The following is a 49,148-nucleotide window of genomic DNA, read 5'->3' as shown; positions in this document are numbered from 1 at the left end:
CGCCCGGCGGGGGGGGCGGCCCGGGGCGGGGGTGTGCTGTGGGGGGGGCCTGGGTGCGCCTGGGATGTTGGGGCGGGGGTCGGGGGGGGGGGCGGGCCCGCCGCCCCCGCCGCGGCGGCGCGTGCGCGCCGCTATTTCCGGACCGCGGCCGTCTCGGTGCGGTCGGGGTCGGTGTCGTCGAGGCCGTCCGTGGCCGTAGGGGCGCTGTGGAACAGGCTCATCAGGGCGCCGACGGCCAGGGTGACCAGGACGCCGATCGGCACCAGCCACTGGGCGGCGATGCCCGTCGGCACGGTGGCGCCCGCGACGGTGACGTCGATCTTCACGCCGCGCACGAGGTACGTCATCACGGCGATGGTGACGAGGAACGCCACGACGGAGTCGGTCTCGTTGGCCCGCCGGACGAGGCGGCCGAGCAGGAACGCGCCGAGCAACGCGCCGTACGTGTAGCCGGCGATGGTGAGGCCGGTGAGGTAGACGTTGCCGGTACTGGTGCTGAAGGCGCAGGCGAAGACGGCCATCAGCACCGCCCACACGAGGGTCATCACGCGGGCGATCCTGAGCAGGAACTCCTCGGACGGTGTGCTGCGGAAGAAGCTGTGGATGATGTCGGCGACCGTCGAGTTGGACATGGAGTTGAGCGCCGACGACAGGGAGCCCATCGCGGCACCGAGGATGCCGGCCACGAGCAGTCCGGAGACGACCACGGGCAGCCCGTGCAGGATGAACTCCGGGTAGAGGTTGTCGGTGCTGCTCAGGCCGAGTTCCTCGAAGCTGCGGCCCTTGTTGTAGGACCACAGGAGCGCGCCGACGAGGGAGAAGGCGGCGAACTGCACGGTGACGAAGACACCCGAGGCGATCATGGCCTTCTGGCCGTCGCGCAGCGAGCGGGTGGACAGGACGCGCTGGACCATCAGCTGGTCGGAGCCGTGGCTGGCCATGGCGAAGATGGCGCCGCCGATGACGGCGGTCGGCAGGGCGAACGGGCTGGTGAGGATGTGGGCCGGGTCGAAGTCGGTGTCGAACAGCTGGAACTTGCCCGCGTGCAGGGCCTGCGAGAAGCCGTCGCCGCCGACGTGGGCGGACAGGACGCCGATGGCGAGGAGGGCGCCGCCCACGTACAGGACCATCTGGATGGTGTCGGTCCAGATGACCGCCTTGATGCCGCCGAGGTAGGTGTAGAGGACGGTGACCGCGGTGACGGCGATGATGATGACGCGGTAGCTCGCGTGGACGCCGAACTCGTCGAGCAGCAGCTTGATCGGGATGGCGGAGGCGAACAGCCGTACGCCCTCGGCGAGGAGCCGGGTGAAGACGAAGGTCACCGAGGCGAGTCCCTGCAGTCTCAGCCCGAACCGGCTGCCCAGGTACTGGTAGGCGCTGACGAATCCGCCGCGCTTGTACAGGGGGATCAGTACGGCGGCCACGACGACGCGGCCGATGACGTAGCCGAGGGCGAGCTCGACGTTGCCGAAGGCCTGGCCGCTGTACGCGCCGCCGGGCACGCTGATGACGGTGAGCACGCTGGTCTCGGTGGCCACCACGGAGAAGGCCACGGTCCACCACGGCATGTGGCCTTCACCGACGAAGTAGTCCTTGGAGGTCTTCTGCCGGCCGGCCAGCCGCAGACCGATCCAGGCGATCGCCACGAGGTAGACGACGATCACCACGAGGTCGAGTTGACGCACGCTCACTCCTAAGCAACGGCCGGCGGTGTCGCCGGCCGGGTGGGGACGGTGGGGGCGGACGTCGGCCGCCCGGCACGGACGACGTGGGGTTCGTGGGGAAGCGAGGGGTTCAGTGCCAGCAGGCGTGCGCCGTCCAGCGGGTCCCCGAGCGGATCCTGGGGCCGCAGGGGCAGCGGGGCGTCGGCGAGGGACGCCCGCAGCGGGCCGAGGAGCACGTCGCCGAGGCCGGTGAGTCCGCCGGTCAGGGCGACGGGCAGGGCGTCGGCGCCGCCGGTCCGGCGGGCCGCGGTGAGGACGGTCTCGCCCAGTGCGGCGGCGGCCCGGCGCACGATGCCGGCGGCGACGTCGTCCCCCGCGGCGGCGGCGCGCGCCACCTCCGGGGCGAAGGACGCGGTGGTGCGTGCCGGGTTGCCGTCCCGGTCGACGGCGACGGGCAGCCGGTCCGGGGCGCCGAAACGCTCCACGGCGGCATCCAGCAGCGCGGTGGCCGGTCCGCGCCCGTCGTGGGCGCGCAGCGCGGCCCGCAGTCCGGCGGCGCCGATCCAGGCGCCGCTGCCCTCGTCACCGAGCCACGGGCCCCAGCCGTCCACGCGGGCGAAGGCGCCGTCCGCCCCGATGCCGACGGCGACGGAGCCCGTACCGATCGCGAGCACCACGCCGGGCTGCCCGCCGAGAGCGCCGGCGTGACCGGTGACGGCGTCGCTGGTGACGGCCACGCGGGGCACGGGCAGGTCCGTCAGGAGCCGCTCGGCGAGGGCGCGGGAGGCCTCCGGTGCGGAGGCGGCTCCCGCGGCGCCCACGCAGAGGGCCGCGGGCCGCGGCGCGGGCCGCCGTTCCAGCAGCGGCAGGACGGCGGCGCACACAGCGGCGCGGGCCGCCGCCACTCCGTCACGGGTGGCGAGCCCGGGGGCGCCGGGCACGTCGTGGGTCTCCTGGACGGGTCCGGTGTCGTCCCACAGCACGGCTCGGCAGCCGGTCTTGCCCAGGTCCACCGCCACTGCTGATGTCATACGGCACGCCTTCGTGTCCAGGGATCCGTCGGGTCGGTCGGTCACCGTGCGGCCCGGGAGTCCGGGATGCGGATCACGGTCCAGCGAGTATCGGAACGCCGACATCCGCATGTCAATAAGTAACCTCGCTCGATTTTCTACGTAACTTTTTGACGCCGTGCGGGGGCGTGGCTACTGTGTCGGCCACCAACCCAGGAGGGAACGGCCCATGCCCCACCAGGAACCACGCCCCGCGACGGACCGGCCCGCCGAGGACCCGTCCCCGGCCGGAACCCTGGCGGGCATCAGGGCGGCGCTGCCCTCCCTGGCTCCCTCGGAGCGACGGGTGGCGGAGGCCGTGCTGGCCGATCCGGCGCAGGCGTCGGAGCTGTCCATCAGCGCGCTCGGCGAGCGGGCCCACACCTCGGTGGCGACGGTGATGCGCTTCTGCCGGGCCATAGGCATCACCAACTATCCGCAGCTGCGGCTCGCGCTGGCCGCGGCCGCGGCCCGCGAGGACGCACGCGGGGGCGTCCGCCCGGCCCCCGGCACCGACATCAGCGCCACCGACACGCTGGACGAGATCGTCCGGAAGATCGTCTACAACGAGATGCACGCTCTGGAGGACACCGGAGCCGGGCTGGACGTCGAGGTGCTGGGCCGCGCCGTGGACGCCGTGGCGGGCGCGCGGCGGATCGACATCTTCGGTGTCGGCGCCAGCGCCTTCGTCGGCCAGGACCTGCACCAGAAACTGCACCGCATCGGCCACACGGCCTTCGTGTGGACCGACCGGCATGCCGCGCTCACCGCCACCGCCCTGCTCGGACCGGGCGACGTCGCCCTGGCCATCTCCCACTCCGGGGAGACCGAGGACACCGTCGAACCCCTCCAGGTGGCCGCCGAGCGCGGCGCGACCACGATCGCGCTCACCAACGCGCCGCGCTCCCCCCTCGCCGTGAGCGCGGATCTCGTCCTGGCCACCTGCGCCCGGGAGACCCCCTTCCGCTCCGGCGCGACCGCCAGCCGCATCGCCCAACTGGCCCTCATCGACTGCCTGTTCGTCGGGGTCGCGCAGCGGTCCTTCGACGCCACGACCGCGGCGCTCGAGAAGACCTACGGAGCCGTCCAGCGCCGCAGGCGCCCCCAGCCGCAGCGCCGCTCCCCCGGCGACTGACCGCCGCCCCGGATCCCGACCGCCCAGCACCGAAAGGACGACCGCGCCGTGGACCTCAGCACGCTCGGCACCGAGAGCCGCAACGAGCGGACCACCGACCTGGACCGCATGCCGGTCACCGAACTGCTGTCCGTCATGAACGCCGAGGACCAGAGCGTCGCCCTGGCCGTACGCGACGCCCTCCCGGAGATCGGGGAGGCCGTCGAGGCGATCACCCGGTCGCTGCGCCTGGGCGGCCGGCTGATCTACCTCGGCGCCGGCACCAGCGGACGGATCGGCCTGCTCGACGCCGTGGAGTGCCCCCCGACCTTCGGCACCTCCCCCGAGCAGGTCGTGGGCCTGCTCTCGGGCGGCCCGGGCGCCTTCGCCGTCGCGGTCGAAGGGGCCGAGGACGAGCCCGCGCGGGCCATCGCCGACCTGGACGGGATCGGCGTGGACGAGCGGGACACGGTCGTCGGCCTGACCGCCAGCGGCCGTACTCCCTACGTCGTCGGCGGACTGCGGCACGCCGCCGCCAAGGGCGCCGTCACGGTGTCGGTCGCCTGCAACGCGGACGCGGTGGTGAGCCGCTACGCCGACATCCCGATCGAGGTGCCCACGGGTCCCGAGGTCGTCACGGGGTCGACGCGGCTCAAGGCCGGCACCGCGGAGAAGATGGTCTGCAACATGCTCTCGACGGCGTCGATGGTGCGTCTGGGCAAGGTCTACGGCAACCTCATGGTCGACGTGCGGGCCAGTAACGACAAGCTCGTCGACCGGGCCCGCCGCATGGTCGTCCAGGCAACCGGTGCCGGCCCCGACGCCGCCGCCGAGGCGCTGCTGGCGGCGGAGGGACAGGCCAAGACCGCCATCGTCATGCTGCTCGCACAGTGCACCGCCGAGGAGGCCGCCCGTCGCCTCTCCGAGGCCGGGGGCGACACGCGGGCGGCCGTCGCGGCGGGCTGACGTCCCGTCGCGCTCGGCGGCCCGGCCCCGCTGCCGCCCGGGGCCGGGCCCCGCGGAGGGGGACGGCGGACCGCCCGGTCCCCGTCCGCGCCCGTGGGTCAGGAGGCGACGAAGCGGGCGATCTGTCCGAGCACCACCGTGTCGGCCAGGTAGCCGATGTGGGTCTGGCAGAGCACGTTGTTGTTCGTCGCACCGCTGAGCCGGGTGCTGGTGTACGGGATGATGATGCCGTCGCACGCCGAGTACCAGGTGGCGTACCGGGTGGAGCCCGGCGTCTCGTCGCCCGCGGTGATCTGCGAGATGAACGAGGAGCCCGGGTACATCTGCTGACAGGTGGTGTAGATCAGGCAGGCACCGGCGTAGGTGGTGCCGTGGTTCGCGCCGGCGATCGAGGCGAGGTGGCTGACGCTGGTGTTGCCGCCCAGCACCTTCAGGTAGTACTGGCTGACGAGGCCGCCCATCGAGTGGTTGACGATGGCCACCTTGCCCGCGCCGGTCCGCGCCCTGACGTTGTCGACGAACGAGGCGAGACCGCGGGCATTGGTGACGTTGTCGCCGTACGAGTCGTACTCGTAGGCGAAGAGGTCCGAGCTCGACCAGCCGTTGAGCCGGAAGACGCTCATGGCGGTGACCCAGTTGGACGCGTTGCCGGTGTATCCGTGGACGAAGACGACCGGTGTGCTGGTCGCCAGCGGCTGAGCGGCCGTGCCTGCCGGCGACGCGGAGACGGCCGAGGCGGCGCCGGAGTCCGCCGCGCTGACCGTCGGGGCCGACGAGAACAGGCTGAAGGCGACGGTGGCGGCGGCGAGTGCGCCGAGAAGCCGGCGTGGGGAGCGGAGACGCATGGAGCCCTCCAGGATGTGGGGTCGGGGGTGCGTTGACCCGACCCAGAGTCCTGGGGGGCGGAACGGTTGCCATCGGTGAAATCACCAGTGGCGGCGGGGGCGCCGTCCGCGCCCGGAACCGCGACGCCGGCCGGGGCGGGCCCGGCCGGCGCGTGGCTGCGGGTCAGCCGTCGGAGTAGCTGAAGTCGCCCACGGTCCAGGCGCTGACGTCCTCGATCGCGACGCGGTACATCCCGCCCGTCTCCGGGATTCCCACCGTGCCCTGCAGGATCCGGGCGACGTGGAAGTGCAGATGGGTGGGCGGTCCGTCCTTCTTCGCGGGAGCGTCGAAGACGGTGGAGAAGTCGCTCAGCTGGGCGGAGTCCGTCAGTACCTCCGACACCCTCTGCCGCCACACGGCTTCGGGAGCCAGGCGACCGGTGACGACGGCACCACCGGCGACCACGGTCAGGGACATCTGACTGCTCTGCCCCGACTCCACGAGGGCGGCGATGTCAATGATCAGCTCGTCAGGCTTCGGCATGAGACCGGATTCTATGCGCCGGAGGCCGCCGCCATGAGCGCCGGTCCTCGCAGGGGCCCTGTGGTGGGCTCACGCGAGACCCCCGGCCCTCTCCCGGAGGGTGCCGGCTCTGCACCACGGCCGCCTCCCTCAGACCTCGATCGTCGTGCCGTCCAGGAACGCCAGCGCCACCGTGGGACTCCCGGTACCCGCCCGCACGGACACCACGTCGCGCAGCGCCTGTGGATCGATCCGGTCGCGGGACAGCGCCACCAGGGACACGTGCGTGCTGCGGCCCCCGGGGTGACCGTCGAGACGCAGGTACGGGATCGCGGAGCGCGGCCCGAAGGCGTTGGACTGGACGTCCCGGGCCACCTCCGCCGTGCCCCGCTGCGTACCGTCGCCCCAGCCGTGCAGCGCGATCACGGCACTGCTCAGCCCGTCGGCCGTACGGGTCAGCGCCCAGCCCGCCCCGGTCAGCGCGGCGGGGCTCTCGGCGTGCGCCACCGCGTGCCCGCCCTCCCGCACCGACGCCCCTTCCGGTGCTTCGATCCGGTGGACGCGGATCTCCCACGGGCCGTGCAGCACACTGGTGGTCTCGACGCGGTACCGGTGGTCGTCGCCCGGGAACCGGGCCGCGTACCAGGACGCGGCGATCCCGTCCTCGCAGCGCAGGGGGTGGATCCGGGTGCGCCGTGACGGTGTGCCGCCCCGCGACAGGAGCGCCAGGTGGTTGTCGAGGGCCCGCGCCACCGCGTGCGGGGCCGTCTCCGGGGCCGTGGCGGTCGAGTAGGCGAGCCGCGCGTAGTGCGGGTCCTCGGCGCCTTCGGCCGGGTCGGCGTCCTCGCCCTGGGGCGGCTGATGGTCGCTGCCGTGGTTGATCAGCCTGACGATGCCGTCGTGCCGGGTGCCCTGCAGCAGCCAGCCCGGCGCCGGGAGCGCCCTGCGGGTGTCGGACTCCTCGACGGGGAGGGGCAGTTCCCGTTCCGTCCAGACCGGGTGGTCCGCCGGGAGCAGCAGCCCGAGGAAGGCCTTGCTCGCCCAGTACGGGGAGGCCGGGCCGGAGTAGGGCTGGGTGGCGGGGAGGAAAGTGTCGTACCAGCCGAGCGGCAGCAGCCCCCGTTCGTCCGGCACGCCGCGCTCGACGAAGTGCCGCAGCGTGCCGGAGGCGAGGCGCCGTGACAGCCCGGGGGCGAGCGGCGTGCAGTCGGCCAGCACGCCCGTCCACACCGGGGCCAGGGCGGCGAACCGGTACGCGAGCGAGCGTCCTTGGTGCACGGGCGCGCCGTCCGCGCCGAAGAAGTGCGGGTAGTCCTCGAGGAATCTGCGCAGGCGCTCCCGGTACACCGCCGTCCGGCCCCCGTCGTCCTGCGCGATCCGCGACCACAGGAGCGGGTACAGGTGCAGCGCCCACCCGTTGTAGTAGTCGAAGTTCCGGCCGTCCCCGTCGGTGTACCAGCCGTCGCCCCGGTACCAGTCCTCGATCCGGTCGAGGCCGGAGTCGATGTCCTGACGGCTGTGCGGGGCGCCCACCGAGGCCAGGAACTCCTCCGACACCACTTGGAAGAGGCGCCAGTTGTTGTCCCAGGTGCGCCCGCCGACGAAGCCGGAGAACCAGTCGACGACACGTTCCTGCACCCCGTTGTCCAGGCGGTCCCAGATCCACGGACGGCTCTCGTGCAGGGCGACCGCGACGGAGGCCGCCTCGACCATCTGCTGCGAACAGTCCGTCAGCGCGGGCCACGCCTCCTTGCCGCCGCGGTCCGTTCCCGCCGCCAGGCCGGCCGCGTAGCGCTCGGTCAGTGCCGGGTCCACGGCGCCGCCCGCGCCGGCGGTCCGGAAGGCCGCGAGCAGGAAGGAGCGGGCGAACCCTTCGAGTCCGTCCGACACGACACCCGACCAGCTGTTCCGGCCCGGCAGCCGGTACTGGGCGAAGCCGGGTGTCGCGTACGGCACGAGCGCGTCCAGCATCCGGTCGGCCGTCGCCTCCCAGTGGGCACGGGTCCAGCCGGTCCGTGAGGACAGGACCCGGTCGGTCGGCGGCAGGTGCAGATGGGGTGCGACGGGCATCGTGCTTCTCCTCGGGACGCTCTACTGGGTGAGTTCCGCGCGGTGGGTGTGGCCGCGCGACCCGCCGACCGCGATGGTGAGCCGGCCCCTGCGGCCGGGGGTGACGCCGACCGAGTCGTCCGCTTCGACCACGGCGCGCACGCGGAACGGCAGCTCGACGGCGACGGTGGCCAGAGTGCGGCCGGGGTCGGACACGGCCACCGAGATCCGGTCGCCGCGCCGCAGGACCAGCACCGAGGCGGGGCCCGAGGAGCTGATCCCGGCCGCCGTGCCCGCGGTCCAGAAGTGCGCCGCGGTCAGGCCGAGCCGGCGGGCCTCCACGGCCTGCACGGCGGCGTCGTTGGCGACGACGTGCACCGGACGGGAGCGCGCCCAGACGGCGGTGGCGGTGGCGGACGCACCGGGCAGCAGCGCATGGGCGTACCCGGCGCCGGTGGGCGAGACCCCGTGGTCGATCCAGAGAGTGAGATAGCGCCGGGTGACCGGGGTCGTCGAACCAGACGTGTCCGCACCGGTGTTGATGTCCCGCCAGGTGCCGGTGCGTTCCTCCCGCAGGGCGTGCAGTGCGGTCGCCCCGGGGAAGACGTAGCCGCCGACGCCTTCCACGTGCGCCCATCCGGCGCGGTCGAACCGCCCCGACCAGCCCTGCTCGTCGGGTTGCCGGGCTCCGTCGATCACCAGGCGTGGCCGGCCGTCGCGCCCCAGGTTGCGGTTCTCGACGACCGTCTCGACGGTGCGGCCGTCCGTGGCGGTGATGCCCGCGCCGAGGGAGATCACCGCGTCGTCGATCAGGAACCAGGACTTCTTCGCCCGCAGGGTGCTGCCGGGCGCGCCGATCAGTTCCATCGCCACGGCACCGTACCGGTCGTGGAGCACCGAGCCGCCCGCGACGGTGTTGGCCGGGCGGTAGGTGGACGTGCCGCCGCCCGTGCCGAGGTCGGTGCGCTGCCGGACGTCGACCGTCGTACCGGGAAGCCGGCAGGGGTCGACGGTCGGCCAGAAGGCGTCGTTGAACTGCGCCAGGTCGTCCGTGTCGTAGAGGTAGGCCATGCCGTCGCCGGTGTACCAGCCATGCAGGTTCTCCCCGTTGCCCGCCTCGTACGCCGCGATGCGCTTCGAGGAGAGCGAGAGGGCGTAGGCCCAGCGCGGGCGGTGGTGCACCACGCGGTCCATGTCGGCGAAGACGCGGAGGCCGCCGGTGCGTTCCCGCGCGACGACACCGTCGTCGTCCAGGACGTCCTTGGCCAGGGCGAGTTGGGGCAAGCCGGCGAGTGCGGCGAAGGGGGTGGTGCGGTTGCGTGTCAGCCAGCCCTTGGCGAGCGCGCGCCAGCGGGTGGCGTACGTCCCGGGTGCCCCGGTCGCCAGCAGCAGGATCGCCGCGACGGCCGCCGCACCGTCGCGGTGGTCGCCGGCCCGCTCCCGGGAGACGGCTCGGCCGCGCACGGCGTCCATCATCAGTCCCTCGAAGATCACCGGCGTGAAGCTCCGCTCGACGGCCTCGTACAGCACCGAGACGTCGGGGTCGGCGACCTCCCACGGGGAACCGGCCAGCAGCGAGAGAAGGTGGGCGATGCCGCCGAGGAGGACCACGCCGTAGGTGCCGGTGTAGGCGACCGCGCCGTGCTGGACGAAGGAGCCGTCCTCGTAGAAGCCGTCGCCCGAGGCGACGTACCGGAACAGGCTGTTGCGTCCGGCGTCGCGTACGTCGGACAGGGCGTCCCGGGCCGATGCAATCTTGGTGGCGTCCTGGCCGAGCAGGCCGCGCAGGGCGACGGTCACGGCCTTGTCGGCGCGGTTGGCGCCGGTCTCGGCGAGGGTGGGGGCGTTGGTGCGGCGGTCCGCGTCGGGGCAGAACCGGTCGACGACGGACAGGTAGTCCGTCAGGTCGGCCGCCGGCAGCCGGTGCCGCAGCAGGACGGCGCTGTCCATCAGGGCGCGGGGAGCGCCGATCTCCCAGAACCACCAGTTACCGGTCTCGCGCCTGGCCGGGTTGTAGGCGGCGTCGTGGGTGAAGCGCAGCGCGGCCACGAGCGCGTCGGCCACGGCGGAGTCCGCGGTGAGCGTGGTGCCGGGCGTGGCCCAGGCGACGGCCAAGGTGCGCAGCCTGGTGTAGCTCTGGCCGAAGTTGCCGGGGTCGGCCACCGGGGCGAGATCGGCCCAGAGGGCGGTGCGTGCGGGGCTGCGGTCGAGGGTCTCCCACAGGGCCCGGGCCGTGGTGTCCAGCGCGGTGACGGCCGCGGCGAGGTCGGGGGCGGCGGGGTCGAAGTCTCCGCCGGTGAGCAGGGCCTCGGCCCGCTCGAGGAGCGTGGGAACGCCGGCCTCGGTGGGAGCGCCGGTCCCGGTGGCCGTCGCTGTCCCGGTGGGTGTCGCGGCGTGTGCCGGATCTGCCGGGGTGGCCAGGGCGGCGGCCCCGGTCGCCGCGGCCACTGTCAGGAGGGAACGTCTGGTGAGTCGCACGGGGGGTCCTTTCGTCCCGGTCAGTCGGTGAGCGTGCTGGGGTCGACGGGCGGCTGCGGCAGGCGCAGCGCCGCCAGTTCCGCCCTGCCGGTCTCGTCGATCGGGAACGCCCAGGTGTGCACGAAGAAGTCGGTGAGGTCGTATCCCGCGATCCGGCTGGAGCAGGTGGCCAGGGCCCGGTAGCGCTTGGCGTTCTCCGTGTAGTCGGACTGGGGGTTCTCCTCGCGGACCAGCCTGTGCAGACGGGGCCAGAAGTCGTCGCCGAACGCCAGCTCCAGCTGGCGCAGGGGGACGAGCTTCTCGTACGCGCCGAAGGACTTCTCGTAGGTCAGTCCGGCGGTGCCGAACTTGCGCCCCGCGGACCGGAAGTAGTCGAGGCCCGTGGTGGCGTCGACCGTCAGCAGGTTGGACGGCTGTCCCAGGGTGCGCTGCGCGGCCAGGGAGTAGATGTTGACGGTGACCTCGGTGAGACCGCCCGGCTTGTAGGCGAACTGCTGATGCAGGTGGCCCAGCTCGTGGTAGAGACCCCAGCCGCGGGTCCGCAGTCCGGTGACGGTGGTGGCACGGTCCAGGTACGCGCGCGGGAAGCCGTTGTAGCCGTGCGTGGCGTAGGCTCCGACACCGGTCGGCACCTTGCTGACCTCGGTGAAGTGGTACGGCCCCGCCTTCCTCCGGTGCACCGGCCGTGAGCCGTCCAGGCCGCTGATCCGGGCGTGCGAGTCGATGATCGTCTCGATCAGTTCCAGCAGCGCGGCGTGGTCCTCGTCGCGGTACAGGAGCGCGCCCTCGCGGGTGAGGGTCATGATGGTGTTCGGGGCGTGGAGCTCGACGTACGGGCTGTCGGTCAGCGTGTCGAGACCCTGCTGGTACACGGCCTCCGTGGTCTCCCCCAGGGTGAACACGGGCATCGGCACGGCGCCCGAGCGGAACAGGACGCTCGCCTGCTCGCCGTCGCCGGTGAGCGTCAGGTAGACCGGGCCGCCGTGCGGGTCGGTGACCGTGTTGGCTCCGGCGACCAGGGGGTAGCTGCGGGGCTCCGTGATCTCGCCGTAGTAGTCCCAGGCGCCGATCCAGAGGGTGGGGACGAGGCCGTCGTGCGGCCGGACCGTGAGGGCGAGGGCGGAGCCGGGCCCGGCGTACAGACCGGTGGGGTGGAACTCGCTTCCGCGCAGTGCCTGGGCGAGACGGAGTCGTTCGGTCTCGGCGCCCGGCCGTGCGGTGACGAGCACGGCGGCCTGGGGCCGTCGGTCCTGTCCCGAGGCCGGTCCGGCGACGGCGCCGAGCGCTGCCAGGGCTCCGGCGCCGGCCGCCGAGGCGAGGACGGCTCGGCGGCTCACGGGGGACGACGGGGGCGTGGCTGACGCGGGGGACGAGGAGGGCGTCGGAGTGCGCATGCGGAACTCTCCCTGCGGTGGATGAGCGCGGGACGGAGGCGTGCGAGGCGAAGAACTCCGCGCCAGCATGTAAGCGGTTGCTACGGGGCCGCAAGAGGGGTGGGGAAGTTACTGCCTTTTTCTATGGCCGACTGCGGTCAACTACGGACAAGGGGTGCAGTAATCGGTCACACCCGGCTGCCCTTCGCGGCGCGGGGGGCCACGGATTCGCGTACCACGATGTGCGTGCCCAGCCGCAGCGCACCGGTCGTCGGCTCGCGCCAGTCGTCCTCGTCGCCGCCCGACACGGCCAGGCGCACGGCCTGCCGGCCCATCTCCTCCAGCGGCACGTGCACCGTGGTCAGCTTGGGCCGCATCTCCTGCGCGACCGGGATGTCGTCGTAGCCCACCAGGGAGATGTCCTTCGGCACCCTCCGCCCGGCCTCCTCCAGCGCCTGGGCGGCGCCGGCGGCGACCACGTCGTTGGCGGCGAACACGGCGGTGAACTCCGGCCCGTCCCGCAGCAGTTCGGCCATGCGCCGCTGACCGAAGCCGCGGCTGAACGCTCCGGGCTGGATCAGCTCCGGGTCGGGTGCCACGCCGCGCAGTTCGAGCGCGCGGCGGTGCCCTGCCAGCCGGTCCCGGGTGGTGGAGAGCCTGGGCGGGCCGCCCAGGTACAGGATGCGCTCGTGGCCCTGCATCAGGAGGTGGTCGGTGATGGCGAAGGCGCCGCCCTCGTTGTCGTACTCGACCGACACGGTCGGCACCTGGTCGCCGAGCGGCGGCCTGCCGCACAGCACGAGCTTGGAGCCGTCCGCGTCCAGCTCCCGCGCCCTGCGGGCCAGTTCGGAGGTGTAGGCGCGGTCGGCGATGCTGCCGCCGACCACGATGACCGCGTCGGCCCGCCGCTCGTGCATCAGCTCGACGAAGGCCAGCTCGCGCTGCGGGTCGCCCTGGGTGCAGCAGACCAGGCAGAGCCGGCCGCCCAGTGTGGCCTCCCGCTCCACCCCGCGGGCGATGTAGGCGTAGAACGGGTCGACGACCTCGTTGACGATGATGCCGACCGTGCGGTTGGAGACGCCGGCGAGGGCGCGGGCGTGGGCGTTGACCACATAGCCGAGTTCGCGCATCGCGGACTCGACCCGTTCCCGGGTGGCCTGCGCCACCGGGTAGTTCCGGTTCAGTACGCGCGAGACGGTCGCCGTGGAGACGCCGGCGAGGCGTGCCACGTCGGTGACCGTGGCCCGCCGCTGGCCGTCCGCGGCCGTGCTCTGTCTGCGCATCCGGTCCACCCCCTGCTGGCTGTTGTGTGACGTCGAGCCTAGAGCCTGCGGAACCCCGGCGCTCACGCGATCCGCCCCAGGTCGCCCCGGTGCACCGGGTGCGCGAACGCGGTGCCGTGCGCGTACCGGTTCAGCTCCTCGACAGCGAGCGCGCCGAGGCGCCCCACCTCGTTGCCCTGGGCGCCCGCCAGATGCGGGGTGATGAAGACGTTCGGCAGGTCCCACAGGGGATGCCCCTCGGGCAGCGGCTCGGGCGAGGTCACGTCGAGCACGGCGTCCAGCCGCCCCGCGACCAGGTGTTCCGTCAGCGCCTCGGTGTCCACCAGGGCGCCCCGCGCCGTGTTGACCAGCAGGGTGCCCGGCCGCATCAGGCCGATCCGGCGGGCGTCGATCATGCCGCGGGTCTCCGGGGTCTCGGGGGCGTGGACCGTGACCACGTCGCTCCTGGCCACCAGGGTGTCCAGGTCGGTGGGGGTGACCCCGAGCCGGAACGCCTCGTCGTGGGTGACGTAGGGGTCGTACAGCAGGACGTCGGCGTCGAGGATCCGCAGGAGTTCGACGACCCGGCGGCCGATCCGGGAGGCGCCGACGACCCCGACGGTCAGGCCGTGCGTGCCGAGCCAGTGCTGGCGGTCCAGGTCGGCTCCGGTGCGGTGGGTGCGCCGGGAGCGGAACAGTTCGGCCAGCGGGAAGACCCGCTTCGCCCCCATGATGATCGCGGCGAGCGTGTACTCGGCGACCGGCACGGCGTTGGCCGCGGCGGCCGAGGAGACGAGGATGCCCCGGTCGAAGGCCGCCGGGGACAGGAACGTCTTGACCGTTCCCGCCGCGTGGATCACGGCCCGCAGGGCGGGGGCCCGTTCGAGCAGCTCCGCGTCGACCGGCGGGCACCCCCACCCCGTCAGCAGGACCTCCGCTCCGGCCAGCGCCGCCGCGGCGTCCGGCGAGTCGAACTCGCTGATGACGCAGGGGCTGTTCAGGTCGGCGATGTCCTCCAGCCGGGCCCGCACAGGGGGCGGGAAGACCATGTCGAGCAGTCCGGGACTCATGACCAGCACCGTGCGCGGCCGCCTGGGTGCCGGTGTCGTTCCATCGGCCCCGGAACGAGCCGGCACCTCTTCGGTGGTTCGCACCCTGCCTCCGGACAGTAATCGTGTTCTATGGAATGACCGGCACGCTAGGGAGCCCGGAGCCCGGCCGTCAAGCACCGAGACCGCGCAACTGGACGGTTTCTGGCGCCTTTTGTGGGTACGTCCTGCGGAAATCCGCAGGGAGGAGGGGGCGTAACACAGCCGTTCCTCCTCATCTCTTGACGATGGGGTTAACCGCTTACTAACTTGCCGCCGCAGAAGGTCACCAAGCGCCACCCAGCCGAACAGGACGCGCCATGGCTGAATCAGCACCCTCGCTGCCGAAGGATCGGACCCTGTGGCAACGGATCAAGCGGGACCGGGTGATGCTGCTGCTCACACTGCCCGGCCTGCTCTACTTCATCGTCTTCCACTATGTGCCGCTGCTCGGTTACGTCGTCGCGTTCCAGGACTACGAGCCGTACCTCGGGTACATGCACAGCGTCTGGGTGGGCTTCTCCAACTTCACCGCGGCGTTCGGCGAGACGGCGTTCTGGACGGCGACGTCCAACACCCTGGAGATCGCCCTCATCCAGTTGGTGTTCTTCTTCCCGGTCCCCGTCGCCCTGGCCCTGCTGCTCAACAGCATCACCAGCGACCGCGTCAGGCGCTTCGTGCAGAGCGTGGTCTACCTGCCGCACTTCATCGGCTGGGTGATCATCGTCTCGATCTTCCAGCAGCTCCTGGGCGGCGCCGGTCTCCTGCCCGACGTCCTCGCGGGGCTCGGCCTTCCGCGCTACGACATGATGAGCGACCCCGACGCCTTCCCCTGGCTGCTCACCCTCCAGGTGGCCTGGAAGGACGCGGGCTGGGGCACGATCATCATCCTCGCCGCGCTGCTCAACATCGACAGACAGCAGTACGAGGCCGCCGCGATCGACGGCGCCGGCCCCGGGCGCAGGCTCTGGCACGTCACCCTGCCGGGCATCGCCCCCGTCCTGATCCTCCTGCTCATCCTCAACCTCGGGCAGATCCTCTCCGTCGGCTTCGAGCAGATCCTGCTCCAGCGCGACGCGGTCGGCCCGGACGCCGGTGAGGTCCTGGACACGTACGTCTACTACCACGGCATCAAGGACAACGACTGGGGCGTCGCCGCCGCCGTCGGCCTGGTCAAGGCCGTCATCGGCACCGCACTCGTCCTGGGCGCGAACAAACTCGCCCACCGCCTCGGCCACGAAGGGGTGTACCGCGGTGCTGACCGCTGAGAAGACACCGCCCGGCTCCGCACCCGCGCAGCCGCCGAAGAGGGCCGGCCGCCCCACGGTGAAGAAGTCCGACGGCCGGCCACCGTGGATGGAGAAGCCGACGCTCGCCGGCCGGCTGGCCAAGGGCCTGGCCCTCGTGACCGTGGTCGCCGCCGTCGCCTACCCGCTGCTCGGTGTCATCGGCACCAGCTTCGCCTCCCAGACCGACATCATCCGCTCCACGGGCCTCGTCCTGTGGCCCGACCACCCCACCCTCGACGCCTACCGCACCATCTTCACCGGCGGCGTCGTGACCCGGGCGCTGCTGGTCAGTGCCGGCATCACCGTCGTGGGCACGCTCGCCAGTCTGCTCGCCACGATCGGCATGGCCTACGGCCTGTCGCGCCGTGAGGTCACGGGCTCCCGCTTCATCCTGATGACGGCACTGTTCACGATGCTCTTCAACGCGGGCATCATCCCCAACTTCCTGCTCGTCAAGGGCCTCGGCCTGTACGACACCTACGCGGCGCTGGTGCTGCCCACCCTGGTCAGCGCGTTCAACCTGGTCGTCCTGCGGTCCTTCTTCATGAACCTGCCCGAGGAGCTCTACGACGCGGCGAAGGTCGACGGAGCGGGCGACCTGACCGTCCTCGTACGGGTGGTGCTGCCCCTGTCGAAGGCCGTCCTCGCCGTGATCAGCCTCTTCTACGCCGTGACGTACTGGAACGCCTTCTTCAACGCGCTCCTGTATCTCAACGACTCCGACAAGTGGCCGCTGCCGATGGTGCTGCGCACCTACGTCCTCCAGGGCCAGAGCCTCAACAGCGTCTCGGCCGGCGAGGCACTCGCCCCGCAGCAGGCCGTGCAGATGGCGGTCCTGGTGATCGCCGTCGTGCCCATCCTGCTCGTCTATCCCTTCCTCCAGCGCTACTTCACCAAGGGCGTGCTCACCGGGGCCGTCAAGGGCTGAGCGCGAGCAGCTCGGGCCCCGTCCCACCTCTCAAGGAGATTTCCGTGTCGAGCTCCACTTCCCTCAACCGAAGAGCACTGCTCCGCATGGGTGCGGGCGCCGGTCTCGCACTGACCGCCGCTCCCCTGCTCGCCGCCTGCGGCGACGGCGGCACCACGGCGAAGGCGGAGGCCAAGAGCGCTTCGCTGCTGCCCCGCACCACGGTGCGCAACATCGGTCTCACCCCCGACCTGCCCGGCACCGCCGCGGGCGTCCCGCAGGGCTACTTCCGCTATCCGGCCGAGCCGCTGCGGGCCACGAAGGGCGCCCCGCTGAAGGGGGCGTCCACGATCAGCGCGACGCTGGAGACCTTCTCCCCTCCCCCGCCCGGCCGTTCCCGCAACGCCGCCTGGCGGGAGATCGAGAAGCTGCTCGGCGGCAAGGTCGACATCACCGCGGTGCCCGCCGACGACTACGGCACCAAGTTCTCCACGATGGTCGCCAGCGACAGCCTGCCCGACCTCTTCATGTACCCCGAGGTCGGCGGCGTCGACAACAAGGCCGCCTTCCTCCAGGCCAAGTGCGCCGACCTGACCCCGTTCCTCGCCGGCGACGCCGTCAAGGACTACCCGAACCTCGCCGCGATACCGAAGGCCGCCTGGCAGGCCGCGATCTTCGGCGGCAGGCTCTACGGCCTCCCGATCGCCCGCACCGGCACCGGCGGAGCCGGGTTCTACCGCCACGACCTGTTCGAGGAGATCGGCATCACGAGCCTCGACCAGATCACCGGCCTGGACCGGTTCGTCGAGGCGTGCAAGGAGCTGACCCGTCCCGGGAAGGACCAGTACGCGATCATCGCGGGGGTCACCAGCGTGCTCGCCATGTCGGCGGGCGCGCCCTACTTCTGGCGGCTCGACGCGAAGACCGGAAAGTTCACCGCCGACCTGGAGACACCGGAGTACCGCCAGGCCGTCGAGACGGCCCGGTCCCTCTACAAGGCGGGCTGCTTCTACCCGGGTACGCTCCAGATGTCCGGGGCGCAGAAGGCGCAGTACACGGACATGTTCAAGAACGGCAAGGGCGCGTACGTCTACGACGGCCTGCCCACCTACCTCGCGCCGGGCGTCGGCTACATCGCCGCGATGAAGGCGATCGACGCCTCGTACGACCCGAGGCCGTTCGTGCCGTTCGGCAAGGACGCGGTCGCCTGGACGGACAACGTCGAGCTCGAGAACACGCACGTGAAGAAGGCGTCCGCCGATCGCGTACGACAGGTGCTCGCGCTGGCGGACTTCGCGGCATCGCCCTTCGGCAGCCTGGAGTACACGCTGATCAACTACGGCGTCGAGGGCACCGACTTCACGCGCGACGCGAAGGGCAACCCCGCGCTCACGGAGCAGGGCAGCCAGGACGTCACCGTCCCCTGGAAGTTCCTGGCGTCCGCGGTCCCCGCGGTCTACAGCGCCGACTCCGAGGCGGGTGTGCGCCATGTGCACCGGACGCTGAGCACGATGATCCCGATGATGGAGCAGTCCCCCACCCTCCAGTACTCCTCCCCCACCTGGGACTCCAAGGGCAGCGGCAGCCTGCTCACGCTCAAGCAGGACGGGCTCAAGGACATCATCGCCGGCCGCAAGCCCATGTCGGCCTACGACCAGCTCGTCAAGGACTACCTCGCCAAGGGCGGCGAACAGGCCCGGGGAGAGTTCGAGGAAGCCGTCCAGAAGGGGAAGAAGTGACGACGCGACGCTCCGCCCTCGGATTCGGCGGCGCCGCGGTCGCGGCCGCCGTGGCCGTGCCGGCGTTCGCCGCGCCCGCCTCCGCGCATCCCTTGGGCTTCGCCCCGTCCCCCGGCTCCGACGGAGTCGGCGATCCCCTCTTCCCGACCCTCGGCAACGGCGGCTACCAGGTCGTCCACTACGACCTGGCCTTCGACTTCACGCCCGTGACGTACGACTTCACCGCCGTGGTGCGGATGAACGCGAAGGCCACCCAGGACCTGTCCGCGTTCAACCTCGACACCGACGGCCACACCATCGACTCCGTCTCCGTGAACGGCGATCCCGCCGCCTGGGCGATCACGCCCGGCAAGAGCGGCCAGGAACTCACCGTCACACCGGCATCGCCCTTGCGCGACGGCCGGCCCTTCACGGTCGCGATCCACTACCGCGGCAACGGCAAGGCGCCCCGGCTCGGCCTCACCGGCTGGAGGTTCGGCAGCGACGGCGGCTTCGCCTCCGCGGCCCAGTCCTCCCGCGCCGACACCTTCCTGCCCTGCAACGACACGCCCTCGGACAAGGCCACCTGGACCTTCCACATCAGCGCGCCCGAGGGTTTCGTCGCCACCGCCAACGGCGAGCTGCTGCACAAGACCCCTGGCCCGAACGGCTCCACCGTCTGGCACTTCGGCCTGCGCGAGCGGATGGCGACCGAGCTCATCGGCATCGCCGTCGTCAAGGGCACGTACCTCTACGGGACCAGCCACCGGGGACTCCCGCTGCGGCACGTCGTCCCGCAGGGCAGGGAGGACGAGTTCGCCCCGGTCGTCGCCCGCACAGCCGACCATCTGGTCTGGCTGGAGGGGAAGTTCGGCCGCTACCCGTTCTCCGTCTACGGCGTCCACATCTACGACGGATACAGCGACGCCCTGGAGAACCAGACCCTCTCCCTCTTCTCCACCAACTGGTTCCGGCCGGACGCGAACGGCCACCCGACGTACGAGAACACCATGGTCCACGAGCTGGTCCACCAGTGGTACGGCGACTCCGTCACCCCCGCCGACTGGCAGCAGGCGTGGCTCAACGAAGGCCCCGCCGTGTACTACGCCGCCCTGTACGGCGAGGAGCGCGGCTGGTCCGTCCTCACCGACAAGATGAGGGCGACCTACGGCAAGCTCGACGCGATCCGCGCCAAGGACGGACCGCCGGGGCTGCCCAAGGCCCTCGGCGGCACCAACATCTACGACGGCGGCGCGCTCGTCCTGTACGCCCTGCGCCGGCGGATCGGCGACCGCGCCTTCGACCGCGTGATGCGGATCTGGCCCGAGCGGTTCAAGGACCGCAACGTCACCAGCGAGGACTTCATCGGCCACACCGTGGACGTCACCGGTGACCGGTCCCTCGACGGCTTCCTGCGCGACTGGCTCTTCGGAGCCGTCAATCCGCCCATGCCCGGCCACCCGGACTGGAGGGCCGACGCGTGAACTTCCCGACGAACGCCCTGCGGCTGACCGCCGCCGCCTGCACGGCCGGCCTCGCCGCCCTGCTCACCACGCCCACCGCCCAGGCCGCCCCACCGCCCCGCACCCTGTACGCGGCCCCCGACGGCGGGGGCACCTCCTGCACCGTCTCCCGGCCCTGCTCACTGGAAGGCGCCCGGGACACGGCCCGCGCCGAGACCGGCCGCGACGTCCGCGTACTGCTCACGGACGGTACGTACGAGCGCGCCGAACCGCTCCGGCTCGGTGCCGCCGACTCGGGCGGTCAGGGCCGCTCCGTCACCTGGGCGGCGGCTCCCGGCGCCCGCCCCGTGCTGTCCGGCGGCCGTGCCGTCACCGGCTGGGCGCCGAACGGCGACGGAACCTGGACCGCCGCCGTCCCGGCCGGAGTCACCCCACGGCAGCTCTTCGTCGACGGGAGGCGTGCCGTCCGCGCCCGCGGCGAGTCGTGCGCCGCCGGCGTCTGCGACGCCACCAAGGCCGGCATGACCGGTGCCGAGGCCACCGGCATCGCCCAGTGGCAGCGTCCCACGGACGCCGAGGCCGTCATCCGCGTCCGCTGGCGCAACTACCACTGCCGGATCACCGGCGTCAGCGGCGACCTCCTGACCTTCGCCCGGCCCTGCTGGACCAACTCCTCCAGCGGCACCGACCGCACGGGCCCCGCCTGGGACTCCACGACGGTCGACTCCACCCGCTACAGCGGAGTCGCCTTCTTCGAGAACGCTCCCGAACTCCTCGACGAACCGGGCGAGTTCGCCTGGAACTCCGAGAAGCGCACCGTGACCTACCTGCCGCGCGAGGGCGAGCACATGCGCAGTGCCAGGACCGTCACCCCGCACACCGAACAGCTCCTCGTCCTCGACGGCGCCCACGACATCACGGTCGGCGGGATCGGCTTCGCGTACGCCGCCTACCGTCAGCCCGGCACCGACGAGGGCTACGCGGGCACCCAGGCCGGTCTCACCCTGACCGGCGCCACCGGGCCCGTCGACCACGCCGGTCGCCACTACACCAAACCGGCGGCGGCCCTCACCGTGCGCGGCGGCCGGAACATCCGTATCGACCGGGCCGGATTCAGCCGGCTCGGCGGCGCCGGGGCGATCCTGGAGGCCGGCACCAAGGACAGCTCCCTGACCCGTTCGTCCTTCACCGACCTGTCGTCGGGCGCGATCTACGTCGGCGACACCGAGCCACGGCCCGGGGACGCACTCGCCGGCGAGCGGAACACGGTCGCGTACAACACCATCAGCCGCTCCGGCGTCGAGTACACCGACTCCGTGGGCATCTGGGCGGGCTACGAGGCGGAACTCGCCGTCGAGCACAACACCCTCAGCCACCTCCCCTACTCCGGGATCTCCGTCGGCTGGGGCTGGAACCAGCCCGAGGCGCAGGTCTCCGTTCTGCGGGACAACAAGGTGACGGCCAACCGGATCACCGACGTGATGGAGGTGGCGCACGAGCAGCACGACGGCGGCGCGATCTACACGCAGGGGGCGCAGCCAGGAACCGTCCTGTCGGAGAACTACGTCAACCGCTCCGCGTTCGGCAACACCGAGCGCGACGGCAACGGAATCTACCTCGACGAACAGTCCTCGCACATCCGCGTCGAGAGGAACGTCGTCACCCGCATCGGCTACAAGTGGGTGTCCAACTGGGCGGACTACGGCGTCGAGAACACGGCCCGGTCCAACTGGACGGACACCACGGCGCCCGGGCTGTCCGGCCGGGGCTCGACCATGACGGACAACCTCACCGGCCTGGACCGGCTGCCGGCCGAGGCGCTCGCCGTCGCCGCCCGGGCCGGTGCCCACGGCGGCCCGGTCGAGCGGCTGCGCACCGACCTGGCCCGCACGGGCACCGCCACCCAGTCCTCGACCGAGGGGACCGCCACCGCGGACCTGGCCCTGGACGGCGACATCACCACGGACACCCGCACCCTGTCCGGGCCCGGCGCCTGGTGGCAGGTGGACCTCGGTGACGCCCGCCGGGTCCGCCGCGTCGAGGTCTGGAACAACGCCTCGATGACGACCGCCGACTTCGACGTCGTCACGGACGACCGGACGATCCACGTCAGCGGAAAGGCCCTGCGCCCGACCGTGGTCGACCTGGACAGCAGTACCCGCACCGTGCGGATCGCGGTGTCCGGAAACGGACGGGTCGCCCTGTCCCAGGTACTCGTCCACCCCTGACCGGCCCACCGAACGAAGGAAGACCCATGACCGACCTCCGTATGGGCGTGCTCGGCTACGGACTGCGCGGCTCACTCGCCCGCACTGCCCACCGGCCCGGCGCCGGCGCCCGCGTCACCGCGCTGGCGGAGCCGGACCCCCGCGCCCGTGCGGAGGCGGCCGTGGCCTTTCCCGAGGCACACCTGACCCCTGACCACCGGGAGGTGATCGGCCACCCCGACATCGACGCGGTGCTGGTCCTCACGCCCGACCACACCCACGCCGACCTGGCCTGCGAGGCACTCCGCGCGGGCAAGCCGGTCTTCGTCGAGAAGCCGCTCGACATCACCGTCGAGCGCTGCGACACCATCCTGCGCACGGCCTACGAGACCGGGACCCGGCTCTACATCGGCCACAACATGCGTCACATGCCGGTCGTACGGCTGATGCGCGACCTCGTGCGGCGCGGGGCGGTCGGCGAGGTCAAGACCGTCTGGATCCGGCACTTCGTCGGCTACGGCGGCGACTGGTACTTCAAGGACTGGCACGCCGAGCGGCGTTGCACCACGGGGCTGTTGCTCCAGAAGGCCGCCCACGACATCGACGTCCTGCACTGGCTGGCCGGCGGATACGCACGGGACGTCCAGGCGCTGGGCGACCTGATGGTGTACGGCGACAATCCGCACCGTCGCGCGCCCGGTGAACCGAAGACCGACGACTGGTACACGAAGGACGGCCACTGGCCGCCGCACGCCCAGCGGGCGCTGAACCCCGTCATCGACGTGGAGGACGTCTCGCTGCTCAACATGCGCCTCGACAACGGAGTGCTGGCCGCCTACCAGCAGTGCCACTTCACGCCCGACTACTGGCGCAACTACACGGTCATCGGCGACGCCGGCCGGCTGGAGAACTTCGGTGACGGCCCCGGCGGAAGCGTCAAGGTCTGGAACACCCGCCGCTCCGGCTACCGCCCGGAGGCGGACGAGGTGCACGACATCCCGGCCGCCGAGGACGAAGCGGGGCACGGCGGAGCCGATCCGCTGCTGATGGACGAGTTCCTGCGGTTCGTACGGGTGGGCGGCCGCACGGACACCTCACCGGTCGCGGCCCGGATGGCGGTGGCGGCGGGCGTCAGGGCGACGGCCTCCCTCCGCGACGGAGGCGCACCCCGCCGCGTACCGCCGTTGGACCCGGAGCTGGCGGCCTACTTCGACAACGGTCAGGTCCGGGCCTGACCGCCACCGGCCGTGTGCCGGGCGCGGACGGCCTCGGCGAGGGCGTTGCCGATGGCCCGGGCCCCCGACGCGTTGGGATGCAGGGGCGCGGCCGGACGGCCGGGAACCACGCCCTCGACGTAGCGGTCGGCGGGGGCGGCGCAGATGTCGTGTCCGAGGCCCAGCGCGTAGGTGTCGACGAAGGCGGCGCCGTGCTCCTCGGCCGTCTGCTTCAGCACGGCGCTGAGGTGGTTGACCGCGCCTTGGAGATGGTTGGCGTCCTGCTTCCAGTAGGGCTGGTCGGGGTAGCAGCCGTCGTGGCGGAGGTAGTTGCCGTAGCCGACGACGAAGATCTCCGCATGCGGGGCCCGCCGGGCGATGTCGTCCAGGACGGTGGCGAAGGCCGGAGCCCAGGCGTCGATGCGGGCCCTGATCCTGTCGGTGCCGCCGGCGGTGTTCTCCTCCGCGCAGCTGATGCCGTGGGGCGGGGGCAGGACGTTGACGCATCTCAGCGCTTCGCCGAAGAGGTCGCTGTCGTTGCCGCCGATGGTGACGCTGACGATGTCGGTGTCCGGGGTGAGCGCGTCGTACTGGGGTGCGGTTCCCGGGTGCTGGGCGCTGCGCAGATGGCCGACGGTGGCCCCGGAGCAGCTGACGTCGGTGAGCGTCGCGTCCAGGCCCGCGGCCGCGACACGGGGATAGTTCGCGAGGGAGCGCAGACACGCGGGACCGGCCGGGTCGGGCGGCGGTACCAGCGGGGCGGATGCGTAGGAATCTCCCAGCGCGACGTACCGCAAGGAGTCGGCGGCCGACGCGGCCGTGACCGGTGCCATGGCCGATACGACCCCGCCGGACAAGGCGATGGCCAGGGTCGTGCGCAGTGCTGTCTTCACAGGATGCCTCCGTTCGGCACGCGCGCGTGCGTGATCCTTTCTTACTACGAACCCGTCCGAGCAGGCATGACGCCGCACGGGGGCGTCATGCCTTCGCGCCGCGTGTCGTCATCTACGGTAAGTGCCGGCACCGAGCCGGGGGCCTGCTCGACCGGCCGGTCATCAACGCGATCTTCCGGAGGTGCGGGCGCACTGCGCTCGCATGCCCCGCCACCTGCTGCGCCTCGCGCGCCGGGCTGTCAGGTTTTCGCGTTCCCTCCGCTCGTCCGGGCAGCCGCGGTTCAGCGCACAGCCTGTCTCCCGCGGCGGGATGCGGACGCGGCGGGCCGAACGGGTGACGCGGACGCCGGCCGCGGCCCGCGCCCTCGACCGCGTCGGTCCTCCGGTGCGGCACTCGCCGCTCTCAGCGTCGAGAAGCCCGGTCGGCCTCCTGAGCCGCACGCTCCAGCCGGTTCCGATAGTCCTCCCACCACGCTTGGCCGCCCGGTGCCATGCTGTCGTTGCCCTTGCGCTCCCCGACATCACCGTCCACGAGTTCGCGGACGATGTCGGCATGCCCGGCGTGCCGGTGCGTCTCGGCGATCATGCGTACTACGGCGTGATGCAGCGTCACCTCGGCCTTGCTGCTGGGCCACCACGGCACCTTGCCGACGGTGTCCAGCGCCAGCGCGTCGATCGTCGCGTCCGCGTGGGCCCACGCCCTGCGGTACAGCTCCACGATGTCCTCGCGCGACTCCTCGGGCGTTGCCCACATGTCCGCGTTGGGCTCGGCGCCCTCGTCCATCCAGGGCAGCGCCTCGCCGGACGGCCTCCCGAAGACATCGCCGAGGTAACCCAGCTCCATGCTGGCCACGTGCTTCACCAGACCCAGGAGGTTGGTGCCCGTCGGCGTCAGCGGGCGGCGGATGTCGTACTCCGGGAGCCCTTCGAGCTTCCACAGCAGCGCGTCGCGGGCGGACTGCAGGTAGAAGTGGAGGTCGGCCTTGGCATCTGATGAGGTCATGCGGCCAGTCTGCCGCTCCCGCGCTCCCCGTTCGATCGAAAGCGGCGAATCGGCAGGCGGCCCGGCACCGATCGCCACGGCCGTCCGCCTGCCGGTGGAATTCGTACCCGCCGCGTCACACATTCGGCCTCACCGACGGGCTGTTTGATCAACCGGCATGTCTGATTCAGACATGTTCAATCCTTCTCGGCGTGTCCTGCTCCGCGCCCCGTTCGCCGCTGCCGGCGCGGGCCTCCTGGCTGCCTGCACGGGCTCCGACTCGGGCTCCGGCCCGGGCTCCGGCCCTCAAGGAGCGGTCGGCGGCCGGGCGTTCGTCCCGGCCGGGCCCCCGGGCTACGTGAATCCGTCCGACCCGGAAGTCCTCGCGGCCGAACGGAAACGCGGGGCCGGCCCCGTGCGCACGTTCCGGTTCACCGCCGCCGAGACGACGCTGGACCTCGGCGGGCGGTCCGTGCCGAGCTGGGCGTACGACGAAACGCTGCCGGGACCCCTGGTCCGTGTCACCGCCGGCGACGTGATCGACATGACGCTCGCCAACCGGCTGCCCGCCAACACCACGCTGCACTGCCACGGGGTGCGGCTGCGCTGCGACATGGACGGCGTGCCGGACCTCACCCAGGAGTCCATCCGCCCCGGGGCCGATTTCCGCTACCGCTTCACCGCCGAGCACCCGGGCACGTACCTGCTTCACTCCCACGTCGGGATGCAGGCCGACCGGGCCCTGTACGCGCCCCTCGTCATCGACGACCCGCGAGAACCCCTGTCCTACGACAAGGAGTGGGTCGTGGTCCTGGACGACTGGCTCGACGGTGTCGAGGGCTCCACCCCCGAGGAGGTCCTGAAGCAGCTGAGGCCCGCCGGCTCCACGGACGGGGGCCACATGGCCATGGGCCCCGGCCGCGGCGGCGCGAGCCCCAGCCGGTCGGCGACGGCGTCCGCCCCTTCGACGGGGAGGTCCACGGGCCCCTCGCGCGTGCTGCGCAAATCCCACAGCCGCATGCTGCACGGCGAGGGCGGCAGCGTCGCCCACCCCTATCACCTGGTCAACGGGCGCCTGCCCGGTCATCCTGACGTGTTCCGCTGCCGTCCCGGCGACCGCGTCCGGCTGCGCATCATCAACGCCGGCTCCGAAACGGCATTCCGGGTCGCGCTGGGCGACCACGAGATGACGGTCACCCATACCGACGGCTATCCGGTGAAGCACACGCGGACCCAGGCCCTTCTCGTCGGTATGGCGGAGCGGTACGACGTCCTGATCACCGCCCGGGACGGCGTCTTCCCCCTGGTCGCGCTGCCCGAGGGCAAGAAGGGCAGAGCCCTCGCCGTCCTGCGCACCGACAAGGGGAGCAAGAAGCTTCCCCCTGCCGACGTCCACCCGGACGAACTCGACGGCATGACCGTCCCCGCACGCCGTCTCGTGCCCGACGACTCCGTGGCCCTGGAGGACCGTGAACCCGACCGCGAAATGCGCATCCGGATCACCGGCAGCATGGAGAGGTTCGACTGGGGGTTCGACCACAAGGCCTACTCCGTGCAGGAGCGCCGTGCGGTGCGCGCCGGTGAACGGGTACGGCTCACGCTCATCAACGCCACGGACATGTGGCATCCGATGCACCTGCACGGGCACACCTTCGCCATCACCGGTCTGGACGGGGTGGGCGCACGCAAGGACACCGCGGTGGTCCTCCCGCACCGCAAACTGGTGCTCGACTTCGACGCGGACAACCCGGGTCTGTGGATGCTGCACTGCCACAACCAGTACCACTCGGAGAGCGGGATGATGACGGTACTGGGATACCGCCGGTAGGGCGTACCCGGTCACTCAGGGCGGCGGCCCCACTGGGCTGCGGGGATGGAACGCTTGACCGACGTGCCCGAGAGCCCCGCCCGGCCTGGAGACGCGGGCCGGGCGAACGACTACGACCGTTTCGCCGAGGCGTATGCGGCCCAGACCGAGAACAACCTCGTGAACGCCTACTACGCCCGGCCCGCGATGCTGGCCCTCGCCGAAGACGTGGCCGGCCGTCGGATCCTGGACGCCGGCTGCGGCTCGGGCCCCCTGTCCGCCGCCCTGCGCGACCGCGGTGCCGTGGTCACCGGCATCGACGCCAGCGCCCGCATGCTGGCGCTGGCCAGGCGGCGGCTCGGTGACGACGTGCCCCTGCACCTGGCCGACCTGAGCGACCGGCTGCCGTTCGACGACGGTGCGTTCGACGACGTGGTCGCCTCGCTCGTCCTGCACTACCTGGAGGACTGGGGGCCGACGCTGGCCGAGATGCGGCGAGTGCTCGGGCCCGGCGGCCGGCTGATCGCGTCGGTGGACCATCCCCTTGTGGCCTACACGTTCCAGGATCCTCGGCCGGACTATTTCGCGACCACCAGCTACACCTTCGACTGGACGTTCAACGGGCAGTCCTTTCCGATGAAGTTCTGGCGCAAGCCGCTGCACGCGATGGTCGACGCCTTCACCGACGCGGGATTCCGGCTTTCCGCCGTCAGCGAGCCGCAGCCCGACCCGGCCGCCCGTGAGCTGTTCCCCGACGGCTTCCACGACCTCTCGACCAGAGCCACCTTCCTGTTCTTCGTCCTCGAGGTACCGGCGTCGGCCGCCGGCTCGGCCGACTAGCCGGTCGCGCGAGGGGGCCGGCGACCACTGCACGTGGTCGCCGGCCCTGTGATCCGCGTCAGTGCTCTGCCTGGCGTCCGGTCAGTTCGCGTTCACCAGATCGTGCGCCGGCACGGTCACCGTCCGCTTGCCCGGCTTGCCGCCGAGCACGATCTTGCGGAGTGCGCTGTTGTTGTCGAGGCTGGTCTCCTTCAGCCGCTTCTCCGGGTTGGCCAGCACCTGGATGTAGTAGGTGCCGTTGGGCACTCGGGTGATGTCGAAGGACTGGCCCGGCAGGTCCTGGGTGTACGTGTCGCCGGAGCCGACGTCCAGCACCTCACGGACGGAGATCGAGTTCTCCTGGCCGCAGGCGGTCGAGAGGTCGGTGTTGTACGGGTGCCAGTTGGCGTTCTTCACCGTGTAGTCGACCGCGTCGGTGTTGGCGAGGCAGAAGGCCTCCTTGCCGCTGCGCACGGCCTCCTTCTTGTCCGCCTTCAGCAGCCGGTAGCTGGCGAAGTCGGTGAAGTGCCAGTGCACATGGCCCGGGCGCGGGTCCCATTCCATGGTGCCGGTCGGGGTGTAGCCGACCTGCTTGCCCTTGGCGTCGTAGAAGTACTGGTAGGCGTCCATCTTGGCCTTGCCGGGCGAACGGAAGCCGTCCACCACGAGCTGCGCCGGGCCGGCGTTCCACACGTTGGCGCTGAAGGCCAGGTAGTCCTTGCCGGGGATGTCCTTCTCGCCGTCGCTGATGACGATCCCGTAGGCCGGCAGCGAGCGCAGGTCGGGCTTGGGAACGTCGGGGACGGAGGTCTTGCCGACGGGCCGCTTCGACAGCGGCTTCAGCGCCGGTGCCTTGCGCGAGCCGTCGGTCTGCCCGCCCGTGTCGCCGACCCGCGTCGCGCGGGCGGCCTGCTCCTTCTTCACCGCCCACGGCAGGGCCGGAGGCGCCGCCTTCAGCGGCCCGTGGCCCACGTTGTACGAGGGGCCCGCGCCGCTCGTCACCGGCGCGGCGGCCTGGGCGGGCGTCGGGGCGTGTCCCGGGCCGTGGCCCGCGTGCCCGGACGGCGCCTGGTGGCCGGCTCCGGGCCCGGCGTGCCCCGCGTGCTCGCCGGCCTCGGCGGACTGTGCGGAACGGGATGCCGGCGCGCCGACACCTTCCTCGTCCTCGTAGCTCCGCTCTTCCACGGTCACCTTCACCGTGGCCGGCTTGTCGGCGATGCCGAACAGGTCGCGGTACTTCTTGGCGACCCCGACCTTGGCGGTGTACGTACCGGCCGCCAGCTTGATCGGGTCGCTGTAGGAACCCGCGTAGGTGTTGGCCGCCCAGCCCTTCTCGACGCCCCACACCGAACCGAGGGTGAACGGGTTGGTGGGGCAGCTCTCCGGATACTTGGAGGTGGCGGGCGCGTCGGGGCGCACCCGGCCGCTGGCGTTGTTCGGGCAGAAGTCCTCGGCCCGGCTGAGGACCTTCTTGCCCGCCTTGTCGGTGACCGTGATCTGCGCGAAGCCGGGCAGGCCGGAGAAGTCCTTCACCGTGCCCTTGGGCAGCGTCTTGGTCTTGGCCTTGCCGCCCTCGTACACGGTCTGGGTGATGGTCACCGGGTCCTTGTAGGACTTCCGGGTCACCTTCAGCTCCAGCGGCGTCCCCTCGGCGGTGAGGTAGGTGCCGAGGTCGAGGTAGACGCCCGGGTCCTCCTTCCAGGAGGTGAGCGTGATCGAGTTGGTCGCGGCGATGAGGCTCAGCTTGGGCCCTGTCGCGGCCTTCGCCGGCTCCGACGTGGCGGCCACGAGCCCGGCCGTCACGGCCAGGGCGGCGACGGCCGTGGTGCCTGCGAGCAGCGGACGCCGCAGCCGGGTGGTGCGCGTTCTGGTCATCGTTCCCTCGTCCTCCGGTGCTGTGAGAAGGAGACAGGCGGCGGGCGGCACGACGTGTCGGCGAGGACAGCCGCAGGGCCGGCCCTGTGCGGGGCACTTGCTGTGCCCGCGCTGTGAGAGGAACGGACCCGACGCTCGGTTGTCCGCGGGTGGGAAACGACGGGATGTTGGCCGGATACCTCCGTTGCGGAAGGAATCGGGTCATTTTCAGGCTCAGGGCCCACCTGGTGACAGGACTTCTGATATCGGCTGCGGCCGGTGGCGACACATGTGCTGGTCGGCTCGGGACGGCGAGTGGCAGATCGTTGCGTTCTGACACCACAGATGGCGCGGGACTCCTACAGGGCTCCGGCGGACGGGGTCGAGCGGAACGCGTCGGCAGTCGGGCCTGCGGTGGCATGGGCCGGAGAAGCCGGTCGCGAGGCTGATGCGCATGCCGGGTCCGCGGCCCTCCGGGCCGAGGCGGACCCGTACGCGGAGGAACTGGTGCGAGAGCTGATGAGGGCTCCGGGATCCCGTTTCGACAGCAGCCCGGCGGCGGGCCGCGGCGCGGCCTCCACCTGCCTGCCGCGTCCGGTGGTCCCCGAGCCCCTCGTCACACGGTCCGTTCGGGGATCGCCGGCAGAACCTTCTCGGCGATGGCGAGGAGGGCGCTGTCGTCCGGGAGGGCTCCGGACGTGCTCCACACCGTGATGTCGTAGAACCCGCCCCGGTCCTTCCCGTCGAAGGCCACGGACAGCGTTCTGGCCAGGGGACCCTGCTCGACCGGTCCGCCGGATCCGCCGCTCCCGAGATTGATCTCGATCCTCATGGTGTGGTCCGAGGAGAAGACCGCGGGCCGGCCGAGGACCGCGAGCGTCTTGACGTCCGTCTCCTCACCGAACTTCATCAGTTTCACGTACTGGGCGATCGACAGCTCGTTGTACGTGGCCGACACGTTCACGGTGTACGTGTCGAACTGGACCTCGGCCTCCGGCTGGGCGATCTTCCCGTCGGTCAGGGGAGCGGTGTTGCTGGTGCCGGAGGCGACGGTCGCGGTCTCCGCGGGCGTTCCGAGGAGCTGGGCCAGGTCGGACCGGTTGAGCGCCTTGCACAGCTCGTCGCCGGTCGCGGCCTGGGGCGTCTTCTGGTAGGCGCTCGGCAGTTCCTCGCCCTCCCCGCTCGAACACGAGGCGGCCTGCGGCGTGGTGTCGTCGGAGGGCAGCAGCTGCGGGCCGAGCCACAGCGCGGCGCCGAGGGCCGCGAACACGGCCACGGCCGCGAGGCCTGGCCCCAAGCGTTGGGTTCCTTCTCCGGTGCGGCCGGGGTGGGACGCTGCCCCACCACGGCCTGCGGCTGCGGCTGCGGCGGCGCGGCGGCGTGGGCCACCACCCCGTCCGCGGAGGCCACCGGGCTCGGGTTCCGGCGAGCGCGCAGGGCCTGGACCACCGTATGGACGCGTACCGCGGTGAACACCAGGAACACCGTGCCGATCCCGGCCGGCACCCATTCCTCGTCGCGGACGGCGAGATACATGATGCGCACGCCGAAAACGGACCCGACCACGATGAGCAGAGGCTCCCGGACCCAGAAGGGCAGGAGACGGATGAGGAAACCGAGCATCCGGTGATCTCACCAGGGCGAGATCACGCCTGGCTGTGACGGAAGCCACAGTTCCGGGTCACGGGTGTGCAGCATGCGAATGCGGTTGCGGCAGACCCCGGGAGTCCGGTGAGGTACCGGCATGGACGGTGCCACGGAGCGGAGGCGACGGGCGGGGCCGGGCGGGGCGGACCGTGCGGCCGGGATGCGCCCGGCTCCGTGGCACCGGGTGGCGGTGCTCGCCGCCCTGATGCTGGCCGCCTTCACCTTCAACACCGCGGAGAACCTGCCGATCGGCCTCCTGGAACTCATCGCGGACAGCCTGAGCGTGTCGGTGTCGGCAGTGGGTCTCCTGGTCACCGGCTACGGCGTGACGGTGGCCGTCACCTCCTTGCCGCTCGCGCACGTGATGCGGGCGGTGCCCCGACGTCATGTGCTCACCGGACTGCTGGCCGCGCTGGTCGTGTCCAGCCTGGTCGCGGCACTGGCCACGTCGTACTGGGTACTCCTCGGGGCGCGGCTGCTGACCGCGCTCGCCCAGGCGCTGTTCTGGGCCGTGATGGGGCCGGTCGCGGTGGGCCTGTTCGCGCCCGGGATCCGTGGGCGCGTGGTCGGCGCCCTGTCCGTCGCCGGTTCGCTCGCCCTCGTCCTCGGTGTCCCCGCCGGCAGCTGGCTGGGGCGGCAGAGCGGCTGGCCGGTGCCGGTCGCCGTGCCGGCGGCGCTGGGCGCCGTCTCCCTGGTGACGATCGCCGTACTGCTGCCGACGTCACGTCCGGAGGAGGAGCCCGCCGCCTACGGAACCGGTCCCGACACCCGCAGGTTCGGGGTCGTGCTGGCGGCCGGGGCCCTGTCCGCCACAGGGGCGTTCACGGGATACACGTACATCGTGAAGTTCCTCGGCGACGTCAGCGGGTTCTCCCCGGGCACGGTCAGCGCCCTGCTCGTGGCCTTCGGTGCCGCGTGCCTGGCCGGGGTGAGCATCACCGGAGTCCTGCTGGACCGCTTCCCGCAGGCCGCCCTGGCCACTGCCGTGGCCACGCAGGCGGTGGGCATGCTCGGCCTGTACGTGGCCGGCTCCGATCCGGTGGCGGCGGTGGTGTTCGTGATGACGGTCGGCGGTGCGCTGGGGCCGGTGTTCATGGCCACCCAGAACGAGATGCTGCGGTGCGCACCCGGCCGCACGGACCTCGCCCTCGCGGCGAACTCCGGTGCCTACAACGCCGGCATCGCGGCGGGCGCCGCGCTCGGCGGGCTGGTTCTGCCGCTCGCCGACGTGCGGGGCACCTTCCTCGCCGGCGGACTGCTGACCGTCGGGGCGTGCGCGGTCCTGCTCGGCGGGAGGCTGCTGCGTCCGGGACCAGGATCCGCCGAGTAGACCGCGCGGGTGACCCTGTGTCAGCTCTGACAGGTGCGGATCGCCGGTCCTTCACGGCGACCGGCGTGCGGGCGCTCCGCCACGGCCACCAGCTCCGCCACGGCGAGCGCGGCGCAGCCGGCCGGGAGCGACTCTTCTTCCGGACCGGTCCGGGCGTTCATCGGCCACGGATGTTCCGCTCCCTCGTGATGTGGTCGGCAGCGAGCCGGCTGAACGTCATGGCGGGGCCGATGGTGGCACCGGGACCCGGGTACGTCGCGCCCATGACCGCGGCCGAGACGTTGCCCGAGGCGTACAGCCCGTCGATCACCGTGCCGTCCTCCCGCAGCACACGGGCCGTGGCGTCGGTGACCAGCCCGCCCTTGGCCCGATGTCGCCCGGGTGCACGAGGCCGCTTTCGCGCCACGGCCGGGGGAAGGGTTGCCCCGGGAACAGCCCCATGCAGAGGTAGCGGGACTTGGCGGTGGCGTCGAGGACCAGCCAGGACGGGACGGTGCTCGCCCCGGGCTGTCAAGCGTCCGGCGCGTGAGACGACCGGGCGGCCGCGGTGTGCGGCCGCCTGCCTCCCGCGGCGTCATCGCGGTGCGCGGGCCGGCTCCTCCAGGCCGGCCGCGTCGCCGTCCGAGGTCGGGCCGGGTGTCTTCTCCGCGGCGGACACCGGCTGTGCGTCCGGGCGCCGCGGCCGGACCCAGAGGACGTGGACGCCCGCGAGGAGCGCCAGCCACACCGCGCCGACGACCAGGGCGATCCGCGTGCTCCCGTCGAGGGCGAGCAGCACCATGACCGCGGCCATGAACACGATGGCGGCGATCTGGCCGTAGGGCCAGAAGGGGGCGGGGAACCTCAGTGACGCCCGCTCCTCGGCGGACATCGTCCTGCGCGCCTTGACATGGGTCAGGAGGATCATCAGCCAGACCCAGACGGTGGCGAACGTCGCGATCGAGGAGATGATCAGGAAGATCCTGCCGGGCATGAGGACGTTCATCAGCACGCCGAGGAGCAGGGCCCCGATCATGACGAGGGTGGTCACCCACGGCACGCCGTTGCGGGTGACCCGCAGCATGACCGCGGGGCCCTGGCGCCGTTCCGCCAGGCCGAACATCGTGCGGCCCGCGGCGAAGATGTCGCTGTTGATCGCGGACAGGGCAGCGGTGAGGACGACGAGGTTGAGGACGGCGGCCGCGGACTTGAGCCCGACGCCGGCGAAGATCTCGACGAAGGGGCTGCCCGACGCGTCGATGTCCTGCCAGGGGGTGATCGACATGATCACCGCGAGGGTCAGCACGTAGAAGAGGATGATGCGCACCGGGATGGAGTTGACCGCGCTCGGGATGGTCTTCTCCGGGGACTCGGCCTCACCGGCCGTGACGCCGATGATCTCCGTGCCGCCGAAGGCGAACATGACCACGGCGAACGACATCACGAAGCCGTCGGCGCCGCCGGCGAAGAAGCCGCCGTGGCTCCACAGGTTCGACAGGCCGACATGGCCGTCGCCGCTGCCGAGACCGAAGGCGATCACGGCGATGCCGACGAGGATCATCGCGACGATGGCCACGATCTTCACCAGGGAGAGCCAGAACTCCAGCTCGCCGAAGACCTTGACGCTGACGAGGTTGAGCGCGCCGATGAGCAGGACGGCGGCCAGCACCCAGATCCAGCGCGGCACGTCGGGGAACCAGAAGCCCATGTAGACACCGACCGCGGTGATGTCCGCGACGCAGACGATGACCATCTCGAAGGCGTAGGTCCAGCCCGTGGTGAACCCGGCGAGCGGGCCGAGGTGCCTGGTCGCGTACTCGCCGAAGGAGCCGGCGCTCGGCGAGGCCACGGCCATCTCGCCGAGGGACCGCAACACGAGGAAGACGGCCGCTCCGCCGATCAGATAGGCCAGGAGGACGGCGGGCCCGCCGGCCTGGATGGACTCGGACGAGCCGTAGAAGAGCCCCGTGCCGATGGCGGAGCCGAGGGCCATGAAGCGGATGTGCCGGGAGCGGAGCCCGCGGCTCAGACCGGCGGTGTCGGTACGCAAACGAGTGTCTCCCTGTTCGGGGTGTGCGCCGGAAGGTGACGGAGCGGTTTCCGTGTCGGTCCCGCCGGTCCGTCGTCCGAGCTCGCGGCGGGGACGACGGCCTGTATATTCCTGTCTATACAGGAGCGTCAAGGGGTGGTCCGATGAGTGAACGCGAGCCGGCGCCGAGCACGCCGCCGCCGTCGAACGCGTCGTCGAGCGCGTCACCGGCCGTCGGCCGGGCGCTGGACATGCTGGTGTACCTCGCCGGGCGCCCCGGGCTGGTCCAGGCCGCAACCCTCGCCCGTGACCTGGGAGTTCCGCGGTCTTCGGCCTACCACATCCTCAAGGTCCTGACCGACCGCGGTTTCGTCACCTACGTACCGGCGGAGCAGGCGTACGGGCTGGGCGTCACCTCCTTCGAGGTGGGCTCCGCCTATCTGCGGCACGAGCCCCTGGAGCGGCTCGCCCGCCCCCTCCTGCACACACTCGCGAGCCGCCTCGGCCAGCCGGTGCACCTGGGGATCCTGCACGGCGCGGAGACGGTCTACCTCCTCAAGGAACGGCCACCCGCGGGCCGGACCGGCGACATCGACATCGCCCTCGTCACCGACATCGGCGTGCGCCTGCCGGCCCACCTCACGGCCAACGGCCGCGCCATCCTCGCCCACACCTCCGAGGCGCAGCTGCGGGCGCTGTTTCCCCGGCCGGGCGACCTCACCTCCCGCACGGGCCGGGGGCCGCGGACGCTGCCGGAGCTGGCCGGCGAGCTGGCCCGGGAGCGGGAGCGCGGCTGGTCCCAGGAGGTCGAACTGGTGACCAGGGGATTCTGCTCGATGGGGGCGGCGGCGTTCGACCACAACGGGCGGCCCGTCGCGGCGATCAGCACCACCTGGCGCCGCCACCACTGCCGGCACGACGCGGCCCAGGTGCGGGACGTCCTGCGGCACGGCGCCGCACGGCTCACCGCGGCCGTGTCGGGCCATGCGCCGGCCCCGGCGGCGGGGGCGGCCGCCGCGTGAGCGTCAGTGCGTCGCGAACGCACCCTCGAGCCGGTAACGCGAACCGGGGTGCAGCAGCCGCGCGATGCTGACGAGCGCGTCCCGTGACCAGGTGCGGCGCTGGATCAGCAGACAGGGCTCGGACGGCGCGACACCGAGGATCGCGCACTCCTCCGGCGAGGCCAGCACCGCCTCCACGATGTGCTCGCCCTTGCCCAGGGGCGCGACCTTGGACAGGAACGTGAACGGCGTCTGCCGGGTGAAGTCCTGCTCCAGATAGCCGGGCGCGAACGCCGGAACGACGTAACGGTCCTCGAGCTGGATCGCCACCCCGTCCTCGTAGTGGACCACCCGGGAACGGAAGACCGGCTCCCCCGTGCCGAGACCCAGGTGCGCGCCGGTCTTCTCGTCGGCCCGCTCCTCGCGCACGGACAGCACACGGGCCTCGTAGCGGTGGCCGCGGTGGCGTACCTCGTCGGCGATGTTGTGCACCTCGAGCAGGGCGGAACTGGCCTTCTTCGGGGCGACGAAGCTGCCGACCCCCATGACCCGCCGGATGACGCCCTCGGCGGCCAGCTCGCGCAGGGCGCGGTTGACCGTCATCCGGGACAGACCGAGCGCCTCCACGAACTGGCTCTCCGACGGCAGCGCGTCGTCCTCACGCCAGTGGCCGCCGGCGATCCGCTCGGCGACCAGGTCCTTGACACGCCGGTACGCGGGAACGGAGCCGGAGGTGCGCTGCTCGTACAACCGGCCGAGCTCCGCTGGATCCACGACCAAGCCGCCCACCGTCCTCGTCCTTCGCCGCACTGGCTGCCTCGTATCCGCTGGGAATCCTAAGGGAGGGCCCGCTCGCGAGTGAGCCGGCGCCGTCGGACGCCAGGAAGGGTCTCGGATCCGAGAAATCCGCCGGGCGCCGCTGGTTCCGTGTCCGCCGCTGCCGTGTCATGGCGGGACAACGGCTCGACCTTTTGTGAGGAGTCCCCATGACCAGCGATTCCCCCGCGGCACCGGGCACCGTCCGTGCCCCGCGCGGTACCGCACTGAACTGCCTCGGCTGGCAGCAGGAAGGCGCCCTGCGGATGCTCATGAACAACCTCGATCCCGAGGTCGCCGAGCACCCCGAGGACCTCGTCGTCTACGGCGGCACCGGAAAGGCCGCCCGCAACCGGGAGGCCTACGACGCCATCGTCCGCACGCTGAAGACGCTGAAGGACGACGAGACGCTGCTGGTGCAGTCCGGCAAGCCCGTCGGCGTGATGCGCACCAGCGAGTGGGCGCCGCGCGTGCTGCTGGCCAACTCCAACCTGGTCGGCGACTGGGCCAACTGGGAGGAGTTCCGGTCGCTGGAAGCCCGGGGACTCACCATGTACGGCCAGATGACGGCCGGTTCGTGGATCTACATCGGCAGCCAGGGCATCCTTCAGGGCACGTACGAGACCTTCGGCGCCGTCGCCCGCAAGAAGTTCGGCGGCAGCCTGGCCGGCACCATCACCCTCACCGCGGGACTCGGCGGGATGGGCGGCGCCCAGCCGCTCGCCGTCACCATGAACGACGGCGTGGCCCTCTGCGTCGACTGCGACCCGTCCCGCATCGAGCGCCGGATCGCCCACCGCTACCTCGACGTCGCCGCCGACGACCTGGACCACGCCCTGCGCCTCGCCGTCGAGGCCCGCGACCAGCGCAAGCCGCTCTCCATCGGTCTGACCGGCAACGCCGCCGAGATCTTCCCCGAACTGCTGGAGCGGGGCGCGCCCGTCGACATCGTCACCGACCAGACCAGCGCCCACGACCCGCTGTCCTACCTCCCGGTCGGCGTGCGCCTGGAGGAGTGGCACGACCAGGCCCGCAAGGACCCCGCCGGCTTCACCGAGCGCGCCCGCGCGTCCATGGCCAAGCACGTCGAGGCCATGGTCGGCTTCCTGGACGCCGGCGCCGAGGTCTTCGACTACGGCAACTCGATCCGCGACGAGGCCCGCAAGGCCGGCTACCGGCGGGCGTTCGACTTCCCCGGCTTCGTGCCGGCCCACATCCGGCCGCTGTTCGAGGAGGGCCTCGGCCCGTTCCGCTGGGCCGCCCTCTCCGGTGACCCCAAGGACATCGAGGCCACCGACAAGGCCATCATGGAGCTCTTCCCGGAGAACGAGCACCTGCACCGCTGGCTGAAGATGGCCGGCGAGCGCGTGGCGTTCGAAGGGCTGCCCGCCCGCATCTGCTGGCTGGGTTACGGCGAGCGGCACCGCGCCGGTCTGCGCTTCAACGAGATGGTCGCCTCCGGCGAGCTGTCCGCGCCCGTCGCCATCGGCCGCGACCACCTCGACTCCGGCTCCGTGGCCTCGCCCTACCGCGAGACCGAGTCGATGCTCGACGGCTCCGACGCCATCGCCGACTGGCCGCTGCTCAACGCCCTCGTGAACACCTCCTCCGGGGCCTCCTGGGTCTCCATCCACCACGGCGGCGGCGTCGGCATGGGCCGCTCCATCCACGCCGGCCAGGTCTGCATCGCCGACGGCACCGAGCTGGCGGCGCAGAAGCTCGCCCGCGTCCTGACCAACGACCCGGGCATGGGCGTCATCCGGCACGTGGACGCCGGTTACGAGCACGCCACCACGGTGGCGAAGGAGCGCGGCGTACGCATCCCGATGACGGAGACCGAGGGCGGCGCCGCGTGAGTGCCGTGACCACGGGCAGCCGAACCCCGCTCGTCCGCACGGACGTCCCGGCCGCGCCCTGGACCGGACGGGACGACGGCCCCGGCGCCGACAACCTGCGCTGGCACCACGCCGTGCACCTCGACCCGGCAGGGGCGGCCCCGGGGGACGCCGCCTTCGTCGGCTTCCGCAGCGACGAGGGGGTGCGCCGCAACAAGGGCCGGCAGGGCGCCGCGAACGGCCCGGACGCCCTGCGCGGCGCCCTCGCGTCGATGGCGCTGCCGAGGCCCCTGCGGGCGCTCGACGCGGGCGACATCGAGGTCGCCGGGGACGGCGAGGACGACCTGGAGACGGGGCAGCAGCGCCTGGGCGGTGCGGTGGCCGCGCTCGTCGACCGCGGCCACCCGGTGATGGTGCTGGGCGGCGGCCACGAGGTCGCGTACGGAAGCTACATCGGGCTGGCGCAGACGCGGGCGGTGCGCGAGGGCGGCCGGCTCGGGGTGCTGAACCTCGACGCGCACTTCGACCTGCGCGACGACGTCCGGCCCAGCTCCGGCACGCCCTTCCTGCAGATGGCGCAGAGCGAGGCGCGGCAGGGCCGGGACTTCAATTACTGGGTGCTGGGCGTGAGTCAGCCGAGCAACACGGAGCGGCTGTTCCGCACCGCGGACTCGCTCGGGGTCCGTCATCTGCCCGACACCGAGTGCGGTCTGCTCGACCTGGCGCGCACCGAGAGGTTCGTCGACGAGTTCCTCGTGAGCTGCGACGTGGTGCACCTGAGCATCGACCTCGACGTGCTGCCCGCCGCCGTCGCACCGGGCGTCAGCGCCCCCGCCGCCTACGGCGTGCCCATGGACGTCGTCGAGCGGGTCTGCGCCCGGGTGGCGGCGAGCGGCAGGCTCGCGGTCTGCGACATCGCCGAACTGAACCCCGAGTTCGACGTGGACCGGCGTACCGCCCGCGCCGGTGCCCGCCTGATCCACCGCATGGTGACCGCCCTGGCGTGACACCCCGCGGGCGCGCACCCGCCCCCCATCAGGCCGCCAGGCCGTGAGACGCGACGAAGCCGCGGCCTGGCGGCCGCGGCTTCTCGGGCGGGCGGCCCGGTCAGTGACCGGGCCGGTCGACGAGGTCGACGACCGCCAGGACCCCGTCGACGCCGATGGTGTCGACGGGGTCCTGGTCGGAGAAGAGGACGGCGTCGAGACGGCCGAGGCGGACGGACGCGCCGTGGAGCAGGGCCGTCCCCTCCAGGACGATCGCGAGGACGCGGGTCCCGGTGCCGGGTCGTACGCAGGTGTGCGCGCGCTCGACGCGGACCCGCGCCGTCGTCCCGGCACGCCGGGCCATCACGTTGAAGTCGACGATCGGTCCGTCGAGCAGCCGGCACTCCGTGACGGCGTCACCGGGGAAGGCGAAGGGCTCGTAGGGGGCGTCCACCACGTGCGGGGTCCCGTCGACGGTCAGTGCCATGCCCGGCCCGTCGACGACGGTGATGATCCTGTCGACGCCGTCGAACGTGGAGAACGGTCCGCTGCGTGCGACGTCGGCGACGCTGACCCGCCACGCGAAGTCGTCGGTCCCGGCGCCCTGCGGGTGGACGGCGACCTCAGACGTCACGCCTCCGCCGTTCTTCCACGGCGCGGGTGTCCGCTCCGACGCCCGCAGAATCTGTGGTGCCATGTGGTGCCCTCTCGCATCTCGAAAAGCCGGAAACCCCCCGGGCCGGCCGGCCCGGGAGGTGTGGACGTCGACCTGGTCAGACCAGCGGGCCGGTGACCGACTCCGCGGCGGCCAGGGCGCGGCCGGAGGTGACGTACTGGACGGTCGCCTCGATCTCGGGGGCGAGCCAGCGGTCGGTGCCGGGGCCGTCGACCGTCTCGCGCAGCCCGTCGCGTACCGCTGCGGTGGCCGGCGCCGGGCTCAGCGGCGCCCGCAGGTCGAGCGCGCGGGCGGCGGTGAAGATCTCCACCGCGAGGACGCGGCCGAGCCCGTCGATGGCCCGGCGCAGCTTGCGGGCGGCGGACCAGCCCATGGAGACGTGGTCCTCCTGCATGGCGCTGGAGGGGATCGAGTCGGTGGAGGCCGGTACGGCGAGCCGCTTGAGCTCGGAGACGATCGCGGCCTGCGTGTACTGCGCGATCATGTGGCCGGAGTCGACACCGGGGTCGTCGGCCAGGAAGGCGTTGAGGCCGCGGTTGCGGGCGGGGTCGAGGAACCGGTCCGTGCGGCGCTCGGAGATCGAGGCGAGATCGGCGACCGAGATGGCCAGGAAGTCGAGGACGGCGGCCACCGGGGCGCCGTGGAAGTTGCCGTTGCTCTCCACCCGGCCGTCGAGGGTGACGACGGGGTTGTCGACGGCGCCGGCCAGCTCGCGGGAGGCGACCAGCTCGGCGTGGGTGAGGGTGTCGCGGGCCGTGCCGTGGACCTGCGGCGAGCAGCGCAGCGAGTACGCGTCCTGGACGCGGGTGCACTCCGGTCCCTTGTGGCTGGCGACGATCGCCGAGTCGGCGAGCAGGGCGCGCAGGTTGCCGGCGCTGTCGCCCTGGCCGGGATGCGGGCGCAGCGCCTGGAGGTCGGCGGCGAACACGGCGTCGGTGCCGAGCTGGCCCTCGACGCTCATCGCGGCGGCGATGTCGGCCGTCCGCAACAGGAGGCGCAGGTCGTGGGCGGCGAGGACGAGCATGCCGAGCATGCCGTCGGTGCCGTTGATGAGGGCGAGGCCCTCCTTCTCCTCCAGCACGACCGGGGTGATGCCCGCGTCGGCGAGCGCCTCGGCGGCGGGCCCCCGCACACCGTCGGCGGTGCGGACCTCGCCCTCGCCCATGACGGCGAGCGCGCAGTGGGCGAGGGGGGCGAGGTCGCCGGAGCAGCCGAGCGAGCCGTACTCGTGGACGACCGGGGTGATGCCGGCGTTCAGCAGCGCGGCGTACGCCTCCGCGGTCTGCGTCCGTACGCCCGTACGGCCCGTGGCGAGGGTGGACAGGCGCAGCAGCATCAGCGCGCGGACCACCTCGCGCTCGACCTCGGGACCCGAGCCCGCGGCGTGCGAGCGCACCAGGCTGCGCTGGAGCTGGGCCCGCAGTGCGGTGGGGATGTGACGGGTGGCCAGGGCGCCGAAACCGGTGGAGACGCCGTAGTGGGGCTTGGCGTCGTCGGCGAGGGCCTGGATGACCTCGCGACTGCGGGCGATTTCCTTGAGCGCCTCCGGGGCCAGTGCCACCGGGGTGCCGCGACGGGCGACGGACACGACTTCGTCGGCGGAGAGCGCGCCGACACCAACAACAACGGTCATGCCCTTATGAAGCCGCAGGCGGGCGGGGGTGTGCGAGGGGTTCCGGATCAGTAGTGTCTGGGATCCAAGACATTGCGGCCCGGGAACGTCTGAGATCCCAGACACATGGCCGGCCCCGCCACTGGTCTACTCTCGCCCCATGAGCATGGTCCCCGCCGCCGCGCAGGTGCTGGCCGTGCTGCGCTATCTGGCGCGGCAGGCCGCACCGGTGCCCGCGGCCGCCATCAGCCGCGACGTGGGGCTGCCCCGCTCGACGACCTACCACCTGCTCGACACCCTCGCCGCCGAGGGCTTCGTGGTCCATCTGCCGGAGGAGCGGCGCTACGGCCTCGGCGTCAGCGCCTTCGAGCTGGCCTCCGGGTACGAGCGCCAGGCGCCGTTCCAGCGGCTGGCCCGGGTGCCGCTGGCCACGCTCGTGGACCGTACCGGGCACAACGCCAACCTCGCCGTGCTGCACGGCCGCGAGGTCATCTACGTCATCGAGGAGCGGGCTCCGGGCCGGGCGCCGCTCGTCAGCGAGGTGGGGGTGCGGCTGCCGGCCCACCTGACCGCCAGCGGCCGGGCGGTGCTGGCACTGCTGCCGCCCGCGCAGGTGCGGGCGATCTTCCCGGACCGGTCCGCCTTCGTGCTGCGGCACGGCGTCGGTCCCGCGTCGCTGACGGCCCTGCGGGGTCTGCTGGCCCAGGTGCGGCGCCGGGGATATGCGACGGAGGAGGGCGAGGTCACCCCCGGCCTCTCGTCCGTCGCCGCGCCCGTGCTGGACCACCACGCCCATCCGATCGCGGGCGTGTCCGTCACCTTCCCCGGTGAGTCGGCCGACGCGTCGGAACGCGACCGGATCGCGGCTCACGTGGCGCAGACCGCGCGGGAACTGACCCGCCGCGTGGGCGGCGTCACCCCGGCGCGGACCGGGCGGGGCCCCGAGCCGTAGGGAAGACGCTCGACCCCGCTCCGTGAGTGTGTGGATGAGTACGCATACTCATGTGGGGCGCGTGGCACCGGCCGGAGACTGCGTCCATGACACGGATCATTGCTTCCCTCAGCCCGCTCGCCCATCCGCGGCGTGCCCTCGCGGCGGCCGCCCTCGCGGCCCTGGCGCTGGCCGGCTGCGGCATCGAGAGGCCGCATGACGGTGAATCCCGGAGCGAGCCGGGCGGCAGCGTGGGCGCGAAGGAGAGTGCCACACCGCCGGGCCCCGATCAGGCGGCGTTCACGGCGATGCTCGAGAGGGTTGCGCAGCCGTGCTCCGCGACCGGTGAGAGCGGAACAGAAACCGGGCAGGGTCCGGCCGACAGGAGGCCGACCGGCTCGGCGGGGCGGGAGAGCCTCGCGCCGGGCGAGACCCCTCCGGACGAACCGATCGAGCCCGGCGCCCCCACGGGTCCCGAGGCGGAGTTGAACGACCGTGACTGGTGCGCGAGTGTCCAGCACGAACAGCGCATCATCCAGGCGCTGCAGGCGGTTTCGGAGCCAACCCCGGCCAAGGTCAGGAAGACCCTCAACGACCTGGGTTACATCGACGAACGCATCCACGGCCTGGAGCAGGTGGGCAGGACGACGCACTTCCGCCTGGACCTGCGCGAGAAGGGCGGCCGCCTCTGCGAGAAGGGGGTGGCGGCGGGCGCGGAAACGGATGTCTCCGCGTGTGTCGCCCCTGCGACCGGGCCTCTCCCGGCTCAGTGGGAACGCGGTCGGGGTCGCTCCGGCTCGTATGCGGCGCAGTCGGGATTGTGACACGGGCCCGGACCCCAGGAGGGGACGAAGATACCGAGACTCTTGTGCCGTCTGATCTCGCTGCCGACGGGATGACGGCATACCGGGCAGACGTATTCGGTCCGCGGTGTGGATTCGCGTATGTGGCTGCTCATGCTTCTCACGGTAGAGCGGCACACATGTTTTGTCCTGGGCCATGACCGGCCCGCGAAAGACGGACCTCAGTACGTGCCGGGGGACGAGGCCGCCCTGCGGGTGTTCAGGATCTCGATGACCTCCTCGTCGCTCACCTGCTCGAAGTCGTCGTACCAGAGTCCGACGGCGCGGAAGTCCGGCGGCTGTCGGAGGCACACGACGTCGTCGGCTTCCGCGCGCATCTCGGCGGCGGCCGCGGGGGCCCCGACGGGAACGGCGAGGATCAGCCGGGCGGGGTTCAGCCGTCGAAGATGGCGGAGGGCGGCGCGTGCGGTGGCGCCGGTGGCCAGGCCGTCGTCGACGAGGACCACGGTGCGGCCCTCGACGTCGGGCGTGGCCCGGTCGCCCCGGTAGAGCAGGGCGCGGCGTCCCAGTTCCGCACGCTCCCGGGCCACGTCCTGGACGAGGCGGTCCTCGCTGAGGCCGAGCAGCTCCAGGGCCCGCTGGTCGAACAGGGGCGGGTCGTCGCCCACGACCGCGCCGATGCCCGTCTCCGGCCTGCCGGGAAGACCGATCTTGCGTACCACGAGCACGTCCAGTGGCGCCCCGAGTGCCTGGGCGACTTCGGCGGCCACCGGCACGCCACCGCGGGGCAGCGCGAGGACGACGACGCGGGGCAGTTCGCCGTCGGACGCCCACTCCGCGAGCCGCAGCCCGAGTTCCTGGCCGGCCACCCGGCGATTGTGGAATCGCATGACCTGATGCCTGCCTCTCTCCCCCGGTGGGAATGGAACGGCCACCGCGTCCGGGCCCGCCGCGGTGTCAGCCGGAGCGGTCGCCGCCGGCCCCTTCGCTCAGATGGTCACGGAACCAGGCGGCGGCGACTTCGGTGACCTCTTCCAGGGCGCTGGGCTCGGGGAAGAGGTGGGTAGCGCCCGGGACGACGTGGATCCGGTGGAACGACGCAAGCCGCCGGGCAGCCTCACGGTTCAGATCGAGCACCGTCTCGTCGCTGCCCCCGACGACGAGCAGGACCGGTGCGGCGACCAGGGGAAGGGCATCGCCCGCCAAATCCGGCCTGCCTCCCCGGGACACCACCGCGAACACCGCTGCGGGCCGCTCCGCCGCCGCCGTCAGGGCGGCCGCCGCTCCCGTGCTCGCCCCGAACAGCCCGACGGGCAGGCCGGCCGTGTCCGGCCTTCGTCCCAGCCAGTCCACGGCATCCGCCAGGCGCCGTGCCAGCAGGGCGACGTCGAAGCGATGCCGGGCGGTGGCGATGTCCTCGCGCTCCTCGTCCGGTGTCAGGAGGTCCAGCAGCAGTGTCCCGAACCCCGCTCCGCGCAGACCTGCGGCGACCGCGCGGTTACGGGGACTGAGCCGTGAGCTGCCGCTGCCGTGCGCGAACAGGACCATGCCCCGCGCGCCGGGTGGCACGGTGAGATCGCCGTCCAGGGTGGCGCGGTGCGAGGGGACCTTCGCGGTTTCGGACGCCATGCCTGTTCATCTCCCCTGAGGCTGTCCGAGGGCCGGGAGGTCCGGGTACCCCGGCCGTGCGGCTCCGTACCGCGTGTCGCCTGATCCGCGGGCCCGTTCCCTTGCTGTCGAGTGCACTCCAACTCCTAGAGTGACGCTCCCATCCGCCCCACCGACGACGGAGCACCGGTATGCGCTATCGAGTCCTCGGCAAGACCGGCATCGAGGTCAGTACCCACTGCCTCGGCACGATGATGTTCGGCGCCGTCGGCAACCCCGACCACGAGGACGGCGCACGCATCGTCCACGCCGCGCTCGACGCCGGCATCAACTTCGTGGACACCGCCGACATGTACTCGGCCGGCGAGAGCGAGGAGATCGTCGGCAAGGCGCTCAAGGGCAGACGTGACGACGTCGTGCTCGCCACCAAGGTCCACTTTCCGCTGGCGGAGGGACGCAACCGCAGCGGCAATTCACGCCGCTGGATCCTCAGGGCCGTCGAGGACAGTCTGCGGCGCCTGGACACGGACTGGATCGACCTCTACCAGGTGCACCGTCCCGACCACACCACCGACATCGAGGAGACGCTGTCCGTCCTCGGTGATCTGGTGAGGGCGGGCAAGATCCGGACGTTCGGCTGCTCCACGTTCCCCGCGGAGGACCTCGTCGAGGCCCACCACGTGGCGGAACACCGCGGTCTGATGCGGCTGCGCACGGAACAGCCGCCGTACTCGCTGCTCGCGCGCGGCATCGAACGGTCCGTACTGCCCACCGCGCAGCGTCTCGGCATGGGCGTGCTGACCTGGTCACCGCTCGCCTCGGGATTCCTGTCCGGCGCCTACCGCGAGGGCCGGCACGTCGACCTGACCACCGGCCGCGCCAAGCTCACTCCGCACCGCTTCGACCCCGCCGTACCGGGCAACGCGGCGAAGCTCGCGGCCGTCGAGCAGTTCGTCGCCCTGGCCGACGAGGTGGGCTGCACGCTGCCGGAACTGGCCGTCGCCTTCGTACTGGTCCACCCCGCCGTCACCTCGGTGATCACCGGGCCGCGCACCATGGACCAGCTCACCGCGCTGCTCAAGGGAGCCGACCTGCTGCTCGACGACGCGGTGCTCGACCGGATCGACGAGATCGTGGCCCCCGGCACCGACCTCTACCGGGCCGACGGCGCCTGGCAGCCGCCGTCGCTCACCGAGCCCGCACGGCGCAGGCGCCCGGCCGGGGAACGGGCGGCCGCGGGCTGAGCCGGTCCCGCTCTCGTCCCGTGACCTGTCCGGCGCAGGCCCGCGCGCGGACGGCTCGCCCGACTGGTCGGCTGGACGGCTGGCTCGTCGTGGACGTCCGGGAGGCCGAGGAGACGTTCCGGCAGTTCGGTGAGACCCTCATGCCGATCCTGCGGGACCTCGGCGTTCCGGACGTACGGCCGCGCCGCCGGCCGGCGTTCAACGTCGTCACCCGGTAGGTGCGCCGCCCACCGAGTGGCGGTCGCGCAGGCGGGCGAAGGCGGTGCGCCGGGGAAGGTGCGGAAGGAAGCTCTTGATCCGCTCGGCACATTCCCGCGGGGTCGCGGTACTGGTGTCGCACTCCAGGTCGTAGTCGCCGTGCCGGTGGACGAGGTCGTACTGGTGCGCGGCGAGGCCCACCGGGCGGTCGCCGCGCGCCCGCTCCCGGCGCGTGAGTTCCTCCGGCGGACAGTGGACGCCCACGAACAGCACGCGTTCGGGAGGCAGGACCGACAGGCAGTCGAGCAGCCGCCACGGCTCACTGAGCACATGGTCCACGACGACGTCGTTGCCCACCTCGGCCATGGCCGCGACGGAGCGGTGAAAGCCCATCCTGGTCCGCCGCAGCGCCGTGTCGAGTTCCTCGTCGTCGAGGGCACGCTTGGTGCGCATCGCGTTGAAGCTGTCCACCGCCAGGTGGAAGAAGACCCCGTCGTCGAGGACGTCGAGCAGCTCGCGGGCGATGCTCGACTTGCCCGAACTGGACGTGCCGTTGAGGAAGATGATCCGCCCTGCCGTCATCCGGGCATGATGCCAGACGGCCGGTCACGTCACGTGCGCAGGTCGGCGAGCAGCAGGTGGTGGTCCGAGTACGGCGTCGGGTGCACGCGGTGCCGGAGCGGGACGATGCCCCGCAGGAAGACGTAGTCGAACTTGCTCTCCCAGTCGGTGGTCGCCTGGCAGGTGCCGACGGGCGAGGGACGGCATCCGGGATCCGCGTCCGCGGCCAGTTCCCGGAACGGGTCGAGTTCGGGGGTGTCCGGCACGGCGTTGAAGTCGCCGAGCACGATGGCACGGTCGTACCGGCCGACGGCCGCGGCGAGTACGGCGGTCTGGCCGGCCCGGACCGCCTCCTGACGCCGTTGGGCCAGGTGCGTGTCGAAGACCCGGACGGACCGGCCGCCCACGGTCGTGGTGACGGCCATGTACCCGCGGTCCTCGGACCCGCCGTCGGGATACTCCACGTTGACGCGGTCCGTCATCGGAGCCGCCGAGAGGAGTGCCTGGCCGAAGGCTCCCGGATTCCACGGCCACCCGCCGCAACGTCCCCGGTTGTGCAGTACCGATCCGTACGCGACGTGGTAGACCAGCCCGTGGACGCCCTCCAGGTAGTCGCGGATCTTCTCGACGTCACGTACGCACGCCTCCTGCAGACCTATGACCTGCGGCGCGTACGCGGCGATCTCCGCCGCCCGGTCGGCGTTGCTCTCGTCGCAGGGGTTGCAGATGTTCCACGTCATCACCCGGTTCGGCACGACGTCCTTGACGGCGTCGGCGCGCAGTGGCCCGGCGACGGGGCCGTCGCCCGGCGCGCCGCGGCCCACGATCAGCAGGCAGGCGACCGCCAACGCGCCCGCGAACCACCAGGTGTTCCTTCCGCGCACGATCGCCTCCTCGCTGTGCCCGCACGTGCGGTCCGACGGGTCCACGCACGAGGTTAGGCGACGGACTCGGCCGGCAACATGGGCTTCCGGTCGCTCACCGGCCCCTGCGGCGGTCAGTCCACCACCAGGACGACCTCCAGGGTGCGGGGCCCGTGGACGCCTTCCACCCGGTCCAGCTCGATGTCGCTGGTGGCGGACGGGCCGGAGATCCAGGTGCTCGGGCGGGTGGGGTCGAGACGGGGCAGGGCCTGCGGCAAGGAGGCGACCACCTGGGTTCGGGCGTCGACGACGCAGATGTGCACGTCGGGGACGAGGGTGAGGGCGCGCCGGCCCTGCCCCGGGCCGGCGTCCAGGACGACGGTGCCGGTCTCCGCGACGGCCAGGGCGCAGCCGGTGACCACGGCGTCGACGGAGTCCAGCTCCTCCGGCGTCAGGGGGACGTCGTCGAAGCGCTGCCGGGCGTCGGAGCCTGCCAGCCAGTCGCCGGGGAGGCCGGGCGGCACGACGACACTGCGCGTGCCGTGGTCGGCGAGGAGCTCGCCGATCAGTGCCGCCAGCCCCTGCCGGGTGCTGCGGTGCACGCCCGCCCGGTAGTCGGCGAGGTTCTCGTGGAGGAGGTCGAGCACCGTGGCCGGGTCGTCCGGTGTGTGGCTGACCAGGTAGTCCCGCGAGACCTCGGGGGCCTCGGGCGCGTCCGCGAGAGCTCTGCGTACGCGGCCGAGGACGCGGTCGCGGGAGGAGGACGGAGGGGTCATGCGTGGTTCTTCTTCCACCAGTCACGGAACGGTTCGGCCGGCACGTCCGGCAGATCACGGCTGTTGGTCCACTGGCGCGCGCCGGGTCCGGGGAGCCGCTTGGGATGCAGCTTCCGCGTCCCGGACGCGAGCCGTTCGCCGGCGGCGAGGGCGGCCGGGTGGTCGAGGAGCCAGGTCGCCGTCCTCATCGCGGCCTTCTCCAGCCGGTGCCCCTTACCGCCCTGGTCGGCGACCTTCTCCCGCAGGTGCACCAGGACTTCGGGGATGTCGATGGCGACCGGGCACACCTCGTAGCAGGCGCCGCACAGCGAGGACGCGTACGGCAGGGAGGCGTCGATCTCGCTGCCCGTGCCCCGCAGCTGAGGGCTGAGGATGGCGCCGATCGGGCCCGGATACACCGAGCCGTAGGCGTGTCCGCCGGCGCGTTCGTAGACCGGGCAGACGTTCAGGCAGGCCGAGCAGCGGATGCAGCGCAGGGCCTGGCGGCCGACCTCGTCGGCGAGGGTGTCGGTGCGGCCGTTGTCCAGCAGGACCAGGTGGAACGTACGGGGACCGTCCGCGTCGGTGGTTCCCGTCCACATCGACGTGTACGGGTTCATGCGCTCGGCCGTGGAGGAACGGGGCAGGAGCTGGAGGAAGACCTCCAGGTCCCGCCAGGTGGGGATCACCTTCTCGATGCCGACCACGGAGATCAGCGTCTCGGGCAG

General features: G+C 72.1%; 42 protein-coding genes and 1 pseudogene. 18 read left to right on the top strand and 25 right to left on the bottom strand.

The window, feature by feature from the left end:
- Positions 1-131: 131 nt before the first annotated feature.
- Together ACIRG6_RS31510 and ACIRG6_RS31505 are read right to left on the bottom strand one after the other, a co-directional pair.
- The gene (locus tag ACIRG6_RS31510; RefSeq protein ID WP_364822540.1) at positions 132-1,688 is read right to left on the bottom strand and encodes a sodium:solute symporter; all 1,557 of its coding nucleotides are present in this window, start codon (positions 1,686-1,688) and stop codon (positions 132-134) included.
- A gap of 8 nt (positions 1,689-1,696) precedes the next feature.
- A complete protein-coding gene (locus ACIRG6_RS31505; protein WP_350718516.1) occupies positions 1,697-2,698 on the bottom strand; it encodes an N-acetylglucosamine kinase in 1,002 nt (333 codons plus the stop codon).
- Positions 2,699-2,906: 208 nt separating this feature from the next.
- Here ACIRG6_RS31505 and ACIRG6_RS31500 point away from each other — a divergent pair, with 208 nt between their 5' ends.
- Together ACIRG6_RS31500 and murQ are read left to right on the top strand one after the other, a co-directional pair.
- Positions 2,907-3,851 carry a MurR/RpiR family transcriptional regulator gene (locus tag ACIRG6_RS31500; protein ID WP_364684654.1) on the top strand — a complete coding sequence of 315 codons (945 nt, stop codon included), beginning with the start codon at positions 2,907-2,909 and terminating at the stop codon, positions 3,849-3,851.
- Positions 3,852-3,899: 48 nt separating this feature from the next.
- The gene (gene murQ / locus ACIRG6_RS31495) at positions 3,900-4,796 is read left to right on the top strand and encodes an N-acetylmuramic acid 6-phosphate etherase (protein ID WP_364822545.1); all 897 of its coding nucleotides are present in this window, start codon (positions 3,900-3,902) and stop codon (positions 4,794-4,796) included.
- A 98-nt stretch (positions 4,797-4,894) separates the two neighbouring features.
- Here murQ and ACIRG6_RS31490 read toward each other — a convergent pair whose 3' ends face one another.
- The 7 genes from ACIRG6_RS31490 to ACIRG6_RS31460 form a co-directional block, all read right to left on the bottom strand.
- On the bottom strand, positions 4,895-5,641 hold the full coding sequence (locus ACIRG6_RS31490) for an esterase/lipase family protein (protein WP_364684656.1): 747 nt from the start codon (positions 5,639-5,641) through the stop codon (positions 4,895-4,897).
- A 163-nt stretch (positions 5,642-5,804) separates the two neighbouring features.
- The gene (locus ACIRG6_RS31485) at positions 5,805-6,164 is read right to left on the bottom strand and encodes a hypothetical protein (RefSeq protein ID WP_239769649.1); all 360 of its coding nucleotides are present in this window, start codon (positions 6,162-6,164) and stop codon (positions 5,805-5,807) included.
- 129 nt (positions 6,165-6,293) lie between these two features.
- The gene (locus tag ACIRG6_RS31480) at positions 6,294-8,213 is read right to left on the bottom strand and encodes a DUF2264 domain-containing protein (protein WP_364684659.1); all 1,920 of its coding nucleotides are present in this window, start codon (positions 8,211-8,213) and stop codon (positions 6,294-6,296) included.
- Positions 8,214-8,234: 21 nt separating this feature from the next.
- Positions 8,235-10,670 carry a polysaccharide lyase 8 family protein gene (locus ACIRG6_RS31475; RefSeq protein ID WP_403325125.1) on the bottom strand — a complete coding sequence of 812 codons (2,436 nt, stop codon included), beginning with the start codon at positions 10,668-10,670 and terminating at the stop codon, positions 8,235-8,237.
- Positions 10,671-10,690: 20 nt separating this feature from the next.
- The gene (locus tag ACIRG6_RS31470) at positions 10,691-12,064 is read right to left on the bottom strand and encodes a M60 family metallopeptidase (protein ID WP_403325124.1); all 1,374 of its coding nucleotides are present in this window, start codon (positions 12,062-12,064) and stop codon (positions 10,691-10,693) included.
- Positions 12,065-12,231: 167 nt separating this feature from the next.
- Positions 12,232-13,326: a LacI family DNA-binding transcriptional regulator gene (locus tag ACIRG6_RS31465; RefSeq protein ID WP_318216051.1), complete on the bottom strand. Its 1,095-nt coding sequence runs from the start codon at positions 13,324-13,326 to the stop codon at positions 12,232-12,234.
- A gap of 62 nt (positions 13,327-13,388) precedes the next feature.
- Positions 13,389-14,375, bottom strand: coding sequence for a hydroxyacid dehydrogenase (locus ACIRG6_RS31460; protein ID WP_364684666.1), 987 nt, complete (start codon positions 14,373-14,375; stop codon positions 13,389-13,391).
- A gap of 338 nt (positions 14,376-14,713) precedes the next feature.
- Between ACIRG6_RS31460 and ACIRG6_RS31455 the strand changes: the two genes are divergently transcribed.
- From ACIRG6_RS31455 to ACIRG6_RS31430, 6 genes are all read left to right on the top strand, one after another.
- A complete protein-coding gene (locus ACIRG6_RS31455; RefSeq protein WP_350718499.1) occupies positions 14,714-15,661 on the top strand; it encodes an ABC transporter permease in 948 nt (315 codons plus the stop codon).
- A gap of 88 nt (positions 15,662-15,749) precedes the next feature.
- Positions 15,750-16,610: a carbohydrate ABC transporter permease gene (locus tag ACIRG6_RS31450; RefSeq protein ID WP_364684716.1), complete on the top strand. Its 861-nt coding sequence runs from the start codon at positions 15,750-15,752 to the stop codon at positions 16,608-16,610.
- Between the two features lie 44 nt (positions 16,611-16,654).
- Positions 16,655-18,328, top strand: a complete 1,674-nt coding sequence (locus ACIRG6_RS31445; protein ID WP_403325123.1) for an extracellular solute-binding protein — start codon at positions 16,655-16,657, stop codon at positions 18,326-18,328.
- On the top strand, positions 18,325-19,791 hold the full coding sequence (locus ACIRG6_RS31440; RefSeq protein ID WP_364684670.1) for a M1 family metallopeptidase: 1,467 nt from the start codon (positions 18,325-18,327) through the stop codon (positions 19,789-19,791). The genes ACIRG6_RS31445 and ACIRG6_RS31440 overlap by 4 nt, the downstream gene beginning before the upstream one ends.
- Positions 19,788-21,998 (top strand): right-handed parallel beta-helix repeat-containing protein, encoded by a 2,211-nt coding sequence (locus tag ACIRG6_RS31435; RefSeq protein WP_403325122.1) that lies wholly within the window; start codon positions 19,788-19,790, stop codon positions 21,996-21,998. Before ACIRG6_RS31440 ends, ACIRG6_RS31435 begins: the two co-directional genes overlap by 4 nt.
- A gap of 26 nt (positions 21,999-22,024) precedes the next feature.
- Positions 22,025-23,212: a Gfo/Idh/MocA family protein gene (locus ACIRG6_RS31430; protein ID WP_403325121.1), complete on the top strand. Its 1,188-nt coding sequence runs from the start codon at positions 22,025-22,027 to the stop codon at positions 23,210-23,212.
- On the opposite strand, the gene ACIRG6_RS31425 is transcribed toward ACIRG6_RS31430, so the two are convergent.
- On the bottom strand, positions 23,197-24,084 hold the full coding sequence (locus ACIRG6_RS31425) for an SGNH/GDSL hydrolase family protein (protein WP_403325120.1): 888 nt from the start codon (positions 24,082-24,084) through the stop codon (positions 23,197-23,199). The genes ACIRG6_RS31430 and ACIRG6_RS31425 overlap by 16 nt on opposite strands.
- 403 nt (positions 24,085-24,487) lie before the next feature.
- Positions 24,488-25,087 carry a DinB family protein gene (locus tag ACIRG6_RS31420; protein WP_318216044.1) on the bottom strand — a complete coding sequence of 200 codons (600 nt, stop codon included), beginning with the start codon at positions 25,085-25,087 and terminating at the stop codon, positions 24,488-24,490.
- Positions 25,088-25,259: 172 nt separating this feature from the next.
- On the opposite strand from ACIRG6_RS31420, the gene ACIRG6_RS31415 reads away from it, so the two are divergent.
- Positions 25,260-26,894, top strand: coding sequence for a multicopper oxidase family protein (locus ACIRG6_RS31415; RefSeq protein ID WP_403325119.1), 1,635 nt, complete (start codon positions 25,260-25,262; stop codon positions 26,892-26,894).
- A 45-nt stretch (positions 26,895-26,939) separates the two neighbouring features.
- Positions 26,940-27,713 carry a class I SAM-dependent methyltransferase gene (locus ACIRG6_RS31410; protein WP_403325118.1) on the top strand — a complete coding sequence of 258 codons (774 nt, stop codon included), beginning with the start codon at positions 26,940-26,942 and terminating at the stop codon, positions 27,711-27,713.
- A gap of 81 nt (positions 27,714-27,794) precedes the next feature.
- Here the strand turns inward: ACIRG6_RS31410 and ACIRG6_RS31405 are convergent, their stop codons facing one another.
- Together ACIRG6_RS31405 and ACIRG6_RS31400 are read right to left on the bottom strand one after the other, a co-directional pair.
- Positions 27,795-29,567, bottom strand: a complete 1,773-nt coding sequence (locus ACIRG6_RS31405) for a lysyl oxidase family protein (protein WP_364684683.1) — start codon at positions 29,565-29,567, stop codon at positions 27,795-27,797.
- Positions 29,568-30,162: 595 nt separating this feature from the next.
- A pseudogene (locus ACIRG6_RS31400) lies at positions 30,163-31,169 on the bottom strand (DUF6215 domain-containing protein).
- A 229-nt stretch (positions 31,170-31,398) separates the two neighbouring features.
- Here ACIRG6_RS31400 and ACIRG6_RS31395 point away from each other — a divergent pair.
- Entirely contained in the window at positions 31,399-32,523 is a 1,125-nt protein-coding gene (locus ACIRG6_RS31395) for an MFS transporter (protein ID WP_403325234.1), read from the top strand.
- Positions 32,524-32,543: 20 nt separating this feature from the next.
- Here the strand turns inward: ACIRG6_RS31395 and ACIRG6_RS31390 are convergent, their stop codons facing one another.
- From ACIRG6_RS31390 to ACIRG6_RS31380, 3 genes are all read right to left on the bottom strand, one after another.
- The gene (locus ACIRG6_RS31390) at positions 32,544-32,684 is read right to left on the bottom strand and encodes a hypothetical protein (RefSeq protein ID WP_403325117.1); all 141 of its coding nucleotides are present in this window, start codon (positions 32,682-32,684) and stop codon (positions 32,544-32,546) included.
- Entirely contained in the window at positions 32,681-32,929 is a 249-nt protein-coding gene (locus tag ACIRG6_RS31385) for an FAD-binding protein (protein WP_403325116.1), read from the bottom strand. The genes ACIRG6_RS31390 and ACIRG6_RS31385 overlap by 4 nt, the downstream gene beginning before the upstream one ends.
- A gap of 168 nt (positions 32,930-33,097) precedes the next feature.
- Complete coding sequence (locus tag ACIRG6_RS31380) at positions 33,098-34,552, bottom strand: amino acid permease (RefSeq protein ID WP_403325115.1); 1,455 nt, start codon at positions 34,550-34,552, stop codon at positions 33,098-33,100.
- 143 nt (positions 34,553-34,695) lie between these two features.
- Between ACIRG6_RS31380 and ACIRG6_RS31375 the strand changes: the two genes are divergently transcribed.
- Positions 34,696-35,553: an IclR family transcriptional regulator gene (locus ACIRG6_RS31375; protein ID WP_365024597.1), complete on the top strand. Its 858-nt coding sequence runs from the start codon at positions 34,696-34,698 to the stop codon at positions 35,551-35,553.
- 3 nt (positions 35,554-35,556) lie between these two features.
- Here ACIRG6_RS31375 and hutC read toward each other — a convergent pair whose 3' ends face one another.
- Positions 35,557-36,306 (bottom strand): histidine utilization repressor, encoded by a 750-nt coding sequence (gene hutC / locus ACIRG6_RS31370; RefSeq protein ID WP_318216428.1) that lies wholly within the window; start codon positions 36,304-36,306, stop codon positions 35,557-35,559.
- Positions 36,307-36,518: 212 nt separating this feature from the next.
- Between hutC and hutU the strand changes: the two genes are divergently transcribed.
- Both hutU and hutG read left to right on the top strand, forming a co-directional pair.
- Positions 36,519-38,204 carry a urocanate hydratase gene (hutU, locus tag ACIRG6_RS31365; protein WP_403325114.1) on the top strand — a complete coding sequence of 562 codons (1,686 nt, stop codon included), beginning with the start codon at positions 36,519-36,521 and terminating at the stop codon, positions 38,202-38,204.
- Complete coding sequence (hutG, locus tag ACIRG6_RS31360; protein WP_364684695.1) at positions 38,201-39,190, top strand: formimidoylglutamase; 990 nt, start codon at positions 38,201-38,203, stop codon at positions 39,188-39,190. The genes hutU and hutG overlap by 4 nt, the downstream gene beginning before the upstream one ends.
- A 100-nt stretch (positions 39,191-39,290) precedes the next feature.
- On the opposite strand, the gene ACIRG6_RS31355 is transcribed toward hutG, so the two are convergent.
- Together ACIRG6_RS31355 and hutH are read right to left on the bottom strand one after the other, a co-directional pair.
- A complete protein-coding gene (locus ACIRG6_RS31355) occupies positions 39,291-39,866 on the bottom strand; it encodes a HutD/Ves family protein (protein ID WP_403325113.1) in 576 nt (191 codons plus the stop codon).
- Between the two features lie 76 nt (positions 39,867-39,942).
- Complete coding sequence (gene hutH, locus ACIRG6_RS31350; RefSeq protein WP_364822572.1) at positions 39,943-41,478, bottom strand: histidine ammonia-lyase; 1,536 nt, start codon at positions 41,476-41,478, stop codon at positions 39,943-39,945.
- Between the two features lie 139 nt (positions 41,479-41,617).
- Between hutH and ACIRG6_RS31345 the strand changes: the two genes are divergently transcribed.
- Together ACIRG6_RS31345 and ACIRG6_RS31340 are read left to right on the top strand one after the other, a co-directional pair.
- A complete protein-coding gene (locus tag ACIRG6_RS31345) occupies positions 41,618-42,409 on the top strand; it encodes an IclR family transcriptional regulator (RefSeq protein WP_403325112.1) in 792 nt (263 codons plus the stop codon).
- 86 nt (positions 42,410-42,495) lie between these two features.
- Entirely contained in the window at positions 42,496-43,212 is a 717-nt protein-coding gene (locus ACIRG6_RS31340) for a hypothetical protein (RefSeq protein ID WP_364684703.1), read from the top strand.
- Positions 43,213-43,412: 200 nt separating this feature from the next.
- Here ACIRG6_RS31340 and ACIRG6_RS31335 read toward each other — a convergent pair whose 3' ends face one another.
- Positions 43,413-44,081, bottom strand: coding sequence for a phosphoribosyltransferase (locus tag ACIRG6_RS31335; RefSeq protein WP_364684705.1), 669 nt, complete (start codon positions 44,079-44,081; stop codon positions 43,413-43,415).
- 67 nt (positions 44,082-44,148) lie between these two features.
- Positions 44,149-44,820 carry a dienelactone hydrolase family protein gene (locus ACIRG6_RS31330; protein WP_403325111.1) on the bottom strand — a complete coding sequence of 224 codons (672 nt, stop codon included), beginning with the start codon at positions 44,818-44,820 and terminating at the stop codon, positions 44,149-44,151.
- A gap of 170 nt (positions 44,821-44,990) precedes the next feature.
- On the opposite strand from ACIRG6_RS31330, the gene ACIRG6_RS31325 reads away from it, so the two are divergent.
- Both ACIRG6_RS31325 and ACIRG6_RS31320 read left to right on the top strand, forming a co-directional pair.
- Complete coding sequence (locus tag ACIRG6_RS31325; RefSeq protein ID WP_365024629.1) at positions 44,991-46,043, top strand: aldo/keto reductase; 1,053 nt, start codon at positions 44,991-44,993, stop codon at positions 46,041-46,043.
- A gap of 20 nt (positions 46,044-46,063) precedes the next feature.
- On the top strand, positions 46,064-46,261 hold the full coding sequence (locus ACIRG6_RS31320; RefSeq protein ID WP_364822580.1) for a hypothetical protein: 198 nt from the start codon (positions 46,064-46,066) through the stop codon (positions 46,259-46,261).
- Here the strand turns inward: ACIRG6_RS31320 and ACIRG6_RS31315 are convergent.
- The 4 genes from ACIRG6_RS31315 to ACIRG6_RS31300 form a co-directional block, all read right to left on the bottom strand.
- On the bottom strand, positions 46,251-46,823 hold the full coding sequence (locus ACIRG6_RS31315; RefSeq protein ID WP_364822583.1) for a chloramphenicol phosphotransferase CPT family protein: 573 nt from the start codon (positions 46,821-46,823) through the stop codon (positions 46,251-46,253). The two genes, ACIRG6_RS31320 and ACIRG6_RS31315, sit on opposite strands and share 11 nt — an antisense overlap.
- Before the next feature lie 29 nt (positions 46,824-46,852).
- Entirely contained in the window at positions 46,853-47,689 is an 837-nt protein-coding gene (locus ACIRG6_RS31310; protein WP_364684720.1) for an endonuclease/exonuclease/phosphatase family protein, read from the bottom strand.
- Between the two features lie 110 nt (positions 47,690-47,799).
- Positions 47,800-48,441, bottom strand: a complete 642-nt coding sequence (locus ACIRG6_RS31305) for a LutC/YkgG family protein (RefSeq protein ID WP_403325110.1) — start codon at positions 48,439-48,441, stop codon at positions 47,800-47,802.
- Positions 48,438-49,148 (bottom strand): lactate utilisation protein LutB domain-containing protein (locus ACIRG6_RS31300; RefSeq protein WP_403325109.1); only part of this gene is annotated, 711 nt, incomplete at its 5' end. The genes ACIRG6_RS31300 and ACIRG6_RS31305, both read right to left, overlap by 4 nt.

The organism is Streptomyces flaveolus (genome assembly GCF_044765825.1).
Classification (GTDB): Bacteria; Actinomycetota; Actinomycetes; order Streptomycetales; family Streptomycetaceae; genus Streptomyces; species Streptomyces flaveolus.
Note: the sequence above shows the minus strand (reverse complement) of the source record. Positions and strands in the feature narration are given on the sequence as shown.

Coding starts and splice junctions, on each gene's coding strand:
- ACIRG6_RS31505 (WP_350718516.1), bottom strand. CDS start 2,698: ATGACATCAGCAGTGGCGGTGGACCTGGGCAAGACCGGCTGCCGAGCC.
- ACIRG6_RS31500 (WP_364684654.1), top strand. CDS start 2,907: ATGCCCCACCAGGAACCACGCCCCGCGACGGACCGGCCCGCCGAGGAC.
- ACIRG6_RS31490 (WP_364684656.1), bottom strand. CDS start 5,641: ATGCGTCTCCGCTCCCCACGCCGGCTTCTCGGCGCACTCGCCGCCGCC.
- ACIRG6_RS31485 (WP_239769649.1), bottom strand. CDS start 6,164: ATGCCGAAGCCTGACGAGCTGATCATTGACATCGCCGCCCTCGTGGAG.
- ACIRG6_RS31480 (WP_364684659.1), bottom strand. CDS start 8,213: ATGCCCGTCGCACCCCATCTGCACCTGCCGCCGACCGACCGGGTCCTG.
- ACIRG6_RS31470 (WP_403325124.1), bottom strand. CDS start 12,064: ATGCGCACTCCGACGCCCTCCTCGTCCCCCGCGTCAGCCACGCCCCCG.
- ACIRG6_RS31465 (WP_318216051.1), bottom strand. CDS start 13,326: ATGCGCAGACAGAGCACGGCCGCGGACGGCCAGCGGCGGGCCACGGTC.
- ACIRG6_RS31460 (WP_364684666.1), bottom strand. CDS start 14,375: ATGAGTCCCGGACTGCTCGACATGGTCTTCCCGCCCCCTGTGCGGGCC.
- ACIRG6_RS31455 (WP_350718499.1), top strand. CDS start 14,714: ATGGCTGAATCAGCACCCTCGCTGCCGAAGGATCGGACCCTGTGGCAA.
- ACIRG6_RS31450 (WP_364684716.1), top strand. CDS start 15,750: ATGGAGAAGCCGACGCTCGCCGGCCGGCTGGCCAAGGGCCTGGCCCTC.
- ACIRG6_RS31430 (WP_403325121.1), top strand. CDS start 22,025: ATGACCGACCTCCGTATGGGCGTGCTCGGCTACGGACTGCGCGGCTCA.
- ACIRG6_RS31420 (WP_318216044.1), bottom strand. CDS start 25,087: ATGACCTCATCAGATGCCAAGGCCGACCTCCACTTCTACCTGCAGTCC.
- ACIRG6_RS31415 (WP_403325119.1), top strand. CDS start 25,260: ATGTTCAATCCTTCTCGGCGTGTCCTGCTCCGCGCCCCGTTCGCCGCT.
- ACIRG6_RS31410 (WP_403325118.1), top strand. CDS start 26,940: ATGGAACGCTTGACCGACGTGCCCGAGAGCCCCGCCCGGCCTGGAGAC.
- ACIRG6_RS31405 (WP_364684683.1), bottom strand. CDS start 29,567: ATGACCAGAACGCGCACCACCCGGCTGCGGCGTCCGCTGCTCGCAGGC.
- ACIRG6_RS31395 (WP_403325234.1), top strand. CDS start 31,399: ATGCTGGCCGCCTTCACCTTCAACACCGCGGAGAACCTGCCGATCGGC.
- ACIRG6_RS31390 (WP_403325117.1), bottom strand. CDS start 32,684: ATGAACGCCCGGACCGGTCCGGAAGAAGAGTCGCTCCCGGCCGGCTGC.
- ACIRG6_RS31375 (WP_365024597.1), top strand. CDS start 34,696: ATGAGTGAACGCGAGCCGGCGCCGAGCACGCCGCCGCCGTCGAACGCG.
- hutU (WP_403325114.1), top strand. CDS start 36,519: ATGACCAGCGATTCCCCCGCGGCACCGGGCACCGTCCGTGCCCCGCGC.
- ACIRG6_RS31355 (WP_403325113.1), bottom strand. CDS start 39,866: ATGGCACCACAGATTCTGCGGGCGTCGGAGCGGACACCCGCGCCGTGG.
- hutH (WP_364822572.1), bottom strand. CDS start 41,478: ATGACCGTTGTTGTTGGTGTCGGCGCGCTCTCCGCCGACGAAGTCGTG.
- ACIRG6_RS31345 (WP_403325112.1), top strand. CDS start 41,618: ATGAGCATGGTCCCCGCCGCCGCGCAGGTGCTGGCCGTGCTGCGCTAT.
- ACIRG6_RS31340 (WP_364684703.1), top strand. CDS start 42,496: ATGACACGGATCATTGCTTCCCTCAGCCCGCTCGCCCATCCGCGGCGT.
- ACIRG6_RS31335 (WP_364684705.1), bottom strand. CDS start 44,081: ATGCGATTCCACAATCGCCGGGTGGCCGGCCAGGAACTCGGGCTGCGG.
- ACIRG6_RS31330 (WP_403325111.1), bottom strand. CDS start 44,820: ATGGCGTCCGAAACCGCGAAGGTCCCCTCGCACCGCGCCACCCTGGAC.
- ACIRG6_RS31325 (WP_365024629.1), top strand. CDS start 44,991: ATGCGCTATCGAGTCCTCGGCAAGACCGGCATCGAGGTCAGTACCCAC.
- ACIRG6_RS31315 (WP_364822583.1), bottom strand. CDS start 46,823: ATGACGGCAGGGCGGATCATCTTCCTCAACGGCACGTCCAGTTCGGGC.
- ACIRG6_RS31305 (WP_403325110.1), bottom strand. CDS start 48,441: ATGACCCCTCCGTCCTCCTCCCGCGACCGCGTCCTCGGCCGCGTACGC.